The organism is Nocardioides sp. GY 10113, from assembly GCF_004919105.1.
Taxonomy (GTDB): Bacteria; Actinomycetota; Actinomycetes; order Propionibacteriales; family Nocardioidaceae; genus Nocardioides.
The window spans coordinates 1-57671 of the sequence record NZ_STGK01000008.1 but is presented as its reverse complement, the minus strand read 5'-3'; the positions used below and the strand labels follow the sequence as shown (position 1 = coordinate 57671).

The following is a 57671-nucleotide window of genomic DNA, read 5'->3' as shown; positions in this document are numbered from 1 at the left end:
GCCGACCCGGGCAGCGCCCGCCGCGGTCGCCGCCGCGACGGCGGCGTCCACGTCGTACGGGCTCGGCTCGGCGCGTGCGAGATGGACGCGCTGCGTCGGGACACTGGGTGGCGCGGGTGGCACGCCGTCAACCTAGTCCTCCCGCCGCCGCTGGGTGTTCGACCGCGCCGTGGGCGATGATGGAGGCGTGCGCGGGATCTTCTTCGACGAGGACGAGGCCAGGCTGGCCGCCCTCTCCCTGGTCAGGGGCGGCTTCGCCGCGGAGGTGACGCGCGAGCGCCTCTCGGGCGAGGACGACGACGAGGGCCACCCGTGGGCGGTGACCACCGACGCCCCCGAGATCGTCCTGGAGATGCTGGTCGAGACCTACGACGGCTGGCTGGACCTCGACGGGCCCACGGAGGCGCCCGAGCCCAGTCGCCCCGACCCGCTGCCGCTGCCCGACGAGCCGAAGCGGATCAAGCGCCGGCCCGTCTGAGGCGCGCCGGGGTTTCGAGGCTCGGCGCCGGGGCGCCTCGCACCTCAACCACCGGCACGCCCGCGCGCTCACTACCCTGGACGACATGAGCTCCTCGCCCTCGCTGCGGCTGCTGCTGGTCCACGCCCACCCCGACGACGAGTCGATCGGCCAGGGCGCCACGATGGCCAAGTACGTCGCGGAGGGCCGCGGCGTCACGCTCGTCACCTGCACCGCGGGCGAGATGGGCGAGATCCTGGTGCCCGAGCTGGAGCACCTGGCCGCCGACCGGACGGACGGGCTGGGCGAGCACCGCAAGGGCGAGCTGGCCGACGCGATGGCCGCGCTGGGGGTCACCGACCACCGGTTCCTCGGCGGCTTCGGCACCTACCGCGACTCGGGGATGAAGTGGCACGAGGACGGTCACGCCGTCGCCGCCGACGACATCCACGCCAACGCCTTCTGGCACGCCGACCTGACCGAGGCCGCCACCCGCCTGGTCGAGGTGATCCGCGAGGTGCGGCCGCAGGTGCTGGTCACCTACGACGAGTTCGGCGGCTACGGCCACCCCGACCACATCCAGGCGCATCGGGTGGCCATGTACGGCGCCGTGCTGGCCGCCGCGCCGTCGTACCGGCGTGACCTGGGGGAGGCGTGGGACATCCCGAAGATCTACTGGGGCGCCATCGCCGAGAGCCGGATCCGCGAGGGGCTGCGGCGGCTGCGGGCGGCCGGCGACACCACCACCTTCGAGGGCATGGACCCCGACGGCCCGCTGCCGCCGATGTTCCGCCCCGACGAGGACATCAGCGCCGAGGTGGACGGCAGCGCCTACCTGTCGCGCAAGATGGACGCCCTGCGCGCCCACGCCACCCAGATCACCACCGACGGACCGTTCTTCGCGCTCTCCAACAACGTCGGCAGCCAGGCCTTCGGGATGGAGCAGTTCCGCCTCGTCAAGGGCGTCCCGGGCCCGGTGGGTGAGAACGGCTGGGAGGACGACCTCTTCGCCGGCATCGAGCCGTCCTGACCGACGCCGTGCGCATCCTCCTCGCGCTGGGCGCCCTCCTGCTCGGCGTGGGCGTCGCCGTCTGCACGGTGCTGCTCCACTCCTACTGGTGGGGGATGGCGCTGGGGCTGGCCGCCACCGCGGCGACCCTGGTCGCGCTCCCCGGCGGCTGGGGCAGGGCGCCGTTCGGGGCGGCCTGGGCGGTGGTCACCTTCGTGCTCAGCATGTCCCGGGCGGAGGGCGACTTCCTGGTCTCGGGCGATCTCAGCGGCTACCTGCTGCTGGCGGCCGTGCCCGCGGTGCTCGTCGCCGGCCTGGTCGGCCTGCGGCGCCGTCAGGACCCCGCGGCGCAGGACGGTGTCGGTCCGCCATTGGCCCGTCCCTAGGATGACGCCGTGACTTTCTGGGACCAGGACAGCAGCCCGGGGCGCTCCGAGCGCCCGGGCGGTCGCCTCGTGATCGTGCTGCTGCTGGTCCTGGTCCTGCTCGCCGCCGGGGGCTACGCCGCCGCGCACGAGGTCGCCGGCGACCGGGTCCCGCGCGGCGCCTCCATCTCCGGCGTCGACGTGGGCGGGATGGAGCGCGCCGACGCGATCGCCGAGCTGGAGTCGGCCTTCGGCGCGCGCGGCGAGGGGTCGATCGAGCTGTCGGTGACCCGCGGTGGCATCGACCCCGGCGACCGCACCGCCTCGGTCACGCCGGCCGACCTCGGGCTCTCGGTCGACTACGAGGCCTCCGTCGACGCCGCCGGCGCCGAGGAGAGCTGGGCCCCGGCGCGGCAGTGGGACTACTTCACCGGCGGCGGCGACGTCGACGCGGTGGTGACGATCGACGAGGCGCTGCTCGACGAGACGCTGGCCGAGCTCTCCGAGGGGCTCGGCATCCCGCCGCGCGACGGCGGCATCCGCTTCACCCGCAAGGGCGTCACGGTGATCGACCCGGTGCCCGGAGACGCCGTCGACACCGATGCCGCCCGCGACGCGATCGTGGCGGCGTACCTGGAGGGGCAGGACCGGGTGGAGCTCGAGGTCACCGCCGCGCAGCCGGAGATCGACGACGCCGACGTGCAGCAGGCGCTCGACGAGTTCGCCAACCCGGCCATGTCCTCGCCCGTCACGCTGGTCTTCGGAGAGTCCGACGTCAGGCTGCGGCCCGCCCAGTACGCCTCCGCGCTGTCGATGGTCAACGAGGGCGGTGTCCTGGTGCCCGAGGTCGACCAGGAGCGTCTGACTCGGCTCGTGAAGAGCGCCACCACCTCCGGCGAGCCGGTCGACGCCTCGGTCCGGCTGGTCGACGGGAAGCCGAGGGTCGTGCCGGCCAAGCCCGGCGTCAGCTTCGAACCGGCCGACGTCACCGGCGTCTTCCTCGGCCTGCTCACCGCGCCCGAGGGTGAGCGCAGCGGCAAGGTGAAGGCCACGGTGGTCGACGCCGACTTCACCACCGCGGACGCCCGCGCGCTCGGCATCAAGCGCAAGGTCTCGGAGTTCACGACCTACTACCCCTACGCGGAGTACCGCAACGTCAACATCGGCCGGGCCGCCGAGCTGGTCGACGGCACGGTGCTCAAGCCGGGGGAGACCTTCTCGCTCAACGACACCGTCGGCGAGCGCACGGCCGAGAACGGCTTCACGATCGGCTACATCATCTCCAACGGCATCCTGAAGAAGGACTACGGCGGCGGCGTCTCGCAGATGGCGACCACGCTCTTCAACGCGATGTTCTTCGCCGGCCTCGAGGACGTCGAGCACAAGCCGCACTCGTTCTACATCGACCGCTACCCGGTGGGCCGCGAGGCGACGGTGGCCTGGCCGACGGTCGACCTGCGGTTCCGCAACGACACCGACTACGGCGTGCTGATCCACGCCACCGTGAAGCCCGGCACCTACTCCAGCCAGGGTGTGGTCACGGTGCAGATGTACTCGACGAAGGTCTGGGACATCGAGTCCACCACCTCCGACCGCTACGCCTACGTCGAGCCCGCGACCCGGATCCTGGACACGCCCGACTGCGAGCCGTTCACCGGCTACGCCGGCTTCCAGGTGGACGTCACCCGCACCTTCCGCCGGGCCGGCGAGTCCGCGGTCGACCACACCGAGACGTTCCACACCGTCTACACGCCGGCCGACACAGTGCGCTGCGAGCAGCCGGAGCCGGAGAAGCCGAGGCAAAAGCAGGACCGCGGGCAGGACTGACCCGGCGCCGGCGGCGGTGGTTTCGAGGCTCGCTCCGCTCGCACCTCAACCACCGGCTGGGCTCGCTCCGCTCGCACCTCAACCACCGGCTGGGCTCGCTCCGCTCGCACCTCAACCACCGGCTGGGCTCGCTCCGCTCGCACCTCAACCACCGGCTGGGCTCGCTCCGCTCGCACCTCAACCACCGGCTGGGCTCGCTCCGCTCGCACCTCAACCACCGGCTGGGCTCGCTCCGCTCGCACCTCAACCACCGGCTGGGCTCGCTCCGCTCGCACCTCAACCACCGGCTGGGCTCGCTCCGCTCGCACCTCAACCACCGGCTGGGCTCGCTCCGCTCGCACCTCAACCACCGGCTGGGCTCGCTCCGCTCGCACCTCAACCACCGGCTGGGCTCGCTCCGCTCGCACCTCAACCACCGGCTGGGCTCGCTCCGCTCGCACCTCAACCACCGGCTGGGCTCGCTCCGCTCGCACCTCAACCACCGGCTGGGCTCGCTCCGCTCGCACCTCAACCACCGGCTGGGCTCGCTCCGCCCGCACCTCGACCACCGGACGGGCTCCCATCTCGATCAACGGGTGGGATCGCGCCCTGCGGACCGGGCCGCCTCCGGTTAGAGTGGAACACGTTCTAGTTCCGCTCGCCCTGGGAGGGCCCTTGACCGCCACCCCCGCCGTCGCCGGCTGGTTCACCACCGACGCCGAGCCCCGCCTGCTCGCCTCCCGCTGCACGACCTGCGCGAACCTCGTGTTCCCGCCGGTCCCCGAGGGGGCCGCGAGCTTCTGTCGGAACCCGGCCTGCGCGGGCTCGGAGAACGAGACGGTGCCGCTGTCGCGGACCGGCCGGGTGTGGTCCTACACCGACGCCCAGTACCAGCCGCCGGCGCCCTTCGTGCCGGCCACCGACCCGTTCGAGCCGTTCGCGCTGGCCGCGGTCGAGCTGCCGGAGGGGCTGGTCGTGCTGGGCCAGGTCGCCGACGGGTTCGGGGTGGCCGACCTGCGGGTCGGGGCCGAGGTCGAGCTGGTCGTGGAGACGCTGAACGTCGACGAGTCCGGGGAGCGCACCATCTGGCGCTGGCGCCCGGTCGCGAGCACGGAGGAGATCCGATGAGCAACGCCATCGCCGTGGCCGGCGCGGGCATGCACCCGTGGGGCAAGTGGGGACGCAACTTCGTCGAGTACGGCGTCCACGCGGCCCGTGCCGCGCTCGCCGACGCGGGCATCGCCTGGTCCGACGTCGATCTCGTGGTCGGCGGCGAGACCGTCCGCAACGGGTACGCCGGCTACGTCGCCGGCTCCACGTTCGCCCAGGCGCTGGGCTGGAACGGCGCCCGGATCGCGACCTCCTACGCCGCGTGCGCCACCGGCGCGCAGGCCATCGACACTGCCCGCGCCCGGATCCTGGCCGGGATGTCGGAGGTGGCGCTGGTCGTCGGCGCCGACACCACCCCCAAGGGCTTCCTCGCGCCGAACGCGGGGGAGCGCTGGAACGACCCGGACTGGCTGCGCTTCCGGCTGCTCGGGATGACCAACCCGGCGTACTTCGCGCTCTACGCGCGCCGGCGGATGGACCTCTACGGCGCCACCAGCGAGGACTTCGCGCAGGTGAAGGTGAAGAACTCGCGGCACGGCCTGGAGAACCCGAATGCGCGGTACCGCAAGGAGGTGGCGGTGGCCGACGTGCTCGGCTCCGCGGTGGTCTCCGACCCGCTGCACCTGCTCGACATCTGCGCCACCTCCGACGGCGCCGCCGCGGTGGTGCTGACCAGCCTCGACTACGCGCGCCGGCACGGCCTGGCGGACCCGGTGCGGGTGGAGGCGGTCTCCACGGTCACCCCGACCTTCCCCAACGCCGTGATCGACATGCCGCTGCTGGCCACCGACTGCACGGGCGCCAGCGGCGAGCCCGAGCACACGTTCAAGGAGTCGATCGCGCTCGCGGCGTACGAGGAGGCGGGGATCGCGCCCTCCGACGTCGACGTCGCCGAGGTCTACGACCTCTCCACGGCGCTGGAGCTGGACTGGATCGAGGATCTCGGGCTGTGCAAGCGCGGCGAGGCCGAGGTCCTGCTGCGCGCCGGCGACACCACGCTCGGCGGCCGGATCCCGGTCAACCCCTCGGGTGGCCTGGCCTGCTTCGGGGAGGCCGTGCCGGCCCAGGCGATCGCCCAGGTCTGCGAGCTGACCTGGCAGCTGCGGGGGCAGGCGGGCGGGCGCCAGGTCGAGGGCGCGCGGGTCGGGATCACCGCCAACCAGGGCCTGTTCGGACACGGCTCGGCGGTGCTCCTCGCTCGCTGAGCACCCAGAACGGGGCGCGAGGTGCGCCCCGTTCGGGCAGCCGTCGAGGCGGTGGGCCCGCACCGTGGCGAGCGCCCGCGGCGGGCGAGCCCGATCGTTGGTCGGGCAGGGTGGTCCGAGCCCATTCCCGCAGGTCAGGCGCTAGGTCAATGGTCGAAGGTCCCGCGCTTCGGGGGCCCTTCGGGCACCGTCGCCTGAGGTGAAATCAGCAACTTCACAGGCGAGATGAATCACAGCCTCAGGATGGCTTGTGAATGTATGCACAAGCGGTTTTTGGGTCTACGTTCACATTCGTGGACCCGCTCGACATTGCCCGATGGCAGTTCGCAATCACGACCGTCTACCACTTCCTGTTCGTCCCGATCACGATCGGGCTCTCGGGGATCGTGGCGGCCTACCAGACCGCGTGGCTTCGGACGCGCAACCCCGAGTGGCTGCGCCTGACCAAGTTCTTCGGCAAGCTCTTCCTGATCAACTTCGCCATCGGCGTGGTGACCGGGATCGTGCAGGAGTTCCAGTTCGGGATGAACTGGAGCGACTACTCGCGCTTCGTCGGTGACATCTTCGGCGCCCCGCTGGCCGTCGAGGGCCTGGTCGCGTTCTTCCTCGAGTCCACGTTCCTCGGCCTGTGGATCTTCGGCTGGGACCGGCTGAACCCCAAGCTGCACCTCGCCTGCATCTGGCTGGCGCACATCGGCACGCTGCTGTCGGCGTACTTCATCCTCGCGGCCAACTCCTGGATGCAGCACCCCGTCGGCTACGAGTTCAACCCCGAGACCGGTCGCGCCGAGCTCAACGACTTCCTCGCCGTGCTCACCAACAAGGTGCAGATGGTGACGTTCCCGCACACCATCACCGCCGCCTACATGACCGCGGCCGCCTTCGTGATGGCCGTGGGCTTCTGGCAGCTGATCCGCAAGCGCGGCGGTGACGCCCCGGCCACGCTCGAGGCCGACGCCCCGATGTACCGCAAGGCGGTGCGCAGCGGCGCCGCGCTGCTGATGGTCGCCGGGCTCGGCGTCGCGATCAGCGGCGACCTGCAGGGCAAGGTGATGACCGAGGTGCAGCCGATGAAGATGGCGGCCGCCGAGGCGCTCTACGACACCGAGCAGCCCGCGTCTTTCTCCTGGCTCACCATCGGCACCCCCGACGGCACCGAGGAGAAGTGGTCGATCACCACCCCGCACCTGCTCTCCTTCCTGGCCACCGGGACCTGGGACGGCGAGGTCGAGGGCATCAACCAGCTGCGCGAGCAGTACATCGAGACGTACGGGCAGGACCCGGGCACGACGTACTACTCGCCGGGTGACTACACGCCCTACATCCCGCTGACCTACTGGACCTTCCGCTGGATGATCGGTCTCGGCGTGGCGGCCGCCGCGCTCGGTGCCGTCGTGCTGTGGGTGACCCGCGGCAGCCGCGCGCCCACCGGCAGGCTGTGGACGTCCGCGGCCGTCGCGCTGATGCTGATGCCGCTGCTGGCCAACTCGGCCGGCTGGATCTTCACCGAGACCGGCCGCCAGCCGTGGACCGTCTTCGGCCTGATGACCACCGAGAGCGCGGTCTCGCCGGGGGTGAGCGCGGGCGAGGTGCTGACCTCCCTGATCGTCTTCACCCTGCTCTACGGCGCGCTCGCCGTCGTCGAGGTGAAGCTGATGCTGACCTACATCCGCAAGGGGGCCGAGCCGTTCGTCGAGCCCCAGGTGCGCGACGACGACAACGACCCCGACCGGCCGCTGGCCTTCGCGTACTGAGCCGACAGGGAAGGAACGACTTGTCATGGAACTGACCACTGTCTGGTTCATCCTCATCGCCGTCCTGTGGATCGGCTACTTCTGCCTCGAGGGCTTCGACTTCGGTGTCGGCATGCTGCTGCCGGTGCTCGGCGGCAAGAGCTCCGAGGCGCCCGAGCGGCGGGTCATGATCAACACGATCGGCCCCGTCTGGGACGGCAACGAGGTGTGGGTCCTGGTCGCCGGCGGCGCCACCTTCGCGGCGTTCCCCGAGTGGTACGCGACGTTGTTCAGCGGGTTCTACTTCCCGCTGCTGCTGATCCTGGTGGCGCTGATCGTGCGTGGCCTGGCCTTCGAGTACCGGGCCAAGCGCGACGACCCGACCTGGCGCAAGCGCTGGGACGCCGCGATCTTCTTCGGCTCCGTGGTGCCCGCCTTCCTGTGGGGCGTCGCCTTCGCCAACATCCTGCGCGGGGTCAAGATCGACGCCGAGCTGGAGTACGTCGGCGGGTTCTGGGAGCTGCTGAACCCCTACGCCGTCCTCGGCGGTCTGACCACCACGGCCCTCTTCCTGGTCCACGGCGCGATGTTCGTCGCCCTCAAGACCGAGGGGCCGATCCGCGGCGAGGCGCGCAACCTGGCCGTCCGGATCGGGCTGGTGGCCGCCGTGCTCGCGGTGGTCTTCCTGATCTGGACCCAGATCGACACCGGCTCGGCTCTGTCGGCCGTGCTGTTCGTGGGTGCCGCCCTCTCGCTGGTCGCCGGGCTGGCCGCGGCCTTCACCGGCCGCGAGGGCTGGGGCTTCCTCGGCACCTTCATCGCCATCGCGCTGGCGGTCGGCGGGCTCTTCGCCGCCCTGTTCCCCGACGTGATGCCGACGTCGCTGGCCGACGGCACGTCGCTGACCACGACCAACGCGGCGGCCACGGCCTACACGCTGAAGATCATGACCTGGGTCGCGGTGATCTTCACCCCGATCGTGCTGGCCTACCAGAGCTGGACCTACTGGGTCTTCCGCAAGCGGATCGGCGTGCACCACATCCCGCAGGCCGCGCTGGCGGCGGGCGCGACCGGTACCGACGGCTGATGCCCGACCCAGGGGCCGGGAGCGTCCGTCCGACCGACCCCCGCGTCCTGCGCCAGCTCGCGCCCGCCCGCGGCCCGCTGGCCGTGGTGATCGGGTCCTCGACGCTCGCCGGCGGGCTGGTGATCGCCCAGGCCTGGGCGGTCACCGCCCTGGTGGTCGCGGCGCTCGAGCGGCCGTTCGGTGCGGACACGGTGGCCGCCTGGGCGGCGGTCGTGCTGGGCCTGCTGGTCCTGCGCGGGGTCGCCGGTGCGGTCACCGACCTGGCCGCGGCCCGCGCCGCGGCCGCGGTCGCCGGTGACCTGCGCGCCCGCGCGGCCCGGGCGCAGGCCCGGCTCCGGGCCCGCGGCGAGGGCGGGGCCGGCACCGGCGCCGCGGCGGCCCTGCTGACCCGCGGCGTCGCCGCGGCCGAGCCGTACCTGACGCGCTACCTGCCGGCGCTGGTCCTGGCCGGCGTCGTACCGGTGCTGACGGTCGTCGCGATCGCCAGCCAGGACCTGCTCAGCGCCGTGCTGGTGGTGGTCACGCTGCCGCTGGTGCCCGTCTTCGGGGCGCTGGTCGGGCTCGCGACCCGGGACCGGGCCGCCGCCCAGTGGCGGGCACTGGCGTCGCTGTCGGGCCACTTCGTCGACGTGGTGCGGGGTCTGCCCACCCTGGTGGCCTTCCGCCGCGCCCGGCCCCAGTCCGCCCGGATCGGTGAGCTGACCGACCGCTACCGACGTGCGTCGGTCGACACCCTTCGCGTAGCGTTCGCCTCCTCGGCGGTGCTGGAGCTGGTCGCCACCCTCTCGGTGGCGCTGGTCGCGGTCACCGTCGGTGTCCGGCTCGCCGCCGGGCACCTCGACCTGAGCACCGCGCTGGTGGTGCTCCTGCTCGCGCCCGAGGCGTACTGGCCGCTCCGCCGTGTGGGGGCGGAGTTCCATGCATCCGCCGAGGGCGCCGAGACCTTCGTCGCGATCAGCGCGCTGGAGGAGCAGGTCGCCGACGAGCCCGCCCTGATCGGGGTGGCGGGCTCGTCGGAGGAGGCGCCGGCGACCGGCCTGGTGCTCGACGGCGTGAGCCTGCTCCGGCCGGGCCGCTCGGTCCCGGCCCTCGACGCGGTCAGCGTGACGGTCCCCGCCCGCGGGCTCACCGCCCTGGTCGGCCCCTCGGGCTGCGGCAAGTCGACGCTGCTGGCGATCGCCGCCGGCCAGCTCCCACCCACGTCGGGGCGCCTCCTGCTCGCGGGCGACGACGGCGCCGTGGAGGTCGGCGGGGACGCCTGGCGGGCCCAGGTCGCCTACCTGCCCCAGCGTCCCGTCTTCCTGCCCGGCACGATCGCCGACAACCTCCGGGTGGCCGCCCCCGACGCCGACGAGGTGGCGCTGCGACGGGTGCTGCGCCGCGTCGCCCTCGCCGACCGGGTGGCCGCGCTGCCCGCCGGGCTGGACTCGCCGCTGGGCGAGGACGGTGCGGGGCTGTCGGCCGGCGAGCGGGCGCGGCTCGCCCTGGCCCGGGTCCTGCTCTCAGAGCGCCCCTGGGTCCTGCTCGACGAACCGACCGCCCACGTGGACGCGCTGACCGCCCGGGTGATCGCGGAGACCGTGGTCGACCTCGCCCGGGAACGGGCCGTGCTCGTGGTCGCCCACCGCCCCGAGCTGATCGACCTCGCCGACCGGGTGCTGACCCTGGAGCCGCCGGCCGTGCCGGCCGTGCCGGCCGTGCCGGCCGTCGAGGCCGTCGAGGCGCTCGACGCCGTGGAGCAGGGGACGGCCGGGCCCGGCGCGGCGCCCGCTGGCGCCGGCACACCGGCGGCCGTGGCCCCACCCGACGAGCGTGCGGAGGAACGGCCGGGACCCGGACTCGGCGCCGCCACCGTGCTCGGCGGCCTCGCGTCCACCTGCGGGGTGGCGCTCACCGCCACCGCCGGCTGGCTGATCGTGCAGGCCTCCACCCACCCACCGGTGCTGACCCTCCTGGTGGCCGTGGTCAGCGTGCGCACCTTCGGCATCGGCCGCCCCGCGCTGCGCTACGTCGAGCGTCTGTGGTCCCACGACGCCGCGCTGCGGATGCTGGCCGCCCGCCGGGTTCGTGTGTACGACGCGCTGGTGCCGCTCACCCCCGGTGCCCTCGGCCGCCGCCGCGGCGACCTGCTCGCCTCGGTCGTCGACGACGTCGACGCCGTGGTCGACGAGGAGATCCGGGTCCGGCTGCCGCTGCGCGGCTACGCGATCACCCTCGCCGTGGCCACCGCGGTCGCCCTGATCGTGCTCCCGGCGGCCGGCCTGGTCGTCGCGGTCACCGCCAGCCTGTTCCCGGCCGGCGCCTACCTCCTCGCCCGTGCTGCGGCCGACCGCGCGGAGCGCCGCTCGGTCGCCGCGCGGGCGCGGCTCTCCACCGCCGCGGTGGACCTGCTCGACACCGCCGCCGAGCTGCAGATGTGGCAGCGCACCGAGGACGGCGTCGCCGCCCTCACCCGGGCCGGCGCCGCGGGCGCGCGGGCCACCAGTGCCGCCACCGCCGGCCTGGCCGCCGGCCGGGCGGTGGTGCTCCTCGGCACGGCGATCGGAATGGCCGCGGTCGCCCTGCTCGCCGCCGACGCCCATGCCGCCGGCGAGGTCGGCGCGCCGCTGGTCGGCCTGCTCGTGCTCCTCCCGCTGGCGCTGGGCGAGGTGGCGGCCGGCGTGCCCGAGGCCGGCGCGCTCGCGGCCCGGTGCGCAGCGGCGCGGGGCCGCCTGGACGCGATCGAGCGCCGCGAGCCGGTGGTCACCGACCCCGACCGACCCTCCGCCGTACCGGCGGGGAGCGAGGTGGCGCTGGACGCCGTCAGCGTCGGTTGGGGCGCCGAGCCCGCCGTCGTCGACCTGGACCTGCGCCTGGCGCCTGGCGAACGGGTCGCCCTCGTCGGCCCCTCGGGGTCGGGCAAGAGCACCGTGGCCGGGCTGCTGCTCCGCTTCCTCCCGGCCCGTGCCGGGAGCGCGCGGCTCGGCGGCACCGACCTGGCCGCGCTGGCCGGCGACGACGTCCGGACGCGGGTCGGCCTGGTCGACGACGACCCGCACCTCTTCGCCAGCACGCTCGTCGAGAACGTCCGCCTGGCCCGCCCCGGCGCGGACGACGACGAGGTCGACCGGGCGCTGCGAGCGGCCCGGCTCGGGGCGTGGCTCGACGGGCTTCCCGACGGCCTGCAGACCTGGCTCGGCGACGGGCACGGCGACGTCTCGGGCGGCGAGCGGGCCCGGATCGCCATCGCCCGCTGCCTGCTCGCCGACCAGCCGGTGATCGTGCTGGACGAGCCGGTCGCCCACCTCGACCACGCCACCGCGGAGGAGGTCGCCGCGGAGGTGCTCGGCAGCGACCTCGGCGGCGGTGTCGGGGGTGTCGGCGGGGGAGCCGGCGGGGGCCGCGGAGAGCGCGCCGTGCTGTGGATCACCCACGACCCGGTGGGCCTGGACCGGGTGGACCGGCTGGTCTCGCTCGACCCGGCGACCGCACCGCACGGCGGCCTCGAGGACGGTCTGGGGGTTGCCGCGCGCAGTAGCGTGAAGGCGTGACCGCTCCCCAGTCGACCGCGCCCCCGACCGCGTCCACGCTCGGAGAGCTCCGCGCCTCCGGCCACGTCCACCGGCACCTGCGCGCGGAGATCCGCGAGAACCTGCTCCGCAAGCTCGCCGCCGGCGAGGACCCCTGGCCCGGCCTGCACGGCTTCGAGGACACCGTGGTGCCGCAGCTCGAGCGGGCCCTGATCGCCGGCCACGACGTGGTCCTGCTGGGCGAGCGCGGCCAGGGCAAGACCCGGCTGCTGCGCACCCTGGGCGGGTTGCTCGACGAGTGGACCCCGGTGATCACCGGCTCCGAGCTCGGCGAGCACCCCTACGAGCCGATCACCGTCACCTCCCTGGCCGCCGCCGCCGAGCACGGCGACGACCTGCCGATCTCCTGGGTGCACCGCTCGGAGCGGTACGCCGAGAAGCTGGCCACGCCCGACACCAGCGTCGCCGACCTGATCGGCGACGTGGACCCGATGAAGGTCGCCGAGGGGCGCTCGCTCGGCGACCCCGAGACGATCCACTTCGGGCTGATCCCGCGCAGCCACCGCGGCATCGTGGCGATCAACGAGCTGCCCGACCTCGCCGAGCGGATCCAGGTGGCGATGCTCAACGTGATGGAGGAGCGCGACATCCAGATCCGCGGCTACGTGCTGCGGCTGCCGCTGGACGTGCTCGTGGTGGCCAGCGCCAACCCGGAGGACTACACCAACCGCGGCCGGATCATCACTCCGCTCAAGGACCGGTTCGGCGCGGAGATCCGGACCCACTACCCGACCCAGCTGGACGCGGAGGTGGCGGTCATCCGGCAGGAGGCCGACCTGCTGGCCGGCCAGGTCGAGGTGCCCGGCTTCCTGATCGAGGTGCTGGCCCGGTTCACCCGCAACCTGCGCGACTCCTCCTCGGTGGACCAGCGCTCCGGGGTCTCGGCGCGGTTCGCGATCGCCGGTGCGGAGACCATCGCCGCCGCGGCGCTACGACGCGCGACGGTGCACCGCGAGGACCACGCGGTCGCCCGGGTGGTCGACCTGGAGACCGCTCTGGAGGTGCTCGGCGGCAAGATCGAGTTCGAGTCGGGCGAGGAGGGGCGCGAGAGCGAGATCCTCACCCACCTGCTGCGCACCGCGACCGCGGAGACGGTCCGCGGCGCCTTCCGGGGTCTGGACTTCGCGCTGCTGGTGGACGCCGTCGAGGCGGGGGCCACGATCACCACCGGCGAGCACGTCACCGCCCGCGACTTCCTCGCCGGGCTGCCGGTGCTGGGCGAGTCCGACCTGTACGACCAGGTCTGCGAGCGGGTGCTCGGCCCCGGTGGCGGCAGCAACGACGGCGAGCGCGCGGCGGCGATCGAGCTCGCGCTGGAGGGCCTCTACCTGGCCCGCAAGATCGGCAAGGACTCCGACGGGGCGGAGACGGTCTATGGCTGAGCCCGGGCGACGGTCATGAAGGACCCGACGCGGTTCAAGAGGTACGAGGGCGGCGACCCGCTGGCCCCGCCGGTCGACATCGCCGAGGCGCTGGACGCGATCGGCGAGGACGTGATGGCCGGCTACAGCCCGGAGCGCGCGATGCAGGAGTTCCTGCGCCGTGGCGGGCAGGACCGGGCGGGGCTCGACGACCTGGCCCGCCGGGTCGCCGAGCGGCGCCGCGACCTGCTCCAGCGGCACAACCTGGACGGCACGCTCGACCAGGTGCGCGAGCTGCTGGAGACCGCCGTCCTGGAGGAGCGCAAGCAGCTGGCCCGCGACGCGCTGATGGACGACGCCGACCGGGCGTTCCGCGAGATGCGGATGGAGAACCTGCCCGATTCGCCGGCCGCGGCCGTCACCGAGCTCGCCGACTACGACTGGCAGTCGCCCGACGCCCGCGCGGCGTACGAGCAGATCAAGGACCTGCTCGGCCGTGAGCTGCTCGACCAGCGGTTCGCCGGCATGAAGCAGGCCCTGGAGAACGCCACCGACGCCGACCGGCAGGCGATCAACGAGATGCTCTCCGACCTCAACGACCTGCTCGAGAAGCGCGCGGCCGGCCTGGACACGCAGGAGGACTTCGAGGAGTTCATGGCCCAGCACGGCCAGCACTTCCCGGAGGACCCGCAGACCCTCGACGAGCTGCTCGACACCCTCGCCGAGCGGTCCGCCGCCGCCCAACGGATGCTGAACTCGATGAGTCCCGAGCAGCGCGCGGAGCTGATGCAGCTCTCGGCGCAGGCGTTCGGGTCGCCGGCGCTGATGGGCGAGCTGGACCGGCTCGACATGAACCTGATGAACCTGCGCCCGGGCGAGGACTGGGACGGCTCGCAGCGCTTCGGCGACGGCGACCAGGGCCTCGGCCTCGGCGACGGCACCGGCGTCCTCCAGGACCTCGCCGACCTCGACGCGCTGAGCGACCAGCTCTCCCAGTCCTACGGCGGCGCCCGGCTCGACGACGTCGACCTGGACCGGCTGGCCCGACAGCTCGGCGAGGAGGCGGCCGTCGATGCCCGTCGGCTGAAGGAGCTGGAGCGCGCGCTGCGCCGCTCGGGCGCGATGGAGCGCGGCTTCGACGGTGAGCTGCGGCTGACCCCCAAGGCGATGCGCCAGCTCGGCAAGGCGCTGCTGCGCGACGTCGCCCAGAAGATGTCGGGTCGGCAGGGGCAGCGCGACCTGCGACGCGCCGGCGCCGCCGGCGACCTGTCCGGCGCCACCCGCAGCTGGGAGTTCGGCGACACCGAGCCCTGGGACGTGCCGCGGACCATCCTGAACGGCACGCTGCGCCGGGCCGGCGACCCCGGCGGACCGCGGTTCAGCGTCGAGGACATCGAGGTCGCGGAGACCGAGGCGCGCACCCAGGCCGCGGTGGCGCTCTGCGTCGACACCAGCTTCTCGATGGCGATGGACGGCCGATGGGTGCCGATGAAGCAGACCGCGCTCGCGCTGCACACCCTGATCGGCACCCGGTTCCGCGGCGACGACCTGGAGCTGATCGGGTTCGGACGGCACGCCCAGAGCATGCGGATCGAGGAGCTCACCGCGCTCGACGCCCGCTGGGCCAAGGGCACCAACCTCCACCACGCCCTGCTGCTGGCCAACCGCCACTTCCGCAAGCACCCCAATGCCCAGCCGGTGCTGCTGATCGTCACCGACGGCGAGCCCACCTCCCACCTGGAGCCCGACGGCGAGGTCTACTTCTCCTACCCGCCGCACCCGATGACCATCGCGCTCGCCGTGCGCGAGCTCGACAACGCCCGCCGCCTGGGCGCGCAGACCACCTTCTTCCGGCTGGGGGAGGACCCGGGCCTGGCCCGGTTCATCGAGTCGATGGCGCGCCGGGTCGAGGGGTCGGTGATCGCCCCGGAGGCCGACGACCTCGGCGCCGCCGTGGTCGGCTCCTACCTCGGCTCGCGGGGACGCTCCGGCGGTGCCGCGCCCGGCAGCTACGAGGACTGGTTCGGCGGCCGGGGGTTCTGGGTCGGCTGACCGGGCCGGCCGGCCGGGCCCGACCTGTGGAGGACGGTGTCGGGGTGGTTTGGTCGATGTCGCGCCGGGGACCTGCCCGGCATGCCTGCCTACGACGAAGCCCAGACGACCAGCCAGACCCCCGGCCACCCGACCGGCCACGCGACCGGCCAGACGACCGGCCAGACGACCGGTGGGACCACCCACCAGTCGGGCGCCGACGCGTTCTGGTCCGAGGTACGCCGGCGCCGCCCGGAGGTCGGGCTGGTCCTGCTGCCCCCATGGCGCGGTGACCACCCTGCGCCCGCCGGCGCCGCCGAGGGCCGCGCCGCCGCGGCCGAGGTGGTCGCGGGATGGCGGCTGCTCGCCACCGCGCTCGCCGGCACCGATGCGGCGGACGAGCTGTCGGCGGTCGCGCCCTCGGTCGGATGGCGCCCGCACGGCGACCTCCACCGGTTCGTGGTCCAGCGCGCGGTGCGCGGGCTCGGCGCGACCGGCGGCGCGGGGCTGCTGCGCACGCTCGTGTCGGCGCTGGGCGAGGACGGGTGGCGGCTGGCGCCACGCACCCGCCGCGGACTGCCGGTGCTGGAGGCGACCGACGGCCGGATCGCGCTGCAGGGCCAGGCGGGACCCGGCGCGACCGTCCTGACGATGCACGGGCGGCCGCTCGCGGTGCCGCTCGCCGCCCGCCGGTCCAGCGCCGCCGAGGTGCGGGCTCTCCTCGCCGGGCCGTCGGTGGCGAGCAACGCGGCTGACGAGCGGTGGGGGCGGGTGTGAGCGGCCGCGACGGCGTCGTCGGGGTGTCGTTCGCGGAGCTGACCGCGCTCGCCCGAGCCTGGGACGCCGACGGCGACGCGCTGGCCTCAGCCGCGGGCCGGCTGGTCCCGGTGCCGCAGCCGGGTCTCGCGCCGGTCGCCGCCGGCGTGGCGAGGTTCGGCGAGACGTGGAGCGAGGAGCTGGCCGACTGCGCCCGGGCCGCCCGCGCCTGCGCGGAGGCCGTCCGGGACGCCGGCGAGGACCTGGCCCGCGTCGACGGCGCATCGGTCGTCGGCATGCTCCTCGCGCTGCCGCCCGTCGCCGGCGGCAGCGGCTGGGACCCGGGTGTCTTCGGCGGGGCCTTCCGGTGACCACCGACCTGCCGCCCCCGGTGGCGCCGGTCCCGGAGCCGGCGACCACGCCCGAGGCCGCCGCCGTGCTCGCCACCACGCTGCGCGGGGTCGCCGTCGGCGTGCAGGACGTGCGCGGGGCGGTCGCGTCGGCGGTGGCGCCGAGCTGGACGGGTCGGACCGCCGCGGCGCACGAGGGCGCCCGGCGCCGGCTCCTGGCGCGCATCGAGACGGCCGGGGCGGCGCTGCTGCGGGCCGTGCTCGCCACCGACGCGCTCGAGGACCGCGTCCGCCGGCTGCGGCGGGAGTGGGAGACGCTCGAGGAGCGGCGCCTGGCGCTCAACGACGACATCGTCGCGGCGCTCGACGCGGCGCGCACGGCCCTCGCGGCACCGGGCTGCCTGCCGCCCGCGGTGGGGCTCGCGCCGGCCCCGGACGGCGCCGCACTGGCGGCGCGGGTCCGCCTGCTGCTGGCCGACGTCGACAGCTGGCGGGGGCGCTGCGCGGAGTCGGAGGCGGCGTACCTGGCGGCGCTGGCGGCGGTCGACACCGTGCTCGAGGGAGCGCGGACCGACGACCCGGCCGGGCGGCGGGTGGCTGACCTGCTCGGGGGCGGCGGGCTGGCGGCCCTGCGCACGGCGCTGCGGCTGCGCGCGGACGACCCGTTCGGTCTCGCGTGCTGGTGGCGCTCCCTCGGTCGCGCCCAGCGGCAGGCGCTGCTCATCGACGATCCCGCGCGCGTCGGCAACCTGGCCGGGATCCGCGTCCGGGACCGCGACGAGGCGAACCGGGCGGCCCTCGCCGCGGACCTCGCGGCCGGCCGCGCCGATGGCGCGCACGGGGCGGACGGGGCGGACTGGGCGGACGGGGCGGACTGGGTGGACGGGGCCGCGGACACCGCCGCCGCGGTCGCGGAGCTCCTGGACTCCTACGGGGACGCCGTCGACCCCGTCACCGGCGACCAGCTGGTGCACCTGATCGTCTACCGGCCCGAGGCGCACAGCGGGGACGGTGGCGTCGCGATCGCCGTCGGCGACCCGGACCGGGCCGAGGACGTGGCGGTCTACGTCCCGGGCACGACCAGCGAGGCCGCCGACGTCAGTGGCTTCGACCGCGTCGAGGCGCTGTACGAGGCGATGGCGGACGCCGGCCGCGGGTCCGTGGCGACGGTGCTGTGGCTCGACTACGACGCCCCCAGCGCGGATCGGCTCACCGATGTCGACGAGCTGGTCGACCTCGCGCACGTCGCCACCACGGCGGCCGCCCGGGCCGGCGGGCGCGACCTGGCCGAGTTCCTGGACGGCCTCGCCGCCTCCGACGCCGGCGCGCCGGCGCACCTGACCGCGATCGGCCACAGCTACGGCGCCACCGCGCTCGGGTACGCCGGGCTCGGCGCCGCCCCGGGCACGGTCGAGGACTACGTGCTGCTCGGCAGCCCCGGGGAGCCGGTCGCCCGGGCCGAGGACCTCGCCGGCCAGGACGCGGAGGTGCACGTCGGCGCCGCCGACCACGACCCGGTCACGCTGCTCGGGCGCCACCGCGGCGGCGGTCTCGGCACGCTGGGCCACGACCCGGCGCAGGAGTCGTTCGGCGGGCACCGCTTCGCCGTCGACCCGGGCCCGCTGCGGGCCGGGGACCTGGTCGCCAACCACTCGTCGTACTTCTCCGGGGCGGGGCTCGCGGGCCTCGCGGCCATCGCCACCGGCCAGCGGGTCGCCGAGGTGCCCGGGCGCCGGGCGGGCGAGTTCCTGACGCTCTCCGAGCTGCTGGCGGCGGCGTCGGTCAGCAGCGGGGCGGGCTGGCTGTGGGGGCACACGCTGCCGGGGATGCTGCGTTGAGCGTGGCCCGTCCCGCCGCCGGCGGGGAGGGCGGCTCCCCGAGGCCGGCCGGCGTCGCGGAGAATCGGGCCGATGAGCGATCCGAGCGTGACCGTGGTGCTGCTGCTGGGGCTGGCCGCGCTCTTCGCCGGGTTCGTCGACGCCGTCGTCGGCGGCGGCGGTCTGGTCCAGCTGCCCGCGCTGCTGCTCGGCCTGCCGGGGGCCAGTCCGGTCCAGGTGCTGGCCACGAACAAGATCGCCTCGGTCTGCGGCACCGCGGCCAGCTCGGCCACCTACTACCGCCGGATCCGGCCGGACCCGGCGACGTTCGTGCCGTTGATGGTCTGCGCGCTGGCCGGCTCCTTCGTGGGCGCGATCGCCGCCTCCCACCTGCCCCGGGAGGCGTTCGAGCCGATCGTGCTGGTCGCCCTGGTCGTGGTCGGCGGCTACGTGCTGGTCCGGCCCGAGCTGGGGGAGCGGACCGCGCTGCGCTTCTCCGGGCACCGGCACCGGATCGCCGCGATGGCGGTCGGGTTCGGCATCGGGGTCTACGACGGGATCCTCGGCCCGGGCACCGGCAGCTTCTTCGTGATCGCGCTGGTCGGTCTGCTCGGCTACGACTTCCTGCAGGCCTCGGCCAAGGCCAAGCTGGCCAACCTGGCCACCAACGTCGGGGCGCTGCTGCTCTTCATCCCGACCGGCGCCGTGCTGTGGAAGATCGGGCTGCTGATGGGTGCCTGCAACATGGTCGGCGGCTACCTGGGCGCCCGCACCGCGGTGGCCCGCGGCGCCGGGTTCGTGCGGGTCTTCTTCATCGTGGTGGTCTCCGCGTTCATCGTCCGGATCGGCGGGGACGTGCTGGGCGTCTGGTGAGGCGCCACCGCGGTTCGGTGCGGGCGCCGGCCGCCGATAGGATTCGGCCCATGACGGCCCCCGCCGAGCAGGCACCCTCCCACCACGAGCACGACCTGGTCCTGGTCGTCGACTTCGGCGCCCAGTACGCCCAGCTGATCGCCCGCCGGGTGCGCGAGGCGCGGGTCTACTCCGAGATCGTGCCGCACACGATGCCGGTGGCGGAGATGCTGGCCAAGAACCCGGCCGCGATCATCCTCTCCGGCGGCCCGTCCTCGGTGTACGCCGAGGGCGCCCCGGCGATCGACCCCGCCATCTTCACGGCCGGCACCCCGGTGTTCGGGATGTGCTACGGCTTCCAGCTCATGGCCCAGGGCCTGGGCGGCACGGTGTCGGCGACCGGCGCGCGCGAGTACGGCCGCACCCGGGTCCACGTCGGCCACGCCGGCACCCTGCTCGGTGGCATCCCGACCGACCACAAGGTGTGGATGTCGCACGGAGACTCGGTGACCGCCGCACCCGAGGGCTTCGAGGTGCTGGCGCAGACCGACGTCACCCCGGTGGCCGCGTTCGAGAACGTCGAGCGCCGCCTGGCCGGCGTGCAGTGGCACCCCGAGGTGCTGCACTCCGAGCACGGCCAGAAGGTGCTCGAGCACTTCCTGTGGGACATCGCCGGCTGCCGCCAGACCTGGACCATCGGCAACATCGCCGAGGAGCAGATCGAGCGGATCCGCGAGCAGATCGGCACCGAGGGCCGCGCGATCTGCGGCCTGTCCGGCGGCGTCGACTCCGCGGTCGCCGCGGCGATCGTGCAGAAGGCGATCGGTGACCGCCTGACCTGCGTGTACGTCGACCACGGACTCATGCGCAAGGGCGAGACCGAGCAGATCGAGCGCGACTTCGTCGCCTCCACCGGCGCCAACCTGGTCGTGGTGGACGCCGAGAAGCAGTTCCTCGACGCGCTGGCCGGGGTCACCGACCCCGAGACCAAGCGCAAGATCATCGGTCGCGAGTTCATCCGTACCTTCGAGGCGGCCGAGGTCGACATCATCAAGGGCGCCCCGGAGGGCACCAAGGTCGCGTTCCTGGTGCAGGGCACGCTCTACCCGGACGTGGTCGAGTCCGGCGGGGGAGCGGGCACCTCGAACATCAAGTCCCACCACAACGTCGGCGGCCTGCCCGAGGACCTCGAGTTCGAGCTGGTCGAGCCGCTGCGCACGCTCTTCAAGGACGAGGTCCGCCTGGTCGGCGAGCAGCTGGGCCTGCCGCCGGAGATCGTCTGGCGCCACCCGTTCCCGGGCCCCGGCCTGGGCATCCGGATCATCGGCGAGGTCACCCGCGAGCGGCTCGACATCCTGCGCGAGGCCGACGCGATCGCCCGCGCGGAGCTCACCGCCGCCGGCCTGGACCGCGACATCTGGCAGTTCCCGGTGGTGCTGCTCGCCGACGTCCGCTCGGTCGGCGTCCAGGGCGACGGCCGCACCTACGGTCACCCGGTGGTGCTGCGCCCGGTGACCTCGGAGGACGCGATGACCGCCGACTGGGCCCGGCTGCCCTACGACGTACTGGAGCGGATCTCGACCCGGATCACAAACGAGGTGGCCGAGGTCAACCGGGTCACGGTCGACATCACCTCGAAGCCGCCGGGCACTATCGAGTGGGAGTGACCCTCCGCTGACCGGTCGGGCCGGCCGCGTGGAGTCGTGTGCCTGAGAGCGCCCCCCGGGCGGGTGTGGGGCACACGACCCTGGCCTGGCCCGGCCCGCACCCGGCCCCGTGCGCCGCCGGGCGTGGGGCACACGACCCGGCCCGGCCCGCACCCGGCCCCGTGCGCCGCGTCACCGCACCGTCCGGCGCCGTACCGGCCGGTCGCGCCCCATCCCGGGGCACCCTTCCGTAGGATTGTCGACAATCTTCACTCGCGGCGAAGGGTACCCATGGCGAAGTTGAGCATGTCCGGGTCGCGGCACGAGCTGCCCGCGACGCTGGTCGACGTGACGGCGCGACGCTTGCGCGACGCGATCCTGAGCGGCGAGCTGGGGCCGGGGGAGAAGATCGTCGAGGAGCGGCTCTGCGACGAGCTCGGCACCAGCCGGGCGCCGCTGCGCGAGGCGCTGCGGCTGCTCGCCCAGCAGGGCCTGGTCGAGCACCTGCCGCGCCGCGGGTCCCGGGTCGTGGAGTGGACGGCGGCCGACGTGGTCGAGCTGTTCGAGGTGCGCGCGGTGCTGGAGCGGCACGCGGTCGAGTCGGCGTTCCCGGTCGACGACCTGGTCGCGGCACTGGCGCCGGTGCGGGACGCCCTGGAGGGGATGCGCCGCGCCGTCGGCGAGCTGGACCGCGACGACGCCCACCGCGCCTTCCATGCCGCCATCGTGGCGCTGGCCGGCAACCGGCAGCTCGACATCGCCCTGGAGCCGATCCTGGTCAAGCTGCAGGTGCCGATGGCGAAGAACCTCCGTGCGGAGGCCCGGCAGCACCAGGGGGACGGGATCGAGCGTCACCAGGTGCTGCTCGACGCTCTGGAGAGCAACGACGCGAGCGTGGTCGTCGAGGCGCTGCGCCGTCACGGCCACCTGGACTACCTCGACCTCTCGGCGAGCTAGCGCTCCCGGCCGGCCGGGTCGCCGCCCGGTCTCTCGACGGCGATTTACACAAACGACCCACGGGTGTAGCCCACAGCGTTCGGCATTCTGTCGACAATCGACGCTATGGCAGCAGCTCCCGGACCCCAGCTCGGACCCTCGGTCGCCGAGATCCTCGCGTCCCACGCCAGCGGCAGCGGATCGCCGACCCGCACCGCCGCACGGGTCGCCGACGCGATCGAGGCCCGCGGCGAGGACGGCACCTGGATCTCCACGGTCCCGCGCGAGCTGCTGATCGCCGCCGCCGAGGAGATCGAGCGGAGGCCCGGCGCGCGGACCCTCCCGCTCTACGGGGTCCCGTTCGGCGTGAAGGACAGCATCGACGTCGCCGGCGTGCCGACCACGCTCTCCTGCCCGGACTACGCCTACGTCGCCGAGCGCACCGCGCCGGTCGTCCAGCGGCTCCTGGACGCGGGCGCGCTGTACGTCGGCAAGACCAACCTGGACCAGTTCGCCACCGGACTCAACGGCACCCGGACGCCGTACCCGGTGCCGCGCAGCGTGTACGGCGGCGAGCTGATCTCCGGGGGCTCCAGCTCGGGCTCCGCGCTGGCGGTCGCCCTCGGGCAGGTGCCGTTCGCCGTCGCCACCGACACCGCCGGCTCCGGCCGGGTGCCCGCGGCCCTCAACGGCGTGGTCGGCTACAAGCCCTCCCGCGGCCTGATCAGCACCGTCGGCCTGGTGCCGGCGTGCCGGTCGCTGGACTGCATCAGCCTGATGGCCTCCTGCGTCGACGACCTGGACCGCGTCGCCGACGTGGTGATGGCCCCCGACCCGGCCGACGCCTGGTCCCGGTCCCGCGGCGCCACCTGGTCGGCACCGACGGTCCGGGTCGGCCTGCCGGCGCCCGAGGAGCTGGAGTTCTTCGGCGACGAGGCGAGCGCGGAGGCGCACCTCGCCTTCCGGGACCGCCTGGCCCGCCAGCCCGGCGTCGAGGTGGTCGAGGTCGGCCTGGCGCCGTTCCTGGCCGCCGGCGAGCTGCTCTACCAGGGCCCCTGGGTGGCCGAGCGGCTGGTCGAGTTCGCCGACTTCCTCGACGAGCACCCCGAGGCGATCCACCCGGTGGTGCGCGAGATCCTCGAGGGCGGCCGCCGCTACACCGCCGTCGACGCCTTCGCCGCGCTGCAGCGCCTGCAGGAGCTGAAGGCCGAGGTCGGCCGGCTCTGGCAGGGGATGGACGTGCTGGTGCTGCCCACCATCGGCACCACCTTCACCGTCGCCGAGGTGCTGGCCGACCCGATCCGGTGCAACACCGTGCTCGGCCACTACACCCACTTCGGCAACCTGCTCGACCTGCTCGGCCTCGCCCTCCCCGCCGGTACGACGGCCGACGGACGTCCCGCCGGCGCGATGCTGCTGGGCCCGGCGCTGAGCGACGACGTCGTGCTCGGCCTGGCCGCCCGGTTGCTGGACGAGCCCCGGGACGCGCCGACGCCCGCCGGGCACGCCTCCGCCGTACCGGCCCACGCAGCGCCCGCCCCTTCCGACCGCACCCCTCCCGCCCGCACCGAGGAGCACCTGTGACCAGCCCTGACAGCCGTATCGAGGTACCCGCAGAGCCGACCGCGTTCCCCCTCGTCGAGGGCGCCACCGCGCTGATCGTGATCGACATGCAGCGCGACTTCCTGCTCCCCGGGGGCTTCGGGGAGAGCCTGGGCAACGACGTCAGCCTGCTGCAGAGGGTGGTCGAACCCCTCGCCGGGCTGATCGCCGCCGCGCGGGCCGTCGGCGTCCCGGTGATCCACACCCGCGAGGGTCACCTGCCGGACCTGTCGGACTGTCCGCCGGCGAAGCTCCACCGCGGCGCGCCCTCGAAGCGGATCGGCGACCCCGGTCCCTCCGGCCGGATCCTGGTCCGCGGCGAGTACGGGCACGACATCGTCGACGAGCTGCGCCCGCTGCCGGGCGAGGTCGTCATCGACAAGCCGGGCAAGGGCGCGTTCTACGCGACCGACCTGCAGCAGGTCCTCGCCGACGCCGGGATCACCCAGCTGATCGTCACCGGGGTGACCACCGAGGTCTGCGTCCACACCACGACACGGGAGGCGAACGACCGGGGCTACGAGTGCCTGGTCGTCTCCGACTGCGTCGGGTCCTACTTCCCGGAGTTCCAGCGCGTCGGCCTCGAGATGGTCAAGGCCCAGGGCGGGATCTTCGGATGGGTCGCGAGCAGCGACGACGTCGTCGCCGCGCTGGCCTCGCTCTCCGCGCGCACCACCACCCCCGCCTAGCTCCCGCCCGGCTCCCGCCCCGATCCCGCCCGGCTCCCGCCTCGATCCCGTCCAGTTCCCGCCCAGGAGACACCACGATGGCTACTGACACCGACGCTCCCACTCCGCCGACCACGAAGATCTCGCTGCCCTGGTGGACGCCGGGCGACACCAACGCCTTCTTCGGCCTCGGCTTCAACATCCTCGTCAACGTGCTGACGCTGACCGCCCTGACGATCGGCGTGGTCGGGGTGCCCGCCGACGACGTCCTCGGCACGGTCCTCCCGGCCCTCGGCATCGCCCTGATCCTGGGCAACCTCTACTACACGTTCCTCGCCCGGCGCCTGGCCCGCAGGGAGAACCGCGACGACGTGACCGCCCTGCCCTACGGGCCGAGCGTCCCGCACATGTTCATCGTGGTCTTCGTCGTCATGCTCCCGGTCTACCTGGCGACCGACGACGCCGTCCGGGCCTGGGAGGCGGGCCTGGCCTGGGCCTTCCTGATCGGCGTGATCGTGATGATCGGGGCGTTCGTCGGGCCCTACATCCGCCGACTGACCCCGCGCGCCGCGATGCTGGGCACGCTGGCCGGTATCTCGATCACGTTCATCTCGATGCGGCCCGCCGCGCAGATGTGGGAGGCCGCCTGGATCGGCCTGCCGGTGCTGGCGATCATCCTGATCGGCTTCTTCACCGACGTGCGGCTGCCGTTCAACGTCCCGGTCGGGCTGGCCGCGCTGCTGATCGGCACCGCGATCGGGTGGATCGGCGGCTACATGTCGGCCCCCGACGTGAGCGCCGCGGTCTCCGACATCGCCATCGGGGTCCCCGACCAGCGGCTCGACCTGCTGTTCAACGGCCTGGGCGACCTCGCCCCGCTGCTCGGCACCGCTATCCCGCTCGGCGTCTACAACTTCACGGAGGCGATGAGCAACGTGGAGAGCGCCGCGGCGGCCGGTGACAACTACAACCTGCGCAGCGTGCTCCTGGCCGACGGCGCCGGCGCGGTGGTCGGCTCGGCCTTCGGCTCGCCCTTCCCGCCGGCGGTCTACATCGGCCACCCGGGCTGGAAGGACGCCGGAGGCCGCGCGAACTACTCCCTGGCCAGTGGCGTGGCGATCGGCCTGCTCTGCTTCCTCGGGCTCTTCGGAGTCCTCGCGGCGCTGCTGCCGGTGCCGGCGATCGTGCCGATCCTGCTCTTCATCGGCCTGCTGATCGGCGCCCAGGCGTTCCAGGCGGTGCCGCGACTGCACGCGGTCGCGGTGGTGGCGGCGCTGCTGCCCAACCTCGCGCAGTGGTGCCAGGGAACGATCGACAACGCCCTGGCCGCGGCCGGCACGAGTGCCACCGAGGTCGGGTACGACGCCCTCAACGGCGCCGGCGTGGTGTACGAGGGACTCAAGATCCTCGGCGAGGGCGCGGTGCTGGGCGGCCTGATCCTCGGCACCATCGTCACGTTCCTGCTGGAGAAGAAGTTCCACTGGGCGGCCATGGCCGCGGCGGTGGCGGCGACCCTGTCGTTCATCGGGCTGATCCATGCTCCGAAGGTCGAGTGGGCCGCGGCGCCCGAGGTGGCCCTGGGGTACCTGCTCTTCGGCGCCGTCTGCTTGGCCTTCTGGTTCCTGCCCGGGGCCCGGACGCCGGTCGTGGTGGACGCCGAGGACGTGCTGGAGCACTGACTCCGACGCCGGCGGAGCCGCCGTACGGCGAGTCCGTTCGGCGGGGACGGACGGTGCCGTGGACCGGGTGTGGGGCCCTGGTCCGCGGCGCCGACCTTTGTTGGGCACCCGGACCACTGCGCGCCGTCAGTGCCCTGTGCTACAAGTCACAGCATGCGTTGGTCGCCTGCCCGAGGTGCGGCCGAGACCCCGAGGACGTGAGCGATGACGACTCCGGTGCCCGTCACCTGTCCCCTGTGCGAGGCCACCTGTGGCCTGCTCGTCACCCCGACAGCCGAGGGGATCAAGGTCCGCGGCGACCGCGACGACGTGTTCAGCAAGGGCTACCTGTGCCCGAAGGGCGCCTCGATCGGCGAGCTGCACGAAGACCCCGACCGGCTCCGCGCGCCGCTGGTGAAGCGCGACGGGGAGTTCGTGGAGGTCTCCTGGGAGGAGGCCTACGCCGAGATCGAGCGCCGGCTCCCGGCGGTCCAGGCGGTGCACGGTCGCGACGCGGTCGCGGCGTACTTCGGCAACCCGACCGCCCACACCCTGGCCGGCGCCCTCTACCTGCGGCCGCTGATCAAGGCGCTGGGCACCCGGAACATCTTCAGCGCGGGCACCGTGGACCAGGTGCCGCGGATGTTCGTGGCCGGCTACCTCTTCGGCGACGTCGCCACCATCCCGGTACCCGACCTGGACCGGACCGACTACCTGCTGGTGCTCGGCGGCAACCCGCTGGTCTCCAACGGCAGCATGATGACCGCGCCGGACATGCGCGGCCGGATCCGGGCGATCGCGAAGCGGGGCAAGGTGGTCGTCGTCGACCCGAGCCGCACCCGCACCGCGGAGGCCGCCTCGGAGCACCTGGCCATCCGGCCGGGCACGGACGCGTTCCTGCTGCTGGCGATGGTGCACACGCTCTTCGCCGAGGACCTGGTCACCCTCGGCGCGGCCGATGGCCTGGTCCGGGGCGTGGAGGAGGTGCGCAGCCTCGCCGCGGACTTCCCGCCCGAGGCCGTCGCCGAGCGGACCGGGATCGAGGCCGAGACGATCCGGCGGCTGGCCCGGGAGGTGGCCGGCACCGAGCGGGCCGTCGTCTACGGCCGGATGGGCACCACCACGAGTGCGTTCGGGACCGTCAACAGCTGGCTGATCGACGTGATCAACGTGCTGACCGGGCACCTGGACAGGCCGGGCGGCGCGATGTTCCCGATGGCCGCGGCCGGGCAGCCGAACACCCGGCCCGGGCCGCGCAAGCCGTTCCGCCACGGGCGCTGGCGCAGCCGCGTCTCGGACCTGCCCGAGGTGATGGGCGAGCTGCCGTCGGTGGCCCTGGCCGAGGAGATCTCCACGCCGGGCGAGGGTCAGGTGCGGGCGCTGATCACGGTCTGCGGCAACCCGGTGGTCAGCGTCCCCGGCTCCGACGACCTCGACGCGGCGCTGGCGGACCTCGACTTCATGGTCAGCCTGGACGTGTACGTCAACGAGACCACCCGGCACGCGGACGTGATCCTGCCCGGCCCCACGCCGTTGGAGCGGGCGCACTACGACCTGCTCCTCTACCAGTACTCGGTGCGCAACATCGCCCGCTGGTCCGAGCCCGTCCTGCCGACCGAGGTGCCCCCGGACTGGCACGCGATGGTCCGGATCGCCGCGATCGCCTCCGGTGCCGGGGCCGAGGTCCCGGTCGAGCAGCTCGACGACGCGCTCGCCGCCGGCCTGGCCCAGCTCAACGGCGTCGAGCCGGCGACCGGGCTGCACGGGCCGGAGCGGCTGCTCGACATCCTGTTCCGCGCCGGGCCCTACGAGCTCACCTTCGCCGAGGTCGCCGCAGCGCCGCACGGCATCGACCTGGGGCCGTTGCAGCCCCGGCTGCCCGGGGTGCTGTCGACCGCCAGCGGCCTGGTCGACCTGGCGCCCGCGGCGATCCTCGAGGACGTGCCGCGCCTGCGCGAGGCGGCCGCGCAGCCGGTCCTCGACGACGGGCTGGTGCTGATCGGCCGACGGCACCTGCGGTCGAACAACTCGTGGATGCACAACGTGCCGACGCTGGTCGGCGGCACCAACACCTGCACGCTGCACGTCCACCCCGACGACGCCACCCGGCTGCGGCTCGAGGACGGCGGGCGGGCCGCGGTCGCCTCGGCGGCCGGGCGGGTCGAGGTCGCGGTCGAGGTCACCGACACCATCCGCAGCGGCGTCGTGAGCCTGCCGCACGGGTGGGGGCACGAGGGCATCCGGGGGAGCGTGGCCACCAAGGACCCCGGGGTGAACTCCAACCGACTCGGTGACGTCTCCCGGCGCGACGCCCCGACCGGCACCGCCGTCGTCAACGGCATCCCGGTCACCGTCGCACCCGTGTGAGTCCTGCCGGCCGGGGAGCCGCCCGGGAGACTGCGGCCACGTCCGTGCCTGACCGTGGGAGGCGCCCGGTCGCGCGTGGTGCGCGCGACCGGGCGGTGCGACGACCGTCTCGGCGCTCCCCGACCCCCCAGTGCCGGAGAGCGCCGCTGTCCCCGGTGTCGCTCGAGGACGACGGTGGCCCACCGGCGAGGGTTCGTCCAGCGATTCGGATGATTCCGAACAACTCCGAACAGGGCGCCCGGCGTCGCTACCGTCGCGTTGTCGGAGAGGTGCGCGGGCAAGGAGGATGCGCGGTGGGGGATCCCGGCCTTGGGGGGAAGGGCGGGGCGAATCTCGATGAGATCGCCAGGGGGCTGCAGCGACTGCGCGTCGCGGCCGGCAGCCCGTCGTACGCCGAGATCGTCCGGCTGATCGCCGAGGACCGGAAGCGGCGGAGCGGCGTGGAGGTCGGTGTGGCCCCGGGGCGCACCACGGTCTACGACGCGTTCCGCCTCGGGCGGCGCCGGGTGGACGCGGCGCTGGTCGGTGAGATCGTCCGGGCGCTGGGCGGCGACGACGCCGAGGTCGCGGCGTGGCGACAGCGGTGCGTCCTCGCCTCGGCCGGCGGCGACGCCGTGCCCGAGGCGTCGGGTCGGGAGCCGGCCCGGGAGTCGGGCCGGGAGCCGATCGGGGTGCCCGGCGGGAGCGGGGCGGCCGGTGCCGAGGCGGCGGCCGGGGCCACGCTGGTCGGCTCCGGGCCGGACCTCGGTGCCGAGCCCAGTACCCAGCCCAGTACCCAGCCCAGTGCCGAGCCCGGCGTCGAGCCCGGATCCCGGCGTGGTGTCGCGGGGGGTGCTGGCCGGTTGTCGGTCTGGCAGATCGTCGTCGTGCTGCTCGCCGCCGTCGCGGTGAACGTGCTCGGGCGGTTGGTCGCCGACTTCCTCGAGGCGCCGCTGTACCTGGACATGGTCGGCACCGCGTTCGTCGCGATCGCCCTCGGCCCGTGGTGGGGCGCCGCCGTCGGGGCCGCGTCGAACGTGGTCCGCGGGGCGCTGATCGCGTCGACGTCCCTGCCGTTCGCGGTGGTCAACGTCGCCGGTGCGCTCGTCTGGGGCTACGGGGTCCGTCGCTTCGGACTGCACCGGTCGGTGTCGCGCTTCCTGCTGCTCTGCGCCGGGGTCGCGGTGACCTGCTCGCTGGTCGCCACGCCGATCCTCGTGTACGGCTTCGGGGGCCACAACCACCACGGCTCGGACCGGATGACCGAGACCTTCCTCGGGCTGCACCTGAGCCTGCTGGTCTCGGTGTTCGCCGCGAACCTGCTCGCCTCCCTGCTCGACAAGGTCGTCAGCGGATTCGTCGCCCTCGGGGCCGTCGAGGCGCTGCTCGGGCGGGCACCGACGGACGACGGCGGGGTGTCGCGATGAGCGGCGTTGGCACGATGAGCCGCGGCGCCTCGTTCGCCCGGGTGGTGGCGGCGTACGTCTTGGCGTTCGGGGCGGCGACGTTGTGGCTGGTCGCCGGCCCCGACACCCGGTGGCTCTGGTTGGACGGCCTGATCGCCGACCTGATCGCGACGCTGGTGGTCTTCGCGGCCAGCCGGATCCACCACAACTCCAGCTTCTACGACGCCTACTGGAGCGTGCTGCCGCCGTTCCTGGCCGGCTACTGGGCGCTGGCCGCGGGCACCGGCGACGGGCTCCGGGTCGCGCTGGTGCTGCTGGTGATCGGCCTCTGGGCGGTGCGGCTGACCGCCAACTGGGCGATCTCGTTCCCCGGGCTGCACCACGAGGACTGGCGCTACCCGCTGTTGCGGGACCGGGCCGGCCGGTTCGAGCTGGTCGTGGACCTGATGGCGATCCATGTCATCCCGACCCTGCAGGTCTTCCTCGGGCTGCTGCCGGTCTACGTCGCCGTCACCCGGGCCGGGCGGCCGGTCGGCTGGCTCGACGCGGCGGCGTTCCTGATCGGGGTCGGCGCGGTGCTGCTGGAGCTCGTCGCCGACGGCCAGATGCGGCGGTTCGCGCGCGAGCGGCGGCCGGGGGAGGCGATGGACCGCGGTCTCTGGGGCTGGTCGCGGCACCCGAACTACTTCGGGGAGATCGGCTTCTGGTGCGCGCTCGGCCTGTTCGGGCTCGCGACCTCGCCGGGCGACTGGTGGTGGTGCCTGCTGGGCGTGGTCGCGATGGTCGCCATGTTCCTCGGTGCGAGCATCCCGATGATGGAACAGCGCAGCCTGGAGCGGCGTCCGGAGTACGCCGACGTGATCGCCCGCGTGCCGCGGCTGGTGCCGCGGCCGCCCCGGCGCCAGCGGGCGGACGCGTGACCCGGCGGCCAGGGCGGCCGCGGGTGGTGGTCGCCGGCCTGGGGGACAGTGGGCTGCTCACGGCGATCCACCTGGCCCGCCACGCCGACGTCGTCGGCATCTCCGCCAAGCCGGGCCTGGTCAGCGGGCAGGAGCTGGGGCTGCGGCTGGCCCGCCCCGACGACTGGGCGCGCGACTACTGGGTGGGCTTCGACCGCTATCGGGGCCTGGACCGGGTGCGCACCGTGCATGCCACGCTGACCGGCCTGGACCGCGAGCGTCGGGCCGTCCGGCTGGTCACCGCCGACGGCGCCCGAGCCAGCGAGCCCTACGACGTGCTGGTGGTCAGTACCGGGGTCAGCAACGGCTTCTGGCGTCGCCCGGACCTGGAGACCGACGCGGAGGTGGCGGCCGGGCTCGGTCGCCACCACGGCGCTCTGGCGGCGGCCGCCCGCATCGCGGTGGTCGGGGGCGGCGCGGCCGCGGTGAGCAGCGCCTACCAGGTGGCCGCCCGATGGCCGGAGAAGCGGGTCGACCTCTACTTCCCGGGCGAGCGGGCGCTGCCCGCGCACCACGGCCGGGTGTGGGCGGACGTGGCCCGGCGGCTGGCGGCGGTCGGGGTCGAGCTGCATCCGGGGCATCGGGCCGTCGTACCGGCGGAGGGTGGCGAGCGGATCACGGGAGGCCCGATCGCGTTCAGCACCGGGCAGGCCCCGGTGGCCGCGGACGCGGTCCTCTGGGCCGTCGGTCGGGTGCGCCCGAACAGCGACTGGCTGCCGCGGGACCTGGTCGACGACGACGGCTTCGTGCGGGTGCTGCCCACCCTGCAGACGCCCGCCGATCCGCGGATCTTCGCGGTCGGGGACGTCGCCGCCACCGACCCGCTGCGCTCCTCGGCGCGCAACCGCGCGGACCGGCTGGTGGCGGCCAACATCCGGGCGTTCCTGGCCGGCCGCGCGCTCGGCGAGTTCCGTGCGCCCGGGCGGCGCTGGGGCTCGGTGCTGGGCTACCAGCCCGACGGGCTGCGGGTCTACGCGCCGACGGGGCGGCCGTTCCGGATCGGTCGCCGGGCCGTCGACCTCGGGCTGCGCCCATGGGTGGTGCGCCGCGGGATCTACCGCGGCGTCCGCGGCTGAGATCGGTCAGATCGGTGAGGTCGGTCGAGCGCGGCCGTGCCCGGACGTGACGACGGCGACCACCCCCGAGCGGGTGGTCGCCGTCGTCGTCTCGACAGGAGCTGGAGCCGGGACTAGCCGAAGATGCTGACCCCGCCGGGACCGATCAGCAGCCCGACGACGATCAGGACGACGCCCCACAGGATGTCGCGCTGGACGAGACGGATGATGCCGGCGACGACCAGCACGACCGCGATCAGCCACAAGATGAACGCCATTGCTCTACTCCTCGATGTCGGAGCCCCGGTGGGGCTCGCGGTTGGTTGCGCCACTCCGCGGATCGCGCGTCGTGGGCGTGCCGTCCCTCCTACCCAGTGCTCAGGCGTTCATGCCTACGAACTGTCGCCGGGATCGCCGAGCGGATCTCCGGGCGGATCTCCGGGCGGGTCTCCGGGCGGGTCTCCGAGGCGGGGAGGACCGGATTTCTTGACTTAGTTCAAGTGTCGTATTAAATAGGTTCCATGGCCCTCGTCCTCGGCGTCGACTCCTCGACGCAGTCCACGAAGGCGGTCCTCGTCGATGGTGACGACGGCACCGTTCTCGAGCAGCGCACCGCCCCGCACCCGCCCGGCACCGAGGTCGACCCCCGGGTCTGGTTGGCAGCGTTCGACGAGGCCACCGCCGGCCTCCTCGACCGCGCCGAGGCGCTCGCCGTCGGCGGCCAGCAGCACGGCATGGTCGCCCTCGACGACAAGGGCGAGCCGGTCCGCGAGGCGCTGCTGTGGAACGACACGCGCAGCGCCGGCGCCGCCCTCGACCTGATCGAGGAGATGGGCGGCCCGCAGGCCTGCGCCGACGCGATCGGCAGCGTCATGGTCGCCTCCTTCACCGCCTCCAAGCTGCGCTGGCTGCGCGACCACGAGCCCGAGAACGCGGCACGGGTCGCCTCGGTGCTGCTGCCCCACGACTACGTCTCGCGGCACGCCTGCGCGCCTGGCACCGCAGCCTTCACCGACCGCGGCGACGCATCGGGCACCGGGTACTTCGCGACTGCTGAGGGCGCCTGGCGACCGGACCTGGCCGAGGCGGCGCTCGGGCACCTGCCGGCGCTGCCCAGGCTCGTCGCCCCCGGCGCCGTCGCCGCCCACACCGCCCGCGGCCAGGTGGTGGCCGCCGGCACCGGCGACAACATGGCGGCCGCGCTCGGAATGGCGCTCACCCCCGGTGACGTGCTGGTCTCCATCGGCACCTCCGGCGTCGCCTCGGCGATCAGCACCCACCCGATCGCCGACGGCACCGGCACCGTGACCGGCTTCGCCGACGCGACCGGCCACTACCTGCCGATGGTGACGACCATGAACGCCGCCGGCATCCTCGACCTTCAGGCCGGCCTCCTCGGCGTGGACCACGCCGAGCTCGCCGCACTCGCGATGACCTCTGTCCCCGGTGCGAACGGCGTGACGGTGCTGCCGTACTACGGCGGAGAGCGCACCCCCAACCGCCCCGCCGCGACCGGCACCTGGGCCGGCCTGAAGCCGACCACCACCCGCGCCGACCTGGCCCGCGCCGCCGTCGAGGCGCTGCTGTGCTCGCTCGCGGACGCCGTCGACGCCCTCGTGGCGCAGACCGGCGAGGAGCCGCGACGCGTGCTGATGGTCGGTGGCGCCACGAAGAGCGCCGCGGTCCGGGCGCTGGCGCCGGCGATCCTCGGCCGACCGGTGCTGCTGCCGGCGGAGGGGGAGTACGTCGCCCTCGGCGCCGCCCGCCAGGCCGCCTGGGCGCTCTCCGGCGCGGACGGCGCGCCGGAGTGGCCGTCCGCGGGCACCGCCGTGCTCGAGGCCGACCCGACCCCCGGCGTACGCGAGGCCTACGCCGCGCTGCGCGACGCCGCACCGACGCTGACCTGACCCCTCGTACGTCCCGACTCGAGCCCCCACAAGGAAGTGAGCAACCCATGACCATCTCGATCCCCGCTCCCACCCCCGAGGACAAGTTCTCCTTCGGCCTGTGGACCGTCGGCTGGCAGGGCGTCGACCCGTTCGGCGTCGCCACCCGCCCGCCGATGGACACCGTGCACGCGCTGGAGAAGCTGGCCGAGATCGGCGCCTACGGCGTCAACTTCCACGACGACGACGTGATCCCGTTCGGCAGCGACGACGCCACCCGCGACAAGATCATCGAGCGCTTCAAGAAGGGCCTGGCCGACACCGGCCTGGTCGTCACCACCGCGACCACGAACCTCTTCGGCCAGCCGATCTTCAAGGCCGGCGCGTTCAGCAACAACGACCGCGACATCCGCCGCTACGCGATCCGCAAGGTGATGCGCAACGTCGACCTGGCCGCCGAGCTCGGCGCCAAGGTGTACGTCGCCTGGGGTGGCCGCGAGGGCGCCGAGTTCGGCGCCTCCCAGGACACCCGGGTCGCGCTGGACCGGATGAAGGAGGCCTTCGACATCCTCGGCCAGTACGTGGTCGACAAGGGCTACGACCTGAAGTTCGCGATCGAGCCCAAGCCCAACGAGCCGCGCGGCGACATCCTGCTGCCGACCGTCGGCCACGCCCTCGCCTTCATCAACGAGCTCGAGCGCCCCGAGCTGGTCGGCGTGAACCCGGAGATCGGCCACGAGGAGATGGCGGGCCTCAACGCTGCCGCCGGCTACGCCCAGGCGCTGTGGTCGGGCAAGCTCTTCCACATCGACCTCAACGGCCAGAACGGCCCGAAGTACGACCAGGACCTGCGCTTCGGCGCGGGCAACGTCCGCGGCGCCTTCTGGGTGGTCGACACCCTGCTGGCCGGCGGCTACGACGGCCCGGTCCACTTCGACTACAAGCCCTCGCGGATCGAGGACGAGGACGGCGTGTGGGTGACCGCCGAGGCGAACATCCGCAACTACCTCATCCTGCGCGAGAAGGTGAAGGCGTTCCGCGCCGACCCCGAGGTCCAGGCCGCGCTCGAGGCCGCCAAGCTGCCCGAGCTCGCCCGGCCGACGCTGGGCGAGGGCGAGGGCTGGGAGCAGCTCCTCGAGTGGGAGCTGCCCGACCCCGAGGCGCTCGGCGCCCAGGGCGCGGCGGTCGAGAAGCTCGACCAGCTCGCGCTCGAGCACCTGTACGGCGTGCGCTGAGGCCTGACCACCTGCTGGGGGAGTCAGTGGACGAGGCACGGACGACCGGCGGCGCCGGCGCAGAGCTCCTGCGCCGGCGCAACGCCGCGTCCGTGCTGCGCTCGCTGCGCTCCGACGGCCCGGCCAGCCGTGCCGAGCTGGCCGCCAGGACCGGCCTGGCCAAGGCCACCGTCGGCACCATCGTCGGCGGTCTCGAGGAGTCCGGCGTGCTCCGCGAGCTCGAGCAGGTCCGCAGCGGTGACCGTGGCCGACCGGCCGTCCGGGTCACCCTGGAGGGCGGGCGGCCGGTCGGGGTCGGGTTCGAGGCGAACGTCGAGTACGTCGCGGCGGTCGCCGTCGACCTCGCCGGCGCCGTGCGGTTGCGGCGTACCCGACCGGTGGCGGACGTCGCCGACGTCGCCGACGCCCTGTGCGGCCTGGCCGCCGAGGTCGCGATCCTGCTCGCCGGGGACGGGCTGGTCCCCGTCGGCGCCACCGTCGCCGTGCCGGGGCTGATCGAGCCCGACGACCGGACCATCTCCTGGACCCCGAACCTGCCCCTGGCCGGGACCGCGGTCGCCGAGGGCGTGGACGCGGCGTTCGGGTGGCGGGACCGGGTGCGGGTCAGCAACGACGCCGACTGCGGTGCGCTGGCCGAGCTGCACCACGGCGCGGGCCGCGACGTCGAGCACCTGCTCTACCTGACCGGCGACGTCGGCATCGGGGCCGGGCTGGTCGAGGCCGGCCGGCTGGTCCGCGGCGCCCGCGGCTTCGCCGGCGAGGTGGGTCACCTGTTGCTGGGCGAGCCGGGCGCCGCCTGCGGCTGCGGTCGACGCGGCTGCTGGGAGGCCTCCGTCGGCCTGCACGCGCTGTTGGAGCGGGTCGGCATGGCCGAGCTCGCGACCCCGCGTGAGACCGCCGAGGCGATCGCCGCCGCCGCTCTGGAGGACCCCGCCGTGCGGGCCGGCGTCGTCGCCTCGGGGGAGTGGCTGGGGCGCGGGCTCGCCGTCGTCTGCGGTGTGGTCGACCCCTCGGTGGTGGTCCTGGGCGGCTACTTCGCGCCGCTCGGCGAGCTGGTGCTCGGGCCGGCCCGTGCCGTGCTCACCGACGCGTTCGCCGCGCCCGTCCAGGTCGCCCCCGAGCTGCGGGTCGGCGCACTGGGCACCGAGGCGGCGGCGCTGGGCGCGGCCGAACGCGCCGTCGCCGGCGTCCTCGCGGGCCACACCGACCTCCCGTAGCGCGAGTGGGTAGGAAGCGCCGGTCGAAACGGCCGTTTCGACCGGCGCTGACGACCCACTCGCGGAGTGGGTGTGTCAGCCGGCGAGGCGGGTCCGGGCGTCCGGCACGCCGCCGGCGAGGCTCGCCACCGGGTCCGTGAGCACCGGCTCCAGGGCGAGCTCGGCCGCTCCCATCAGCACCGAGTCGGCGCCCAGGCCCGGCGCGGTGAGCCGCAGTGACTCCAGCGCCGGGGCGAGGGCCCGTTCGCGGAGGCCGGCGCTGACCTCGGCGCGGAGCAGCCGGAAGAGCGGCCGGAAGTAGCCGCCGAGGATCAGCATCGAGGGGTCGAACGCGTTGACCACCGCCGCCAGTCCGCGGCCCAGGTTGGCGGCGATCGGGCGCAGGTCGCGCGGCGGCGAGGTGTAGCGCTCGAGCACCTCGCCGAGCCGGATCACCTGCTCCTGCGGGGAGCCGAGCGCGTCGGCGATGGCGTGCGCACCGACCACGGTCTCCCAGCAGCCGCGACTGCCGCAGTGGCACGGCTCGCCGTTCGGGTCGAAGGCGAGGTGGCCGATCTCCCCGGCGTACCCGCCCGCGCCCTGGATCCGCATGCCCCCGGCGATCACGCCGGCCCCGACGCCGACGTTGCCCGAGATGTAGATCAGGTCGTCGACGCCCACCCCGACGCCACGCCGATGCTCGGCGAAGGCGCCCAGGTCGCCGTCGTTGCCGAGGAAGACCGGGACGTCGACGCCGAGCGCGGCCAGCAGGATCGAGCCGAACGACACGTCGCGCCACCCCAGGTTGGGCGCCTGGCGGATCAGTCCGTCGCCGCGGCGGACCATGCCGGGCACCGCCACGCCGACGCCGAGGAGGACCGTGCCCGCGGGGGCCAGCGAGACCACGTGGCGGATCAGGCCGGCGACCGCCGCACCGACCTGCCACGCCTCGCTGCCGGGGACGATGGTCGCCTCGGCCCGCTCGAAGACGTGGCCCCCGAGGCCGACCCGCGCGGCCACGGCGCGGTCGACCCCGAGGTCGACCGCCACCACGTAGGGGCCGTGGCCGGCCAGCCGCACCGCCGCCGACGGGCGGCCGGCCGTGCGCCGGCTCGCGGCGGCGGTGCTCTGCTCGAGCAGGCCGTTCGACTCCAGTTCGCCGACGAGGCCGGCGATGGTGCTGCGGTTGAGCCCCATCAGCGACGTCAGCTCGGCGCGGGAGAGCTCTCCGCTGCGGTGCACGTGCCGCAACAAGGTCCCGAGATTGTGGCGCCGCACCCCCTCCTGGTTGGTGCCGGCGCCACGCGTGTTGGCGCTCATGGTCTGCGGCTAGACGCCGCTTGCGGACCGGCGGCGACGGGTGATGGCGTCGACGCTCGCGGCGAGCAGCAGCACGCCTCCGGTGACCAGGTAGTTCGCGTAGGACTTGTCGATCAGCAGCGGCAGGCCGTTGTCGACGGTGGCCAGCACCAGGCCGCCGATGACGCCGTTGATCGCTCGGCCGCGGCCGCCGAAGAGGCTGGTGCCGCCGATCACCGCGGCGCCGACGGCGTACAGCAGCACGTTGCCGCCGCCGGAGCTGGGGGAGACGCTGCCGGAGTAGGCGGCCTGCAGGACGCCGGCGACCGCCGCCAGCGAGGAGCAGAGCACGAACGCCATGGTCCGCATGTAGACGACGTTGATGCCGGCCCGGCGGGCCGCCTCGGCGTTGCCGCCGACGGCGTACAGGTGGCGACCGAAGGTGGTCCGGCTGAGCAGGAAGGTCATCAGCAGCAGGATCACGATGACGACCGGGATCATGTAGGGGATGCCCTCGATCGGGAAGTTCGGGTTCACGCTGCGGTTGCCGTTGAAGTACCAGGTCAGGCCGAAGATGATCGCCGCGAAGACCACGATGCGGAGGGCGACCAGGCTCATCGGCGGGCGGGCCAGGTCGCGGGCGACCTGGCGGCGGTACTTGATCAGGCTGAAGCCGGCGTACGCCGCGAAGAGGACCACGGCGCTGATCCAGCCGATCGTCGGCGGCACGTTGTTGATGGCGAGGCCGCGCAGGACCTCCTGGTTGAAGCGGAGCGCGCCGCCCTGCCCGATCAGCCAGAGCATCACGCCCTGCAGCGCCAGGAAGAAGGACAGCGTGACGACGAAGGATGGGATCCCGAGCCGGGCGACCAGGGTGCCGATCAGGAAGCCGATGATCGCGCCGGAGGCGATGCCGGCCAGCATGGCGACCGGCCAGGCCTGGCCGTGGTCGAGGATCGCCAGCGCGGTGATGGCCGCACCGGTGCCGCTGGCGACGCCGGCGGAGAGGTCGATCTCGCCGAGCAGCAGTACCGGGACCAGGGCCATCGCAAGCACGCAGATCGAGGCCGCCTGGAGGGTCAGGTTGGCCATGTTGAGCTTGGTCAGGAACGTGTCGCTGGTGGCGCCGAAGATGATGAAGAGGACGAGGAGGCCGAGGACCGCGGGGAGCGAGCCCATGTCGCCGCCGCGGAGGCGGTTGACGTAGTCGCGGCCGGCCTCGGCCAGGGTGGTGGCTCGGTGGGTGTCGCCGGAGAAGTCGGCCCCGGCGTAGGACGGGTTGGGGGTGCTGGTGTCAGTGCTCATCATGGGTCCCAGGTCAGATCGCGGCGGTCTCGGAGTCGGTGAGGCCGTGGCTCTCGCTGCGGCCGGCCGTGATCAGCTCGACCACTTCACGGTGGGTGACCTCCGAGGCCGGTACGTCGGCGGCGACGCGGCCGAGATAGAGGGCGGTGATCCGGTCGGCCACCTCGAAGACGTCGGTCATGTTGTGCGAGATCAGCACCACGCCGAGGCCACGGTCGGCCAGCCGGCGGACCAGGTCGAGCACCTGGCGGGTCTGCGCGACGCCCAGTGCCGCGGTCGGCTCGTCGAGGATCACGATCTTGGAGTTCCACAGCACCGACTTGGCGATCGCCACCGTCTGGCGCTGGCCGCCGGAGAGGCTGGCGACCTGCTGGCGGACCGACTTGACGGTGCGGACGGAGAGCGAGGCGAGCGTCTCGCGCGCCTTCGACTCCATGGTCACCTCGTCGAGCACGGGGCCGGACTTCAGCTCGCGGCCGAGGAACATGTTCTCGACGATGTCGAGGTTGTCGCAGAGTGCGAGGTCCTGGTAGACGACCTCGATGCCGAGGGCCGAGACGTCGCGGGGCCCGTGCACGTGGACCGGCTTGCCGTCGAACAGGTACTCGCCGCTGTCGCGGCCGTAGATGCCGGCGATCACCTTCACCAGCGTCGACTTGCCGGCGCCGTTGTCGCCGACCAACGCGGTGACCTGGCCGGGATAGACGGCGAAGTCGACGTCGTGCAGCACGTGCACCACGCCGAAGCTCTTGTTGACGCCGCGTAGCTCGAGCAGCGGTTCGGTCATGACCTGCCTCCAGGGGGTGGCGCGTGAGCGCGCCGGTGTCAAAAGGGGCGTTTCGTGGGCGGGGCACCCGGGCCGGTCAGGCCCGGGTGCCCCCAGATGATGCTGTGTGCTGCTGTCGGTGCGTCGGCCCTCGATCAGGAGATGCCGGCGTCCTTGCAGGCCTTCGCGTAGTCGCCGGTGCAGACGTCGGCCGCGGTCTGGCCGCCGTCGTCGATGACCGCCTTGACGTCCTCGGGGCTGGCGATGGACTGCGGGTCGAGCAGGATGCTCGGGACCTCACGGCCGCCCTCGCTGTCCTCGACGGTGCCGGTGGTCTCCGGCTCGTCGCCGTTGACCAGGGCGATCGCCACGTCGGCCAGCGCGCCGGCCTCGAGCTTGGCGGACTTGTAGACCGTCATGCACTGGGTGCCGGCGAGGACGTTCTGCAGACCGGTGACGGTGGCGTCCTGGCCGGTGACCGGAACCTTGCCGGCCTGGCCGTTCTTCTCCAGGACCGAGATCGCGGCGCCGCCGAGGCCGTCGTTCGCGGCGAGCACGCCCTGAACGTTGCCCTTGGCCTTGGTGTACATCTGGTCGAAGATCGTCACCGCCTCGTCGTTGTCCCAGCCCGGGACGGCCTGCTCGCCGACGACGGTGTAGTTCGACATGCCGTCGAGGACGCTGTGGGCGCCCGCCGAGAACAGCGTGGCGTTGTTGTCGTCCGGCGAACCGTTGAGGTAGATGATGTTCGCCTTCTTGTCGCCGAGGCAGTCCGCCAGACCCTGGCCCTGCAGCTCGCCGACCTTGGTGTTGTCGAACGAGACGTAGTACCCGGCCGAGCCGCCCAGGGTGAGGCGGTCGTAGTCGATGGTCTGGACGCCGGCGGCCTGGGCCTTCTCCTCGATCGCGGCACCGGACGGGTTGTCCAGGTTGACGATCGCGAGCACCGTGACGCCGTCGGCGATCATGCCGTCGGCGATCTTCGCCATGGCGCTCTTGTCGCCCTCGGCGTTCTTGATCGTGTAGTCGACGCCTGCTTCCTCGAACGCGGCCTCGAGAGCCGGGCGGTCCGCCGTCTCCCAACGCACCGAGGACTGGGTGTCGGGGAGGATGACGCCGATCTTGCCGGCAGAGCCGCCGTCGCCGTCGCCGCTCCCGGAATCCGTGTCGTCGCTACCACATGCCGTGAGGGAGAGGGCCAACCCGAGCCCCGCCGCCACGATCGCAGCGTTCCTGCGCTTCAACATCAACCGCCTCCTTGCGATCCAGGGCCCGGGCGCTGCGAGGATCGCGCACCTTACTCAGCGGGCCTTATGTTGTTTGGAACAACATATGTAGTGACCTGCGTCACGTCTACCCCGGGGGTCGGTTGGATCGTGACAATCGCGACATCCGAGCCTGATTTGCCCGATCTTTGCGGTTCGTGGCCGCGTCCGGACGGCGGTCGCGCCGCCTCGGGGCGCGCCGGACACGTGCCGCGGGGCTTCCCCCGGCACGTGCGGACGTAGCCCCGTCGGGCCCGCCTCAGCGGGTCGGTACGCCGTACAGCGTGGTGCGCTCACGCACCGGTCGGTCGATCCCGGCGCCGATCTCGACCAGCTCCTCGACCGTCTTCGCGCTGCCGTGCTCGGAGCCGGCCATCCGGGAGATGGTCTCCTCCATCAGCGTGCCGCCGAGGTCGTTGGCGCCGGCGCGGAGCATCGCGCGGGTGCCCTCGACGCCGAGCTTGACCCAGGAGGTCTGGATGTTGGGGACCCGGCCGTGCAGCAGGATGCGGGCCATCGCGTGCACCGCCAGGTTGTCGCGCAACGTGGGGCCGGGCCGGGCCACGCCGGCGAGGTAGATCGGGGCGGAGGTGTGCACGAACGGCAGCGGGACGAACTCGGTGAATCCCTGGGCGCCGTTCTCCAGTGCGGTGTCGTGCACCCGCTTGAGCACGTTGAGGTGCCCCACCCAGTGCCGCGGGTTGTCGACGTGGCCGTACATCATCGTCGAGGTGGTCGGGATGCCGACGCGGTGCGCGGTGGAGACGATCTCGACCCAGGTGCTCGCCGGCAGCTTGCCCTTGGTCAGCACCCAGCGGACCTCGTCGTCGAGGATCTCCGCGGCGGTGCCGGGCAGCGAGCCCAGGCCGGCCTCGCGGGCCTTGATCAGGAAGTCCTCGATGGAGAGTCCGGTGCGGGCGGTGCCGTTGACCACCTCCATCGGCGAGAACGCGTGCACGTGCATGCCGGGCACCCGCTGCTTCACCGCGGCGACCAGGTCGAAGTAGGCGCTGGCCGGCAGCTGCGGGTCGATGCCGCCCTGCATGCAGACCTCGGTGGCGCCCAGGTCCCAGGCCTCCTGGGCGCGGTCGGCGACCTCGTCGTAGGAGAGGGAGTAGGCGTCGGCGTCGGTGCGCCGCTGCGCGAAGGCGCAGAACCGGCAGCCGACGTAGCAGACGTTGGTGAAGTTGATGTTCCGGTTGACCACGTAGGTGACCTCGTCGCCGACCGTCTCGCGGCGCAGGTCGTCGGCGAGCCGGGTGACCTCGCGGAGCAGGTCGCCCTCGGCGGTCATCAGCGTGAGGGCGTGCTCCTCCGACAGGTTGCCCGGGTCGGCCTCGGCCGCCCGGAGCGCGTCGGCGCCCTCGGCGTGCAGCACCGCCGGCGCGCCCGTGCTGCGGGCCGCCTCCTCGACGGCCGCCCAGTCGCCGTACACGGAGCCGAAGTCGCTACGGCGGTCCGCGGAGCGGCCTCCGTCCGGTCCGTCCGCGTCGATGGCCGTGTGCAGGTCCGTGCGACCGGTCGAGACACCGGTGTCGAAGCCGCCGTCGGGCTCCTGCCACGGCAGCCCCGTCGGGCGTACGCCGGGCCGGGCGAGCCCGTCGGGTCCGGCCAGCGCGGCCACGTGCGCGGTGACGCGCGGATCGATCCACGCCTCGCCGCGCTCCAGCGAGCCGAGCACGTACTCCGGGTGCACGGTGAGTCGCGCGCGCAGCTCGAAGCCGGCCGCGCCGGTGATCTCGCGCAGCCGCTCCAGGGACGGCCAGGGGCGCTCGGGGTTGACGTGGTCGGGGGTGAGCGGGGAGACCCCGCCCCAGTCGTCGATGCCGGCCTCGAGCAGCAGCCGGCACTCGGCCGAGCCCTCGGAGCTGTCGACCAGGTTCGGCGGAGCCTGGACCCGTGCCTTGGGGCCGAGCACCAGCCGGGTGACCGCGATCGCGGCCCGGTACTCGTCCAGGCCGAGGTCGTCGGTGTGCCGCATCGCGGTGTCCGGCTTCGCCCGGAAGTTCTGCACGATCACCTCCTGGACCGCCCCGTAGGCGCGGGAGGTGGCGCGCAGCGCGAAGATCGTCTCCGCGCGCTCGGCCAGCGTCTCGCCGATCCCGACCAGCAGCCCGGTGGTGAAGGGGATGCCGTGGCGCCCGGCGTCCTCCAGCACCCGCAGCCGGACCTCGGGGTCCTTGTCGGGGGAGCCGAAGTGGGCCTCGCCCTTGGCCTCGAAGAGGCGCCGGGAGGTGGTCTCCAGCATCATCCCCATCGACGGGGAGACGGGCTTGAGGCGGTTCAGCTCCTCCCAGGACATGACGCCGGGGTTGAGGTGGGGCAGCAGGCCGGTCTCCTCGAGTACGCGCACGGCCATCGCCCGCACGTAGGCCAGCGTCGAGTCGTAGCCCTGCTCGTCGAGCCACTCGCGCGCCTCGGGCCACCGGTCCTCGGGCCGGTCGCCGAGGGTGAACAACGCCTCCAGGCAGCCGACCTCGGCCCCCTTGCCGGCGATGTCGAGGATCTCGTCGGGGGAGAGGTAGAGCGACTCGCCCTTGCGCTTGAGCTGGGTCGGGGTCTCCACGAAGGTGCAGTAGTGGCACCGGTCCCGGCACAGCTTGGTGACCGGGATGAAGACCTTGGGGGAGTAGGTGACCACGCCCGGGCGATCCGCGGCCACGAGGCCCGCGTCGCGCACCCGCGCGGCGGCGGCGGTCAGCCGGTCCAGGTCCTCGCCGGTCGCGGCCAGCAGGCCGGTCGCCTCGTCGACGTCCAGCGCGGCGCCGCGCTCGGCGCGGGCCAGGGCACGGCGGATCTGCTGGGGGGTGGGGAGCTCGCTCATCACCGTCAGGCTATCCGGCCGCCCCGCCGCGGGGCGCGGCTGTTCACCGCACAGCGGTACCCCGGACCGCCGGGGACGGTCTCCGGAACGCCGGAGGGCGGGTGAGGTCGGAGAGGTACCCGCTACGGGGACGTCCCGACCCCACCCGCCCTCGGGCGAGTGGTTCGGCGCGTGGGTCAGAGCCCGAGCGACCGACCGATGATCTCCTTCTGGATCTCGGTGGTGCCGCCGTAGATCGTCTGGATCCGGGTGTCCGCATAGGCCTTCGCGATGGGGTACTCCATCATGTAGCCGTAGCCGCCGTGCATCTGCAGGCCGGAGTCGACGAGCTTCTTCTGCAGCTCGGTGGTCCACCACTTCGCCATCGACGCCAGCACGGCGTCGGCGGTGCCGTCGTTGAGCCGCTCCATGCAGTGGTTGACGAAGGTGCGCGCGACGTAGGCCTCGGTCGCCATCTCGGCGAGCACGAACCGGGTGTTCTGGAACTTGCCGATCGGCTTGCCGAACGCCTCGCGGGTCTTGACGTAGTCCAGCGTCTGGTCGAGCACGGCCTCCATCACGGAGACCGCGGTGCCGGCGATGCTGATCCGCTCCTGGGGCAGGTTCTGCATCAGGTAGATGAAGCCCTCGCCCTCCTCGCCGAGCAGGTTGGCCTTGGGGACCACCACGTTGTCGAAGCTCAGCTCGGCGGTGTCCTGCGCCTTGAGGCCCAGCTTCTCGAGGTTGCGGCCGCGGGTGAAGCCCTCCATCCCACGCTCGACAACCAGCAGGCTGATCCCCTTGTGGCCGGCGTCGGGGTCGGTCCGCGCCACCACGACCACCAGGTCGGAGAGGATGCCGTTGGTGATGAAGATCTTGGAGCCGTTGAGGATGTAGTGGTCGCCCTTGTCGACGGCCGAGGTGCGGATGCCCTGCAGGTCCGAGCCGGCGCCGGGCTCGGTCATCGCGATCGCGGTGATGATCTCGCCGGAGACCATGCCGGGCAGCCAGCGCTGCTTCTGCTCCTCGTTGGTGAGGTTCACCAGGTACGGCGCCACCACGTCGTTGTGCAGCGTGAACCCGGGTCCGCTGACACCGAGGCGGCACATCTCCTCGGAGATGATCATGTTGTAGCGGAAGTCCTTGATCCCCGGGCCGCCGTACTCCTCGGGGACCTCGAAGCCGAGCAGGCCGGCCTCGCCGGCCTTGGTCCAGACCTCGCGGTCGACGACGCCGGCGGCGTCCCACTTCTCGGTGTACGGGACGGCCTCGCGCTCGAGGAAGGTGCGCACCGAGCGGCGGAAGTCCTCGTGCTCGGTCTCGTAGATGCTGTTCTGCGGGGCAATCATCAGGAAACCCACTCCTTGATCTGGGCGATGGTGGCCGCATGGTCGACCACCGGGGCGACGGACAGGTTGGTGACGCCGGCCTCGCGGAACGCCGCGATCCGCTCCTGGACGTAGGAGGCGGGGCCGACCAGGTTGCCGGCCTCGAGCCACTCGAGCGGGACGAGCGCCTCGGCCTCCTTCTTCTTGCCCGAGAGGTAGAGGTCCTGGATCTCCTTGGCCTCCTTCTCGAAGCCGTACTCGCAGGCCAGCTGGTTGTAGAAGTTCTTGTCGCGGGCGCCCATGCCGCCGACGTAGAGCGCGTACATCGGGCGCATGAAGTCCAGCAGTGCCTTGGTCTCGGGGCCCTCGCCGATCGCGACCATGCCGCCGGCGCAGATCTCGAGCGGCTTGAGGTCCGCCGATCGCTTCGCCGCGCCGCGGGCCAGCGCGTCGCCCCAGACCTCCGCGGCCTTCTCGGGGTAGACCAGGAACGGCAGCCAGCCGTCGGCGACCTCGGCGGTCATCGCCACGTTCTTCTCGCCCAGGGCGGCGACCCAGATCGGCAGGTCGGCGCGCTCGGGCTTGTTGAGCAGCTTCAGCGGCTTGCCGAGGCCGAGGCCCTGGCCGGCGGGGAGCGGCACCTGCACGGTCTTGCCCTCGAGGTGGAGCGACTCGCGGCGCAGCCCCATCCGCAGCAGCTCGATCACCTCGCGGGTGCGGGTCAGCGGGCGGTCGTAGGGGAGGCCGTGGAAGCCCTCGATCACCTGCGGTCCCGACGCGCCGAGGCCGAGCACCGCGCGCCCGCCCGACACGTTGTCGAGGCCGGCCGCGGTCTGCAGCAGCGCGCCGGGGGTGCGCGAGTAGACGTTGAGGATGCCGGCGCCGATCTCGACCGTCTCCGTCTTCGCGGCCAGGTAGCCCATCAGGGTCGGCGCATCGAAGCCGTAGGGCTCCGCCACCCAGATCGTGTCGAGGCCCACCTTCTCCAGTGCGACCACCTGGTCGGCCGACTCGCGGGGGTTGCCGGCGTAGACCAGCGGCATGGACAGCTTCATCGGGGTCCCTTCGTCTCGCTCACGTCGTACGGGGGGGCGTGCCCGGATGCCGGACGTCGCCCCGGATGCAATCGTGACAGCATTACTGTCACGATTGCAACGGTACTGGCACAGTTCGCCGCTCCGATCGGATGACCGGGAGGCGCGCGGCGCCCGCGGAGGGCGGCCGGCTACGTTGCCCGTGGACACCCGACCAAAGCGCGAACCAGTGAGGACGAGATGACGAACTACCGCGTCGCCGTGATCGGCGGCACCGGACCGCAGGGCAAGGGCCTCGGCTACCGCTTCGCGAAGGGCGGCCACGACGTCGTCCTCGGCTCGCGCGCCGCGGAGAAGGCCGAGGCCGTGGCGGACGAGGTCCGCGCCCGCCTCGGGGAGGAGGCCGGAACGGTGACCGGCGCCGCCAACGCCGACGCCGTCGCCCAGTGCGACGTGGTGCTGCTCGCGGTCCCGTACGACGGCCACGACGAGCTCGTCGCCTCGCTTCCCCTGGCGGGCAAGACGGTGATCTCCTGCGTCAACCCGCTCGCGTTCGACAAGCGCGGCGCCCACGGCCGCGTGGTCAACGGCGGCGAGGGGTCGGCCGCCGAGTCGGCGCAGGAGCTCGCCCCCGAGGCGACCGTGGTCGGCGCGTTCCACAACGTCTCCGCCGTGGGGCTGTGGGCCGAGGACGAGTTCCTCGACGAGGACGTGATCGTGGTCGGCGACGTCGTGGAGGCCAAGCAGGTCGCGATGGAGCTCGCGGCGTCGGTCACCGGCAACCTCGGCATCGACGGCGGCAAGCTGCGGCTGGCCCGCCAGCTCGAGCCGTTCACCGCCGTGCTGATCTCGATCAACCGCAAGTACAAGGTGCACGCGGGCATCCGCGTGACCGGGCTCGACGCCGCCCACTGACCTGGGTCGTGTGCCTGAGGACCCGCCGTACCGGGGCCTCGGGCACACGACCCGGCCAGCCGGGCGCCGTCGTCAGGGCGTCTGCCGCGAACGCCCCCGGAACAGCGTCGCCACCAGCCCGACCGCGCCGGCCACCAGCCACGGCGTCGGCAGCAGCCACCGCGCGTCGTCGGGCTCCGCGGCGCCGCTGGCCAGCAGCGCCCAGACCACCGTCAGGCCCAGGAACGCCACCCCCATCACCAGGTGGCCCACGTTGACCGGGTGGTAGCCGCGGCGTGCGCCCTCCGGGCTCCGCTCCGCGTCCGGCGCGGTGGTCGTCTCGTCGCTGCTCATCACTGTCCCCCTGCCGTCTCGAACTCGATCTGGCCGACGACCATGTCGGCCTCGACGGTCAGCTCCGGCACGTCGTCGCCGCCGTCGTGGCTGGCGATGTTGGAGCCTCCGCGCTTCTCGCCGAAGAGCACGGTCTCGCCGGCGCCGACCTGCGCGTCGACGCGGACGTCCAGCCCGTCCTCCGGGACGATCACCTGGATGTGTCCGACGCGGAGGTCGACCTCGACGGTGCGGCCGTCGAGGTCCGCCAGGTCGTCGATCCCGCTCAGGTCCAGCACGATCTCACCCAGGCCGAGCTCGTAGCTGTCCTGGACACCGACCGCCGACGTCGGCGCTCGCCTGACCTCGCCGGCGTCGATCGGCTCCACGGCAGTGGTCACGGCGGTGGCCGCGGCCGCCAGCAGGCCGATCAGGGCCAGGCCGCCCGCCCGACCGTAGAAGGCGCCGACCACGAGCATCAGCCCGCAGGTGGCCAGCACCGCGGCGGGGTACGCCGAGGCGGGGACGTCCGCGCCGGCGAGCTGGAGCGTGCCGAGCGTGCCCAGCAGCAGGACGGCGAGTCCGAGGGCGAAGCCGAACAGGATCGGTCCCCGGCGCTCGCGTCGCCGGTCCCGGCGCTGCTGGTGCCGGTAGCGACGCTCCCAGTCCCGCCGCTGCTGGCGTTGCATCGTCGCCGACTGTCCGGACTGGTGGCGCGCCCAGTGCTCCTGCCACTGCCGCTCCCACGGCTCGTCGCCGGTCGACCCGCCGTCCTCGCCCGCCGGCGTGGTGGGGGGACGGTAGCCGGGGTACTGCCCGGGCGCCTCCGTCGTGCCGGCCGGCGCCTGCCCGGGTGCGGGCACCGGTGCGTGCCACGGCGGCCGGCCGGAGCGGGGCCTGCGGTTGCGTGCCACGGCGGCGACCACGACCAGCCCGACCAGCGCCAGCGGCCACGGGAAGGTCCAGCCTCCGACGGTGTCGCCGACCACCGAGAAGGCGGCCAGGGCCCCGGCGATGATCAGCACGACGGTGCGGGTGCGCTCGTCCAGGCGCAGGTGCGCCTCGGTGCCGTCGTCCTGGGGCAGCAGCAGCCAGCCGGCGGCGTAGATCAGCAGGCCGCCGCCCCCGAAGAAGACCAGCACCACCAGGATCACCCGGACGAGCACCGGGTCGACGTCGAGGTGGTGGGCGATGCCCCCGGCGACGCCGGCGATCTTGCGGTCCGTGGTGCTGCGACGCAGCCGGCCGAGGTCACGCATCTCCTCGGGGGAGACGCGCGGTCCCCGGGGACCCGGCGGCGGCGGTGGTGGTGCGGTCATGCCACCAGCCTGACGGTCGCGGGGGTGGCGCACCATCGGGGAGCACCCTGATCCTCGACCCCGGGCCCGGGGGCCGAACCAGGGTTCGACCAGGGATGATCCCGCTGCTCGGGGCGCACCGGCTGTGTGACGATGGACGACATCATGAACACCGCTCCGCCCAGTGCCGAGGAGACCGGACCCGTCGTCCCGGTCGGTCCGGCCGCGCCCCCGGGCCAGCCCGCCCCGGCGCCGCCCGCCGAGCCTCGGCGCGCCTACCGCGACCTGGACGACCACGTCCTCGGCGGGGTGGCCTCGGGCCTGGCGGAGCACCTCGGGCTCCCGGTGATGTGGGTGCGCGCGGCCTTCGTGGTCGGCGCCGTGCTCGGCGGCATCGGGATCGCGCTGTACGCCGGCCTCTGGCTGATGCTCCCGGCCGGGCCGGCCTTCGAGCACGACGCTCCGGGCCTGGAGAGCGCCACCCGTGGTGGCCGGCGGCCGCGGTCGGCGCGTCGGCTCGGCGACATCGGCCCGCTGGTCGCCCTGGGTGCCTTCGGGATCGGGCTCACCCTGGTGGTGCAGGCGCTGTTCGGCTCCGGCGCCCAGGTCTGGCCGGTCTTCCTCGGCGTCGCCGGCATCGCGCTGCTGTGGCGGCAGGCCGACGAGGCCCAACGGGAGCGCTGGATCGACGCGGGCGGTCGGGTCGACCCGGCTCGGATCGTGCTCGGCGACGGCGGCTGGGCGTCGTACGCGCGGCTCGTGTCGGGGCTGGGCCTGGTGGTGCTCGCGGTGCTCTGGGTCTCGCTGCAGGGCGGCTCGCTCTCGGTGGCCCGCGACATCACCATCGCCGTCCTGCTCGGCGTGGTCGGGCTGGGCATCGTGGTCGGGCCGTGGGCCTACCGGCTGACCCGCGAGCTCTCCGACGAGCGCGCGGAGCGGGTGCGCAACCAGGAGCGCGCCGACGTCGCCGCCCACCTGCACGACTCGGTGTTGCAGACGCTGGCGCTGATCCAGAAGAACCCGTCCGACGCGGCCCGCCTGGCCCGCGCGCAGGAGCGCGACCTGCGGTCGTGGCTCTTCGCCGGCGAGGCGATGGACGACCGCACGGTGGCCAGCGCGCTGCGCGCCGCCGCGGCGGACATCGAGGACGCCTACGGCATCCACGTCGACGTGGTCGCGGTCGGCGACACCGACCTCGACGAGGCCACCCGGCCGATCGTGGCCGCGGCGCGGGAGGCGGTCACGAACGCGGCCAAGCACTCCGGCGCGGCCCGGGTCGACGTGTACGCCGAGATCGGGGACGCCGCGCTGGAGGTCTTCGTCCGCGACCGCGGCAGCGGCTTCGACCCTGAGGACACGCCGGAGGACCGCTTCGGCGTGCGGCACAGCATCGTCGACCGGATGGACCGGCACGGCGGCAGCGCCGAGGTGAGGTCGACGCCGGGGGAGGGCACCGAGGTGCGGCTGCGGCTGGCGCCACCGGACCGGTCGCACCAGGTGACGGCCGAGGAGCAGGTGCCCGAGCGGGTGCGCGGGTCGGCCGCGCGGGACGAGCGGGACGCGCGGGACGATCGGGACGAGCGGGACGAGATGGACGAGACGGACGAGCAGGGGGACGAGCGGTGACCGAGGAGCGGACGGGTCCGGTGCGGGTGGTGGTGGTCGACGACCACGCCATGTTCCGCAGGGGCGTGAGCGCGGAGCTGGCGTCCACCGGCGCCGGGAGGGTCCTCGTGGTGGGCGAGGCGGCCGACGTCGACGAGGCGGTCGCCGCGGTCCTCGCGGAGCGTCCCGACGTGGTCCTGCTCGACGTCCACCTGCCCGGCGGCGGCGGCGTCGAGGTGATCCGGCGTACCACCCGGGAGGGGGCGGGTGACGTCCGCTTCCTGGCGCTCTCGGTCAGCGACGCCGCCGAGGACGTGATCGGCACCATCCGCGGGGGCGCCCGGGGCTACGTCACCAAGACGATCAGCGGTGAGGAGCTCGTCGACGCGATCGGCCGGGTGGCCGAGGGCGACGCCGTCTTCTCGCCCCGCCTGGCGGGCTTCGTGCTCGACGCCTTCGCCGGGGCCGGCCTCAGCGCCGACCTGGCCAGCGTGGACGAGGACCTGGACCGGCTCACCGAGCGCGAGCGGGAGGTGATGCGGCTGATCGCCCGCGGCTACTCCTACAAGGAGGTGGCCCGTGAGCTCTTCATCTCGATCAAGACCGTGGAGACCCACATGTCCTCGGTGCTGCGCAAGCTGCAGCTCTCCTCGCGCCACGAGCTCGCGCGCTGGGCATCTGACCGCAAGCTCCTGTGAGCGGGGCCGGGCGCGGCTCCTCGCCCGTGCCCACCGACGGATGAAAACCGCCCGGAACTGGCGCGGCGGGCCCTGCAGGCGTGCGACAGTTCGCCGGTCGGGACGCACGCCCGGCGACGACGAGAGCTGTCAGGACGGGCGGCGCACGTGGTCGTGGGCCGATTTCGGGAGTGGACGCATGGGAGACGGCAGGAACGTGGTCGGGATCGTCGGCGGCGGGATCCTCGGTCTGGCCGTGGCCCGCGAGGTGCTGCGCCGGCGCCCGGGCGCCCGGGTGGTGGTGCTGGAGAAGGAGGCCGAGGTCGCCCGGCACCAGACCGGCCACAACTCCGGCGTGGTGCACGCCGGCATCTACTACCGTCCGGGGAGCCTCAAGGCCGAGCTGTGCACCCGTGGCCGGCTGATGCTGCGCGACTACTGCGCCGAGCACCGGCTTCCCTACCAGGAGTGCGGCAAGCTGGTGGTCGCCGTCGACGACGGGGAGCTGGGGCGGCTGGACGCGCTGGAGCGCACCGCCACCGAGAACCGGGTGCCCGGGCTGCGTCGGCTCGACGCCGCCGGGATCACCGAGATCGAGCCGTACGGCGCCGGGCTGGCCGCGCTGCACTCGCCGGCCACCGCGATCACCGACTACGTCGCCGTGGCCCGCTCGTTCGCCGCCGAGGTGGTCGCCGCAGGGGGCGAGGTGCGTACCGGCGTCGAGGTGACGGCGGTCCGGGAGGGCGCCTCCGGCGTGGACCTCGACGTACGCGCGGCGGGCGGCGCGGACCGGCTGCGCGTGGACCGCGCGGTCCTCTGCGCGGGTTTGCACGCGGATCGGCTCGGCGGCGGCATCGGCGGGGAGCCGGTGCCGCGGATCGTGCCGTTCCGGGGCGAGTACCTGCTGGTCGGGCCCGAGAAGCAGGACCTCGTCCGTGGCCTGATCTACCCGGTGCCCGACCCGCGCTACCCGTTCCTCGGCGTGCACTTCACCCGCCGGGTCGACGGCTCGCTGGAGGTCGGGCCGAATGCGGTGCTGGCCACCCGGCGCGAGGGCTACCGGCGCCGCGACGTCGATCTGCGCGACCTGCGCGACGTGGTCACCTGGCCGGGGTTCTGGAGGATGGCCCGCCGGCACTGGCGGACCGGCGTCACCGAGGTGCGCGGCTCGGTGTCGGTCGCCGCCTACCTGCGCGGTGCCTCCCGCTACGTGCCGGCCATCGGTCCTGCCGACGTGGCGCGCGGCGGAGCCGGCGTGCGGGCGCAGGCGGTGGACCGGGACGGCTCGCTCGTCGACGACTTCCGGATCTCCCACGGGGACCGGGTGACCGCCGTACGAAATGCCCCGTCGCCGGCCGCCACCTCCAGCCTGGCGATCGCCGAGCACGTGGTCGACGCGATCCGCTGGGAGCGATGCTGAACGGCGCTGGCGGTGCCCTTACAGTTCAGCCATGGAGACACTGCGCCTGGTCCTGCTGATCCTGCACATCCTCGGTTACGCCGCCCTGATCGGAGGCCTGCTCGTGCAGATGGGCCCGGGTGACAAGAAGGTCAACAGCGCGATGCGCGACGGCATCGGCGTCGCCTTCCTGACTGGCCTCGCCCTGGTCGGCGTGCTGGAGGCCGGGGACGGCTCCGTCAACCACGCCAAGGTCGCCGTCAAGCTGGTGATCGCGCTGGTGCTCCTGGTCCTGGTGATGGCGAACCTCCGCAAGGAGAAGATCCCCGCCGGCCTGTGGGCCGGCATGCTGGTGCTCGCCATTGCCAACGTCGGCGTCGCCGTGCTCTGGTCGCCGATCCACTCCTGAGCGTCGCTCACGAATCGCTGGCGACCGCCCGGTGCCCCGTGGGGTGCCGGGCGGTCGTGCTGTCACACGCTGTTGCGTGCGGTGATCGGTCGTTGGGGGCTTGTCACACGCTGTTGCATGCGCTGCTCGGTCGTTGGTGCTGCTGTCAGCCCGATGCAACGGCCTGCTAGCAGCTTCAACGGCCAGGAGGACGACGGACCAGCGTGTGACAAGCCCCCAACAGCCGATCTGAGCACGCACCCACGTGTTACAGCGACCACCCACCCGCCGACCCCGCCCCCGTCGGCCCGGCGCCGTAGGCTGGGTGCCGACATGAGTACGACGCCGCAGCTCCCCGGGTTCGAGCACCTCCTCCCCACCGCCGGACGCTCCCAGTCGGAGGACGAGCCCCGTACGACGCGGCGCGGGCCGAGCCCCGAGGAGCTGCTCGAGGGCCTCAACGAGCCGCAGCGCGAGGCGGTCCAGCACGCCGGCGTACCGCTGCTCGTGGTGGCCGGCGCCGGCTCGGGCAAGACCCGGGTGCTGACCCGGCGGATCGCCTGGCTGATCTCCGAGCGCAAGGCGCACCCGGGCTCGATCCTGGCGATCACCTTCACCAACAAGGCCGCCGCGGAGATGAAGGAGCGGGTCGCCGAGCTGGTCGGCAACCGCGCCAAGATCATGTGGGTCTCGACCTTCCACTCCGCGTGCGTGCGGATCCTGCGCAAGGAGGCCGAGCACGTCGGGGTGAAGTCGAACTTCTCGATCTACGACGCCCAGGACCAGAAGCGGTTGATCACGTTGGTCTGCTCCGACCTCGACCTGGACCCGCGCAAGTTCCAGCCGGGCCCGGTGCTGCACTGGATCAGCAACCACAAGAACGAGCTGCGCGACCCCGACGAGGTCGCCGCGGACGCCCGCAACAGCATCGACGAGAGCTACGCGGCGGCGTACAAGCTCTACCAGCGGCGGCTGCGCGAGGCGAACGCGCTTGACTTTGACGACCTGATCATGGAGACGGTGCGGCTGTTCCAGACCCGCCCGGAGATCCGCGAGACCTACCGGCGCCGGTTCCGGCACATCCTGGTCGACGAGTACCAGGACACCAACCACGCGCAGTACTCCCTGATCCACCAGCTCTGCGGCCAGGACCTCGAGGACCCGCTGGAGGAGAGCGCGTACGACGACGCCGCGATCTCGCCCGCGGACCGGGTGCCGCCGGCGGAGCTGATGGTGGTCGGCGACGCGGACCAGTCGATCTACGCGTTCCGCGGGGCCGACATCCGCAACATCATGGACTTCGAGAAGGACTTCCCCGACGCGCGGACGATCCTGCTGGAGCAGAACTACCGCTCGACGCAGACGATCCTCACCGCGGCGAACGCGGTGATCGAGCGCAACGCCGGGCGCAAGCCGAAGCGGCTGTGGTCCGATGCCGGCGACGGGGAGAAGATCGTCGGCTACGTGGCCGACACGGAGCACGACGAGGCCCGCTTCGTCTCCGAGGAGATCGACAAGCTGACCGACACCGGCGTCAAGGCCGGGGACGTGGCGGTCTTCTACCGGACCAACGCCCAGTCGCGGGTGTTCGAGGAGATCTTCATCCGCACCGGCCAGCCCTACAAGGTCGTCGGCGGGGTGCGCTTCTACGAGCGCCGCGAGGTCCGCGACGCGCTCGCCTACCTGCGGATGCTGGTCAACCCCGACGACCAGGTCAGCCTGCGGCGCATCCTGAACACCCCGCGCCGCGGCATCGGCGACCGTGCGGTGCTGGCGGTCAGCCAGCTCGCTGACCGGGACGGGCTGACGTTCTGGGAGGCGCTGCAGCGCGCCGACCGGGCGCCGGGGCTGGCCACCCGCTCGCAAAAGAACATCGAGGCGTTCGTCGCCAAGGTCGTCGAGTGGCAGCAGATGGTCGCCGCGGGGGAGCGCCCCGACGTGATCCTCGAGACGGTGCTCGACGGGTCGGGCTACCTGACCTCGCTGGAGGAGTCCGACGACCCCCAGGACGCCACCCGGGTGGAGAACCTCGGCGAGCTCGTCGCGGTGGCCCGCGAGTTCGCCGAGGACCCGGTCGCGGGGCCCTCGGCCGACCCCGCCGACGTCGACGCCGGGCTGGTCGAGCCGGGCCTCGGCGACTTCCTGGAGCGGGTGGCGCTGGTCGCCGACTCCGACCAGATCCCCGACGCCCCCGACGGCGACGACCCCGACGCCCCCGAGGACACCGGCGTGGTCACCCTGATGACCCTGCACACGGCCAAGGGCCTGGAGTTCCCGGTGGTCTTCCTGACCGGCCTGGAGGACGGCGTCTTCCCGCACTCGCGCGCGCTGGGCGACCGGACCGAGCTGGAGGAGGAGCGCCGGCTGGCCTACGTCGGCATCACCCGTGCCCGGCAGCGCCTGTACTGCTCCCGCGCCGTGGTCCGCTCGGCGTGGGGTGCCCCGGCGCACAACCCGGCGTCCCGCTTCCTCGCCGAGCTCCCGATCGACCTGGTCGACTGGCGGCGTACCGAGGCCGAGCAGTCGCAGTGGTCCCGCCCGACCTTCGCCTCGAGCCGGTACGACGGTGCCGGATCGGGCGACCGGGTCCGGATGGGCAGCCCCACCGCCGCCGGTCGCCGCAACTTCAGCTCCGCCGCCGCCCGCGCCGACGCAGCGGCGAAGTCCAAGCCGTCGCGCCCGATCCCGGTGCTGGAGCCCGGCGACCGGGTCACCCACGACACGTTCGGACTGGGCACCGTCGTCTCGGTCGAGGGGGCGGCGGAGAAGTCGGTCGCGTCGATCGACTTCGGCTCCGAGGGCGTCAAGCGCCTGCTGCTGCGCTACGCCCCGGTGGAGAAGCTGTAGCCGCGCGTGGGTCGGCAGCGATCGGCTGCCGGCTCACGCCGGCTCACGCCTTGATCAGGGCGCGATGCCCTGGACGCGGAGAGCCGCGTCGGGGTCGACCGGGTCGCCACCGCCGGGGCGGACCTCGAGGTGCAGGTGGGGGCCGGTCACGTGGCCGGTGGAGCCGACGTAGCCGATCACCTGGCCCGGCTCGACGGTCTGGCCGACGGAGGCGTTGAACGCGGTCTGGTGGCAGTACCAGACCTCGGTGCCGTCCTCGAGGGTGAGCACGGTCTTGTTGCCGTAGGCGCCGTCGTAGCCGGCGGAGGTGATCACGCCCTTGGTGACCGCCATGATCGGGGTGCCGGTCGGAGCGGCGAAGTCGAGGCCGGTGTGGTAGCTGGACCACAGGCCGTACTCACCGTAGCGGGCGGTCAGGCGGTAGGAGCTCGAGGAGATCGGCAGCACCCACCGGTCGAGGGCGGCGATCTGCTGCGCCTTCTTCTCGGCGTCGGCAGCCAGCTCGCCGAGGGCGGCGTCGCGCTGCTCGGCGACCTTCTCGGCCTGGTCGACCAGCTCGGCGTCGCTGGCGCGAGCCAGCGCGTCGCGGTCGGAGTCGCGGCTCACCTTCGACGCGCTACGCATCGCGTCGAAGGTGCCGGTGCCGAACGATCCGCTCAGCGCGTTGGTCGCGGCGAGCGGTGTCTCGGTGCTGACCAGCTGCGGCTCCGCGGTGGTCACGGCGCCGCCGATCGCCACGGCGAGGGTCGCCACGCCGACGGCCACCGGCAGGGTCGGGACGCCGCGGAACAGGGGCCCGCGTCCGCCGGAGCCCTTGGCCGCGCGGCGCTTGCCGGGAGCGGCCGGCCGGAGGGTCGTCGTGGAGTCGGTGATCGCCGGCAGCTCGCCGGTGAGCTCGGCGAGCGACGGCAGCTCGACCGTCGGCGTCGGTACGGCGAACAGCGGCTGCTGCGTGGCGAGCGTCGGTCCGAGCTGGGCCGACTCCTCGGCGCGCGCGTTCTGGGCGACCGGCTCGGTGAGCAGCTCCGCCGCCCGACCGTGCGGGGCGTCGTCGGCCGCGACCTCGGGGGCGATGCGGCCAGCGCGGGTCGCGGGCTCGGTGGCCGGCCGGTCGGCACGCCGGCGTCCGCCGGGGGCGGTCCGTGCGGTCAGGGCGGTGGTCGCCGTGGGGGTCGCGCTGCTCGGGGCGGCGTCGCGCTCGTCGGGGAGCACGGCCCGCCGGCGTCCGGCGACCGGTGCCGCCGGGGTCTCGACACGCGCCGCGGCGGCGCCGGGCGCCTCGGGCGCGGTCTGCTCGACGGACGGCGCGCTGCGCGCGGAGGACCGCAGTGCGCGGTCCAGGATCTGCTCGGGGCTCAGCGGCCGGTCGGCGGTGCTCGCGGCGAGCGCATCGACGCCGAGTGCGTCGACGGCGGGCGCCGGGGTGGCGGCCGGGCTCGGAGCGGGTGCGGCCCGCCCGGCCACGCGGCGGCCGACGTACTTCTCCGGCTTGTCGCTGCGGCGCTGGCGCGGGGGAGCGGTCGGGGCTTCCGAGGTGGACCGACGGCGCGGTTCCGCGCGTCGCTGTCCTCGGTGGTTACCCATGCAGTCTCGCTCCTTGGTCGTTCCCCGTCTGTGCGATCGGGGACCGACCGCTTCGTCCGGATCGGCCCGAGTTGCCGACCCCAACGCCCGGAGGCCAACGGGTGGCCGCCTGGTGAATGTGCGTTAACGACCATAACCGAGCCGATGACGCGGTCGAAATCGTAGGGGGTGCCAAAGAAGGTCGTGCCCCGAACCATGGAATTGGGTCACATTCGGTGTTAGCCGGGTCACGTCCGAGGCCCTGCCCTCGTCGTACCGGCGAGACCGGACTAGGGTGCCCGAGGATGTGCCTCCACTCGTTCGGAGGCTCACCCTTCCTACCCGACGGGCGCCAACCGCTGCGAAATCCCTGTCGCCAGGGCGCCCGACTCGAAGATGAGGACTGATCAGTGGATCTGATGGAGTACCAGGCGAAGACCCTCTTCGCCAAGCACGGCGTCGCCGTGACCGAGGGCGTGGTCGTCGAGACCGCTGAGGCCGCCAAGGCCGCTGCCGAGGAGATCGGTGGCGTCACCGTCATCAAGGCTCAGGTCAAGGCCGGTGGCCGCGGCAAGGCGGGCGGCGTGAAGCTCGCCAAGACCGCCGACGAGGCGTTCGAGCACGCGTCCAACATCCTCGGCATGGAGATCAAGGGGCTCACGGTCAACCGTGTCCTGGTCACCCCGGCGACCCCGCCGGAGGAGGAGTACTACTTCTCCTTCCTGCTGGACCGCTCCAACCGCCAGTACCTGTGCATCGCCTCGGT

46 protein-coding genes (1 of these 46 running past the window's edge) are annotated in these 57671 nt (G+C 73.5%); 34 read left to right on the top strand and 12 right to left on the bottom strand.

The window, feature by feature from the left end; all coding sequences use genetic code 11:
- Window positions 1-123, bottom strand: the beginning of a protein-coding gene (locus tag E8D34_RS11550; RefSeq protein WP_136594794.1) for a hypothetical protein. 993 nt of this gene lie to the left of the window's left edge; 123 of the gene's 1116 nt are visible here — the first part of the coding sequence; its start codon is at window positions 121-123; its stop codon lies off the left edge, out of view.
- A gap of 64 nt (window positions 124-187) precedes the next feature.
- Between E8D34_RS11550 and E8D34_RS11545 the strand changes: the two genes are divergently transcribed.
- The 24 genes from E8D34_RS11545 (at window position 188) to E8D34_RS11430 (ending at window position 31805) form a co-directional block, all read left to right on the top strand.
- Window positions 188-478, top strand: coding sequence for a hypothetical protein (locus E8D34_RS11545; RefSeq protein ID WP_136594793.1), 291 nt, complete (start codon window positions 188-190; stop codon window positions 476-478).
- An 85-nt stretch (window positions 479-563) separates the two neighbouring features.
- Entirely contained in the window at window positions 564-1487 is a 924-nt protein-coding gene (mshB, locus tag E8D34_RS11540; RefSeq protein ID WP_136594792.1) for an N-acetyl-1-D-myo-inositol-2-amino-2-deoxy-alpha-D-glucopyranoside deacetylase, read from the top strand.
- 8 nt (window positions 1488-1495) lie between these two features.
- Complete coding sequence (locus E8D34_RS11535; protein WP_136594791.1) at window positions 1496-1852, top strand: hypothetical protein; 357 nt, start codon at window positions 1496-1498, stop codon at window positions 1850-1852.
- Between the two features lie 9 nt (window positions 1853-1861).
- Window positions 1862-3658, top strand: a complete 1797-nt coding sequence (locus E8D34_RS11530) for a VanW family protein (RefSeq protein ID WP_136594790.1) — start codon at window positions 1862-1864, stop codon at window positions 3656-3658.
- 654 nt (window positions 3659-4312) lie between these two features.
- Window positions 4313-4765, top strand: coding sequence for an OB-fold domain-containing protein (locus E8D34_RS11525; protein WP_136594789.1), 453 nt, complete (start codon window positions 4313-4315; stop codon window positions 4763-4765).
- Entirely contained in the window at window positions 4762-5952 is a 1191-nt protein-coding gene (locus E8D34_RS11520) for a lipid-transfer protein (RefSeq protein ID WP_136594788.1), read from the top strand. Before E8D34_RS11525 ends, E8D34_RS11520 begins: the two co-directional genes overlap by 4 nt.
- A gap of 293 nt (window positions 5953-6245) precedes the next feature.
- Window positions 6246-7706: a cytochrome ubiquinol oxidase subunit I gene (locus E8D34_RS11515; RefSeq protein WP_136594787.1), complete on the top strand. Its 1461-nt coding sequence runs from the start codon at window positions 6246-6248 to the stop codon at window positions 7704-7706.
- 25 nt (window positions 7707-7731) lie between these two features.
- Window positions 7732-8772: a cytochrome d ubiquinol oxidase subunit II gene (cydB, locus tag E8D34_RS11510; protein ID WP_136594786.1), complete on the top strand. Its 1041-nt coding sequence runs from the start codon at window positions 7732-7734 to the stop codon at window positions 8770-8772.
- Complete coding sequence (gene cydD / locus E8D34_RS11505) at window positions 8772-12302, top strand: thiol reductant ABC exporter subunit CydD (protein WP_136594785.1); 3531 nt, start codon at window positions 8772-8774, stop codon at window positions 12300-12302. Before cydB ends, cydD begins: the two co-directional genes overlap by 1 nt.
- Window positions 12299-13723, top strand: coding sequence for a magnesium chelatase (locus E8D34_RS11500; RefSeq protein WP_136594784.1), 1425 nt, complete (start codon window positions 12299-12301; stop codon window positions 13721-13723). The genes cydD and E8D34_RS11500 overlap by 4 nt, the downstream gene beginning before the upstream one ends.
- A 15-nt stretch (window positions 13724-13738) precedes the next feature.
- A complete protein-coding gene (locus E8D34_RS11495; RefSeq protein WP_136594783.1) occupies window positions 13739-15754 on the top strand; it encodes a VWA domain-containing protein in 2016 nt (671 codons plus the stop codon).
- An 81-nt stretch (window positions 15755-15835) separates the two neighbouring features.
- Complete coding sequence (locus tag E8D34_RS11490; protein ID WP_136594782.1) at window positions 15836-16510, top strand: hypothetical protein; 675 nt, start codon at window positions 15836-15838, stop codon at window positions 16508-16510.
- On the top strand, window positions 16507-16860 hold the full coding sequence (locus E8D34_RS11485) for a hypothetical protein (RefSeq protein ID WP_136594781.1): 354 nt from the start codon (window positions 16507-16509) through the stop codon (window positions 16858-16860). The genes E8D34_RS11490 and E8D34_RS11485 overlap by 4 nt, the downstream gene beginning before the upstream one ends.
- A complete protein-coding gene (locus E8D34_RS11480; protein ID WP_136594780.1) occupies window positions 16857-18677 on the top strand; it encodes an alpha/beta hydrolase in 1821 nt (606 codons plus the stop codon). Before E8D34_RS11485 ends, E8D34_RS11480 begins: the two co-directional genes overlap by 4 nt.
- A gap of 72 nt (window positions 18678-18749) precedes the next feature.
- A complete protein-coding gene (locus E8D34_RS11475) occupies window positions 18750-19529 on the top strand; it encodes a TSUP family transporter (RefSeq protein ID WP_136594779.1) in 780 nt (259 codons plus the stop codon).
- 50 nt (window positions 19530-19579) lie between these two features.
- A complete protein-coding gene (guaA, locus tag E8D34_RS11470; protein ID WP_136594778.1) occupies window positions 19580-21175 on the top strand; it encodes a glutamine-hydrolyzing GMP synthase in 1596 nt (531 codons plus the stop codon).
- A 270-nt stretch (window positions 21176-21445) separates the two neighbouring features.
- On the top strand, window positions 21446-22111 hold the full coding sequence (locus E8D34_RS11465) for a GntR family transcriptional regulator (protein ID WP_206056688.1): 666 nt from the start codon (window positions 21446-21448) through the stop codon (window positions 22109-22111).
- A gap of 105 nt (window positions 22112-22216) precedes the next feature.
- On the top strand, window positions 22217-23674 hold the full coding sequence (locus tag E8D34_RS11460) for an allophanate hydrolase (protein WP_136594777.1): 1458 nt from the start codon (window positions 22217-22219) through the stop codon (window positions 23672-23674).
- Entirely contained in the window at window positions 23671-24381 is a 711-nt protein-coding gene (locus E8D34_RS11455) for a cysteine hydrolase (protein ID WP_136594776.1), read from the top strand. Before E8D34_RS11460 ends, E8D34_RS11455 begins: the two co-directional genes overlap by 4 nt.
- A gap of 77 nt (window positions 24382-24458) precedes the next feature.
- The gene (locus E8D34_RS11450; RefSeq protein WP_136594775.1) at window positions 24459-26039 is read left to right on the top strand and encodes a regulator; all 1581 of its coding nucleotides are present in this window, start codon (window positions 24459-24461) and stop codon (window positions 26037-26039) included.
- A 204-nt stretch (window positions 26040-26243) separates the two neighbouring features.
- Window positions 26244-28385 (top strand): molybdopterin-dependent oxidoreductase, encoded by a 2142-nt coding sequence (locus E8D34_RS11445; RefSeq protein ID WP_136594774.1) that lies wholly within the window; start codon window positions 26244-26246, stop codon window positions 28383-28385.
- Between the two features lie 293 nt (window positions 28386-28678).
- Window positions 28679-29791, top strand: a complete 1113-nt coding sequence (locus E8D34_RS11440; protein WP_136594773.1) for an ECF transporter S component — start codon at window positions 28679-28681, stop codon at window positions 29789-29791.
- Complete coding sequence (locus E8D34_RS11435) at window positions 29788-30690, top strand: DUF1295 domain-containing protein (protein ID WP_240771299.1); 903 nt, start codon at window positions 29788-29790, stop codon at window positions 30688-30690. Before E8D34_RS11440 ends, E8D34_RS11435 begins: the two co-directional genes overlap by 4 nt.
- On the top strand, window positions 30687-31805 hold the full coding sequence (locus E8D34_RS11430) for an FAD-dependent oxidoreductase (RefSeq protein ID WP_206056687.1): 1119 nt from the start codon (window positions 30687-30689) through the stop codon (window positions 31803-31805). The genes E8D34_RS11435 and E8D34_RS11430 overlap by 4 nt, the downstream gene beginning before the upstream one ends.
- Before the next feature lie 113 nt (window positions 31806-31918).
- Here E8D34_RS11430 and E8D34_RS20775 read toward each other — a convergent pair whose 3' ends face one another.
- Window positions 31919-32062 carry a GPGG-motif small membrane protein gene (locus tag E8D34_RS20775; RefSeq protein ID WP_168929414.1) on the bottom strand — a complete coding sequence of 48 codons (144 nt, stop codon included), beginning with the start codon at window positions 32060-32062 and terminating at the stop codon, window positions 31919-31921.
- A 243-nt stretch (window positions 32063-32305) separates the two neighbouring features.
- Between E8D34_RS20775 and xylB the strand changes: the two genes are divergently transcribed.
- From xylB to E8D34_RS11410, 3 genes are read left to right on the top strand one after another with little or no spacing between them, the layout of a single operon-like run.
- Window positions 32306-33691 carry a xylulokinase gene (xylB, locus tag E8D34_RS11420; RefSeq protein ID WP_136594771.1) on the top strand — a complete coding sequence of 462 codons (1386 nt, stop codon included), beginning with the start codon at window positions 32306-32308 and terminating at the stop codon, window positions 33689-33691.
- A gap of 47 nt (window positions 33692-33738) precedes the next feature.
- Window positions 33739-34905, top strand: a complete 1167-nt coding sequence (gene xylA / locus E8D34_RS11415; protein WP_136594770.1) for a xylose isomerase — start codon at window positions 33739-33741, stop codon at window positions 34903-34905.
- Between the two features lie 26 nt (window positions 34906-34931).
- Entirely contained in the window at window positions 34932-36122 is a 1191-nt protein-coding gene (locus E8D34_RS11410) for an ROK family transcriptional regulator (protein WP_168929413.1), read from the top strand.
- A gap of 75 nt (window positions 36123-36197) precedes the next feature.
- On the opposite strand, the gene E8D34_RS11405 is transcribed toward E8D34_RS11410, so the two are convergent.
- The 7 genes from E8D34_RS11405 to E8D34_RS11375 form a co-directional block, all read right to left on the bottom strand.
- On the bottom strand, window positions 36198-37421 hold the full coding sequence (locus tag E8D34_RS11405; protein ID WP_136594768.1) for an ROK family transcriptional regulator: 1224 nt from the start codon (window positions 37419-37421) through the stop codon (window positions 36198-36200).
- Window positions 37422-37430: 9 nt separating this feature from the next.
- The gene (locus E8D34_RS11400; RefSeq protein WP_206056686.1) at window positions 37431-38708 is read right to left on the bottom strand and encodes an ABC transporter permease; all 1278 of its coding nucleotides are present in this window, start codon (window positions 38706-38708) and stop codon (window positions 37431-37433) included.
- Window positions 38709-38718: 10 nt separating this feature from the next.
- Complete coding sequence (locus E8D34_RS11395) at window positions 38719-39492, bottom strand: ATP-binding cassette domain-containing protein (protein WP_136594767.1); 774 nt, start codon at window positions 39490-39492, stop codon at window positions 38719-38721.
- Window positions 39493-39626: 134 nt separating this feature from the next.
- Window positions 39627-40718, bottom strand: coding sequence for a substrate-binding domain-containing protein (locus E8D34_RS11390; RefSeq protein ID WP_206056685.1), 1092 nt, complete (start codon window positions 40716-40718; stop codon window positions 39627-39629).
- 277 nt (window positions 40719-40995) lie between these two features.
- Window positions 40996-43560 carry a bifunctional FO biosynthesis protein CofGH gene (locus E8D34_RS11385; protein WP_136594766.1) on the bottom strand — a complete coding sequence of 855 codons (2565 nt, stop codon included), beginning with the start codon at window positions 43558-43560 and terminating at the stop codon, window positions 40996-40998.
- Window positions 43561-43736: 176 nt separating this feature from the next.
- The gene (locus E8D34_RS11380; protein ID WP_136594765.1) at window positions 43737-44888 is read right to left on the bottom strand and encodes an acyl-CoA dehydrogenase family protein; all 1152 of its coding nucleotides are present in this window, start codon (window positions 44886-44888) and stop codon (window positions 43737-43739) included.
- Window positions 44888-45922, bottom strand: a complete 1035-nt coding sequence (locus E8D34_RS11375) for an LLM class F420-dependent oxidoreductase (RefSeq protein ID WP_136594764.1) — start codon at window positions 45920-45922, stop codon at window positions 44888-44890. The genes E8D34_RS11380 and E8D34_RS11375 overlap by 1 nt, the downstream gene beginning before the upstream one ends.
- 219 nt (window positions 45923-46141) lie before the next feature.
- Here E8D34_RS11375 and npdG point away from each other — a divergent pair, with 219 nt between their 5' ends.
- Entirely contained in the window at window positions 46142-46816 is a 675-nt protein-coding gene (gene npdG, locus E8D34_RS11370; protein WP_136594763.1) for an NADPH-dependent F420 reductase, read from the top strand.
- 72 nt (window positions 46817-46888) lie between these two features.
- Here npdG and E8D34_RS11365 read toward each other — a convergent pair whose 3' ends face one another.
- Window positions 46889-47149 (bottom strand): hypothetical protein, encoded by a 261-nt coding sequence (locus tag E8D34_RS11365; protein WP_136594762.1) that lies wholly within the window; start codon window positions 47147-47149, stop codon window positions 46889-46891.
- A complete protein-coding gene (locus E8D34_RS11360) occupies window positions 47149-48447 on the bottom strand; it encodes a PspC domain-containing protein (protein WP_168929412.1) in 1299 nt (432 codons plus the stop codon). The genes E8D34_RS11365 and E8D34_RS11360 overlap by 1 nt, the downstream gene beginning before the upstream one ends.
- 144 nt (window positions 48448-48591) lie before the next feature.
- Here E8D34_RS11360 and E8D34_RS11355 point away from each other — a divergent pair, with 144 nt between their 5' ends.
- The 5 genes from E8D34_RS11355 to pcrA all read left to right on the top strand — a co-directional run bounded on the left by E8D34_RS11355 (window position 48592) and on the right by pcrA (window position 55342).
- Window positions 48592-50052, top strand: coding sequence for a PspC domain-containing protein (locus E8D34_RS11355; RefSeq protein WP_136594760.1), 1461 nt, complete (start codon window positions 48592-48594; stop codon window positions 50050-50052).
- Window positions 50049-50729, top strand: a complete 681-nt coding sequence (locus E8D34_RS11350; protein WP_136594759.1) for a response regulator transcription factor — start codon at window positions 50049-50051, stop codon at window positions 50727-50729. The genes E8D34_RS11355 and E8D34_RS11350 overlap by 4 nt, the downstream gene beginning before the upstream one ends.
- Window positions 50730-50907: 178 nt before the next feature.
- Window positions 50908-52128 (top strand): L-2-hydroxyglutarate oxidase, encoded by a 1221-nt coding sequence (gene lhgO, locus E8D34_RS11345; RefSeq protein WP_136594758.1) that lies wholly within the window; start codon window positions 50908-50910, stop codon window positions 52126-52128.
- Between the two features lie 31 nt (window positions 52129-52159).
- Window positions 52160-52516: a hypothetical protein gene (locus tag E8D34_RS11340; RefSeq protein WP_136594757.1), complete on the top strand. Its 357-nt coding sequence runs from the start codon at window positions 52160-52162 to the stop codon at window positions 52514-52516.
- Between the two features lie 312 nt (window positions 52517-52828).
- A complete protein-coding gene (pcrA, locus tag E8D34_RS11335) occupies window positions 52829-55342 on the top strand; it encodes a DNA helicase PcrA (RefSeq protein WP_136594756.1) in 2514 nt (837 codons plus the stop codon).
- Between the two features lie 54 nt (window positions 55343-55396).
- On the opposite strand, the gene E8D34_RS11330 is transcribed toward pcrA, so the two are convergent.
- A complete protein-coding gene (locus E8D34_RS11330; protein WP_136594755.1) occupies window positions 55397-56926 on the bottom strand; it encodes a M23 family metallopeptidase in 1530 nt (509 codons plus the stop codon).
- Between the two features lie 389 nt (window positions 56927-57315).
- On the opposite strand from E8D34_RS11330, the gene E8D34_RS11325 reads away from it, so the two are divergent.
- Window positions 57316-57671: ATP-grasp domain-containing protein (locus E8D34_RS11325; RefSeq protein ID WP_206056684.1), on the top strand; the 356-nt coding region annotated here is incomplete at its 3' end.

Excerpts from the sequence above, each read along its gene's own strand:
- E8D34_RS11365 (WP_136594762.1), bottom strand. The coding sequence starts at position 47,149 with ATGAGCAGCGACGAGACGACCACCGCGCCGGACGCGGAGCGGAGCCCG.
- E8D34_RS11460 (WP_136594777.1), top strand. The coding sequence starts at position 22,217 with ATGGCAGCAGCTCCCGGACCCCAGCTCGGACCCTCGGTCGCCGAGATC.
- E8D34_RS11475 (WP_136594779.1), top strand. The coding sequence starts at position 18,750 with ATGAGCGATCCGAGCGTGACCGTGGTGCTGCTGCTGGGGCTGGCCGCG.
- cydD (WP_136594785.1), top strand. The coding sequence starts at position 8,772 with ATGCCCGACCCAGGGGCCGGGAGCGTCCGTCCGACCGACCCCCGCGTC.
- E8D34_RS11490 (WP_136594782.1), top strand. The coding sequence starts at position 15,836 with ATGCCTGCCTACGACGAAGCCCAGACGACCAGCCAGACCCCCGGCCAC.
- E8D34_RS11360 (WP_168929412.1), bottom strand. The coding sequence starts at position 48,447 with ATGACCGCACCACCACCGCCGCCGCCGGGTCCCCGGGGACCGCGCGTC.
- E8D34_RS11435 (WP_240771299.1), top strand. The coding sequence starts at position 29,788 with ATGAGCGGCGTTGGCACGATGAGCCGCGGCGCCTCGTTCGCCCGGGTG.
- E8D34_RS11385 (WP_136594766.1), bottom strand. The coding sequence starts at position 43,560 with ATGAGCGAGCTCCCCACCCCCCAGCAGATCCGCCGTGCCCTGGCCCGC.
- E8D34_RS11340 (WP_136594757.1), top strand. The coding sequence starts at position 52,160 with ATGGAGACACTGCGCCTGGTCCTGCTGATCCTGCACATCCTCGGTTAC.
- E8D34_RS11520 (WP_136594788.1), top strand. The coding sequence starts at position 4,762 with ATGAGCAACGCCATCGCCGTGGCCGGCGCGGGCATGCACCCGTGGGGC.
- E8D34_RS11395 (WP_136594767.1), bottom strand. The coding sequence starts at position 39,492 with ATGACCGAACCGCTGCTCGAGCTACGCGGCGTCAACAAGAGCTTCGGC.
- E8D34_RS11330 (WP_136594755.1), bottom strand. The coding sequence starts at position 56,926 with ATGGGTAACCACCGAGGACAGCGACGCGCGGAACCGCGCCGTCGGTCC.
- E8D34_RS11375 (WP_136594764.1), bottom strand. The coding sequence starts at position 45,922 with ATGAAGCTGTCCATGCCGCTGGTCTACGCCGGCAACCCCCGCGAGTCG.
- E8D34_RS11355 (WP_136594760.1), top strand. The coding sequence starts at position 48,592 with ATGAACACCGCTCCGCCCAGTGCCGAGGAGACCGGACCCGTCGTCCCG.
- xylA (WP_136594770.1), top strand. The coding sequence starts at position 33,739 with ATGACCATCTCGATCCCCGCTCCCACCCCCGAGGACAAGTTCTCCTTC.
- E8D34_RS11405 (WP_136594768.1), bottom strand. The coding sequence starts at position 37,421 with ATGAGCGCCAACACGCGTGGCGCCGGCACCAACCAGGAGGGGGTGCGG.
- cydB (WP_136594786.1), top strand. The coding sequence starts at position 7,732 with ATGGAACTGACCACTGTCTGGTTCATCCTCATCGCCGTCCTGTGGATC.
- E8D34_RS11445 (WP_136594774.1), top strand. The coding sequence starts at position 26,244 with ATGACGACTCCGGTGCCCGTCACCTGTCCCCTGTGCGAGGCCACCTGT.
- E8D34_RS11380 (WP_136594765.1), bottom strand. The coding sequence starts at position 44,888 with ATGATTGCCCCGCAGAACAGCATCTACGAGACCGAGCACGAGGACTTC.
- E8D34_RS11400 (WP_206056686.1), bottom strand. The coding sequence starts at position 38,708 with ATGATGAGCACTGACACCAGCACCCCCAACCCGTCCTACGCCGGGGCC.
- E8D34_RS11450 (WP_136594775.1), top strand. The coding sequence starts at position 24,459 with ATGGCTACTGACACCGACGCTCCCACTCCGCCGACCACGAAGATCTCG.
- E8D34_RS20775 (WP_168929414.1), bottom strand. The coding sequence starts at position 32,062 with ATGGCGTTCATCTTGTGGCTGATCGCGGTCGTGCTGGTCGTCGCCGGC.
- npdG (WP_136594763.1), top strand. The coding sequence starts at position 46,142 with ATGACGAACTACCGCGTCGCCGTGATCGGCGGCACCGGACCGCAGGGC.
- E8D34_RS11465 (WP_206056688.1), top strand. The coding sequence starts at position 21,446 with ATGGCGAAGTTGAGCATGTCCGGGTCGCGGCACGAGCTGCCCGCGACG.
- pcrA (WP_136594756.1), top strand. The coding sequence starts at position 52,829 with ATGAGTACGACGCCGCAGCTCCCCGGGTTCGAGCACCTCCTCCCCACC.
- E8D34_RS11390 (WP_206056685.1), bottom strand. The coding sequence starts at position 40,718 with ATGTTGAAGCGCAGGAACGCTGCGATCGTGGCGGCGGGGCTCGGGTTG.
- xylB (WP_136594771.1), top strand. The coding sequence starts at position 32,306 with ATGGCCCTCGTCCTCGGCGTCGACTCCTCGACGCAGTCCACGAAGGCG.
- E8D34_RS11495 (WP_136594783.1), top strand. The coding sequence starts at position 13,739 with ATGAAGGACCCGACGCGGTTCAAGAGGTACGAGGGCGGCGACCCGCTG.
- guaA (WP_136594778.1), top strand. The coding sequence starts at position 19,580 with ATGACGGCCCCCGCCGAGCAGGCACCCTCCCACCACGAGCACGACCTG.
- lhgO (WP_136594758.1), top strand. The coding sequence starts at position 50,908 with ATGGGAGACGGCAGGAACGTGGTCGGGATCGTCGGCGGCGGGATCCTC.
- mshB (WP_136594792.1), top strand. The coding sequence starts at position 564 with ATGAGCTCCTCGCCCTCGCTGCGGCTGCTGCTGGTCCACGCCCACCCC.